Annotated in this window: 55 protein-coding genes and 2 tRNA genes (2 of these 57 only partly in view); 30 read left to right on the top strand and 27 right to left on the bottom strand. The window is 63.8% G+C overall.

The genetic code is table 11. The features are described 5' to 3' along the window. Nucleotides 1–128 carry the 5' end (the start) of a GNAT family N-acetyltransferase gene (locus AC3G7M_RS04140; RefSeq protein WP_489214451.1) on the bottom strand. Its footprint begins 379 nt before the window's first position, so the window shows 128 of its 507 coding nt (coding positions 1–128); it begins with the start codon at nt 126–128; the stop codon falls past the left edge of the window. Then, nucleotides 125–415: a type II toxin-antitoxin system TacA family antitoxin gene (locus tag AC3G7M_RS04135; RefSeq protein WP_489214450.1), complete on the bottom strand. Its 291-nt coding sequence runs from the start codon at nt 413–415 to the stop codon at nt 125–127. Before AC3G7M_RS04135 ends, AC3G7M_RS04140 begins: the two co-directional genes overlap by 4 nt. 349 nt (nt 416–764) lie before the next feature. Between AC3G7M_RS04135 and AC3G7M_RS04130 the strand changes: the two genes are divergently transcribed. Together AC3G7M_RS04130 and AC3G7M_RS04125 are read left to right on the top strand one after the other, a co-directional pair. Further along, the gene (locus tag AC3G7M_RS04130) at nt 765–1262 is read left to right on the top strand and encodes a hypothetical protein (RefSeq protein WP_489214449.1); all 498 of its coding nucleotides are present in this window, start codon (nt 765–767) and stop codon (nt 1260–1262) included. Between the two features lie 17 nt (nt 1263–1279). Further along, nucleotides 1280–1633 carry a hypothetical protein gene (locus AC3G7M_RS04125; protein ID WP_489214448.1) on the top strand — a complete coding sequence of 118 codons (354 nt, stop codon included), beginning with the start codon at nt 1280–1282 and terminating at the stop codon, nt 1631–1633. Between the two features lie 186 nt (nt 1634–1819). Here AC3G7M_RS04125 and AC3G7M_RS04120 read toward each other — a convergent pair whose 3' ends face one another. Both AC3G7M_RS04120 and AC3G7M_RS04115 read right to left on the bottom strand, forming a co-directional pair. Next, the gene (locus AC3G7M_RS04120; protein WP_489214447.1) at nt 1820–2470 is read right to left on the bottom strand and encodes a cysteine hydrolase family protein; all 651 of its coding nucleotides are present in this window, start codon (nt 2468–2470) and stop codon (nt 1820–1822) included. Nucleotides 2471–2483: 13 nt separating this feature from the next. After that, the gene (locus AC3G7M_RS04115; protein WP_489214446.1) at nt 2484–3791 is read right to left on the bottom strand and encodes a glutamine synthetase family protein; all 1308 of its coding nucleotides are present in this window, start codon (nt 3789–3791) and stop codon (nt 2484–2486) included. A gap of 132 nt (nt 3792–3923) precedes the next feature. Between AC3G7M_RS04115 and AC3G7M_RS04110 the strand changes: the two genes are divergently transcribed. From AC3G7M_RS04110 to AC3G7M_RS04095, 4 genes are all read left to right on the top strand, one after another. Further along, complete coding sequence (locus tag AC3G7M_RS04110) at nt 3924–4154, top strand: dodecin (protein ID WP_489214445.1); 231 nt, start codon at nt 3924–3926, stop codon at nt 4152–4154. A gap of 153 nt (nt 4155–4307) precedes the next feature. Further along, nucleotides 4308–6179, top strand: coding sequence for a dihydroxy-acid dehydratase (ilvD, locus tag AC3G7M_RS04105; protein ID WP_489214444.1), 1872 nt, complete (start codon nt 4308–4310; stop codon nt 6177–6179). 136 nt (nt 6180–6315) lie between these two features. Then, complete coding sequence (locus tag AC3G7M_RS04100; protein ID WP_489214443.1) at nt 6316–6792, top strand: excisionase family DNA-binding protein; 477 nt, start codon at nt 6316–6318, stop codon at nt 6790–6792. A 3-nt stretch (nt 6793–6795) separates the two neighbouring features. Next, nucleotides 6796–7392, top strand: coding sequence for a PIN domain-containing protein (locus AC3G7M_RS04095; RefSeq protein WP_489214442.1), 597 nt, complete (start codon nt 6796–6798; stop codon nt 7390–7392). A 42-nt stretch (nt 7393–7434) separates the two neighbouring features. On the opposite strand, the gene AC3G7M_RS04090 is transcribed toward AC3G7M_RS04095, so the two are convergent. Further along, nucleotides 7435–8748, bottom strand: a complete 1314-nt coding sequence (locus AC3G7M_RS04090; RefSeq protein WP_489214441.1) for an NtaA/DmoA family FMN-dependent monooxygenase — start codon at nt 8746–8748, stop codon at nt 7435–7437. A gap of 287 nt (nt 8749–9035) precedes the next feature. Between AC3G7M_RS04090 and ahpC the strand changes: the two genes are divergently transcribed. The 5 genes from ahpC (at nt 9036) to xylB (ending at nt 15157) form a co-directional block, all read left to right on the top strand. Then, entirely contained in the window at nt 9036–9602 is a 567-nt protein-coding gene (gene ahpC, locus AC3G7M_RS04085; protein ID WP_489214440.1) for an alkyl hydroperoxide reductase subunit C, read from the top strand. 94 nt (nt 9603–9696) lie between these two features. Further along, complete coding sequence (gene ahpF, locus AC3G7M_RS04080) at nt 9697–11277, top strand: alkyl hydroperoxide reductase subunit F (RefSeq protein ID WP_489214439.1); 1581 nt, start codon at nt 9697–9699, stop codon at nt 11275–11277. Nucleotides 11278–11399: 122 nt separating this feature from the next. After that, nucleotides 11400–12341: a LysR substrate-binding domain-containing protein gene (locus AC3G7M_RS04075; protein WP_489214438.1), complete on the top strand. Its 942-nt coding sequence runs from the start codon at nt 11400–11402 to the stop codon at nt 12339–12341. 69 nt (nt 12342–12410) lie between these two features. Continuing rightward, nucleotides 12411–13679 (top strand): DNA polymerase IV, encoded by a 1269-nt coding sequence (locus tag AC3G7M_RS04070; RefSeq protein WP_489214437.1) that lies wholly within the window; start codon nt 12411–12413, stop codon nt 13677–13679. Then, entirely contained in the window at nt 13676–15157 is a 1482-nt protein-coding gene (gene xylB, locus AC3G7M_RS04065) for a xylulokinase (RefSeq protein ID WP_489214436.1), read from the top strand. The genes AC3G7M_RS04070 and xylB overlap by 4 nt, the downstream gene beginning before the upstream one ends. 180 nt (nt 15158–15337) lie before the next feature. Here xylB and AC3G7M_RS04060 read toward each other — a convergent pair whose 3' ends face one another. The 5 genes from AC3G7M_RS04060 to AC3G7M_RS04040 are packed head-to-tail and all read right to left on the bottom strand — an operon-like array spanning nt 15338 to nt 20065. Continuing rightward, a complete protein-coding gene (locus AC3G7M_RS04060; RefSeq protein WP_489214435.1) occupies nt 15338–16405 on the bottom strand; it encodes a WD40 repeat domain-containing protein in 1068 nt (355 codons plus the stop codon). 8 nt (nt 16406–16413) lie between these two features. After that, complete coding sequence (locus AC3G7M_RS04055) at nt 16414–17412, bottom strand: CobW family GTP-binding protein (RefSeq protein ID WP_489214434.1); 999 nt, start codon at nt 17410–17412, stop codon at nt 16414–16416. Nucleotides 17413–17472: 60 nt separating this feature from the next. Next, a complete protein-coding gene (locus tag AC3G7M_RS04050; RefSeq protein ID WP_489214433.1) occupies nt 17473–18765 on the bottom strand; it encodes an O-antigen ligase family protein in 1293 nt (430 codons plus the stop codon). Then, the gene (locus AC3G7M_RS04045) at nt 18765–19889 is read right to left on the bottom strand and encodes a glycosyltransferase family 4 protein (RefSeq protein ID WP_489214432.1); all 1125 of its coding nucleotides are present in this window, start codon (nt 19887–19889) and stop codon (nt 18765–18767) included. Before AC3G7M_RS04045 ends, AC3G7M_RS04050 begins: the two co-directional genes overlap by 1 nt. A 2-nt stretch (nt 19890–19891) precedes the next feature. Then, the gene (locus tag AC3G7M_RS04040; protein WP_489214431.1) at nt 19892–20065 is read right to left on the bottom strand and encodes a sulfurtransferase TusA family protein; all 174 of its coding nucleotides are present in this window, start codon (nt 20063–20065) and stop codon (nt 19892–19894) included. 288 nt (nt 20066–20353) lie between these two features. Between AC3G7M_RS04040 and AC3G7M_RS04035 the strand changes: the two genes are divergently transcribed. From AC3G7M_RS04035 to AC3G7M_RS04020, 4 genes are all read left to right on the top strand, one after another. Further along, the gene (locus AC3G7M_RS04035; protein WP_489214430.1) at nt 20354–20797 is read left to right on the top strand and encodes a Ros/MucR family transcriptional regulator; all 444 of its coding nucleotides are present in this window, start codon (nt 20354–20356) and stop codon (nt 20795–20797) included. A 145-nt stretch (nt 20798–20942) separates the two neighbouring features. Further along, nucleotides 20943–21467, top strand: a complete 525-nt coding sequence (locus tag AC3G7M_RS04030) for a Fur family transcriptional regulator (protein WP_489214429.1) — start codon at nt 20943–20945, stop codon at nt 21465–21467. Continuing rightward, on the top strand, nt 21468–22289 hold the full coding sequence (locus tag AC3G7M_RS04025; RefSeq protein ID WP_489214428.1) for a GNAT family N-acetyltransferase: 822 nt from the start codon (nt 21468–21470) through the stop codon (nt 22287–22289). Between the two features lie 55 nt (nt 22290–22344). After that, on the top strand, nt 22345–23262 hold the full coding sequence (locus AC3G7M_RS04020; protein ID WP_489214427.1) for an NAD(P)-dependent oxidoreductase: 918 nt from the start codon (nt 22345–22347) through the stop codon (nt 23260–23262). Here AC3G7M_RS04020 and AC3G7M_RS04015 read toward each other — a convergent pair. The 9 genes from AC3G7M_RS04015 to lipB form a co-directional block, all read right to left on the bottom strand. Next, nucleotides 23259–24245, bottom strand: coding sequence for an RluA family pseudouridine synthase (locus AC3G7M_RS04015; RefSeq protein WP_489214426.1), 987 nt, complete (start codon nt 24243–24245; stop codon nt 23259–23261). The genes AC3G7M_RS04020 and AC3G7M_RS04015 overlap by 4 nt on opposite strands. Continuing rightward, nucleotides 24242–25552: a replication-associated recombination protein A gene (locus AC3G7M_RS04010; RefSeq protein WP_489215948.1), complete on the bottom strand. Its 1311-nt coding sequence runs from the start codon at nt 25550–25552 to the stop codon at nt 24242–24244. Before AC3G7M_RS04010 ends, AC3G7M_RS04015 begins: the two co-directional genes overlap by 4 nt. 152 nt (nt 25553–25704) lie before the next feature. After that, the gene (gene rplQ, locus AC3G7M_RS04005) at nt 25705–26139 is read right to left on the bottom strand and encodes a 50S ribosomal protein L17 (RefSeq protein WP_489214425.1); all 435 of its coding nucleotides are present in this window, start codon (nt 26137–26139) and stop codon (nt 25705–25707) included. Between the two features lie 62 nt (nt 26140–26201). Next, nucleotides 26202–27221: a DNA-directed RNA polymerase subunit alpha gene (locus AC3G7M_RS04000; RefSeq protein WP_489214424.1), complete on the bottom strand. Its 1020-nt coding sequence runs from the start codon at nt 27219–27221 to the stop codon at nt 26202–26204. A 96-nt stretch (nt 27222–27317) separates the two neighbouring features. Continuing rightward, nucleotides 27318–27713 (bottom strand): 30S ribosomal protein S11, encoded by a 396-nt coding sequence (rpsK, locus tag AC3G7M_RS03995; protein WP_489214423.1) that lies wholly within the window; start codon nt 27711–27713, stop codon nt 27318–27320. 102 nt (nt 27714–27815) lie between these two features. Then, nucleotides 27816–28193 (bottom strand): 30S ribosomal protein S13, encoded by a 378-nt coding sequence (rpsM, locus tag AC3G7M_RS03990; RefSeq protein WP_489214422.1) that lies wholly within the window; start codon nt 28191–28193, stop codon nt 27816–27818. A 149-nt stretch (nt 28194–28342) separates the two neighbouring features. Further along, entirely contained in the window at nt 28343–29029 is a 687-nt protein-coding gene (locus AC3G7M_RS03985; protein ID WP_489214421.1) for an adenylate kinase, read from the bottom strand. Next, nucleotides 29026–30375 (bottom strand): preprotein translocase subunit SecY, encoded by a 1350-nt coding sequence (gene secY, locus AC3G7M_RS03980; protein ID WP_489214420.1) that lies wholly within the window; start codon nt 30373–30375, stop codon nt 29026–29028. The genes AC3G7M_RS03985 and secY overlap by 4 nt, the downstream gene beginning before the upstream one ends. Nucleotides 30376–30490: 115 nt before the next feature. Then, nucleotides 30491–31216 carry a lipoyl(octanoyl) transferase LipB gene (lipB, locus tag AC3G7M_RS03975; RefSeq protein WP_489214419.1) on the bottom strand — a complete coding sequence of 242 codons (726 nt, stop codon included), beginning with the start codon at nt 31214–31216 and terminating at the stop codon, nt 30491–30493. Between the two features lie 24 nt (nt 31217–31240). Here lipB and AC3G7M_RS03970 point away from each other — a divergent pair. The 7 genes from AC3G7M_RS03970 (at nt 31241) to AC3G7M_RS03940 (ending at nt 37473) form a co-directional block, all read left to right on the top strand. After that, a tRNA-Leu gene (locus tag AC3G7M_RS03970) sits at nt 31241–31326 on the top strand. Between the two features lie 133 nt (nt 31327–31459). Continuing rightward, the gene (locus AC3G7M_RS03965) at nt 31460–33730 is read left to right on the top strand and encodes an NADP-dependent malic enzyme (RefSeq protein ID WP_489214418.1); all 2271 of its coding nucleotides are present in this window, start codon (nt 31460–31462) and stop codon (nt 33728–33730) included. 145 nt (nt 33731–33875) lie between these two features. Next, nucleotides 33876–34751 carry a UTP--glucose-1-phosphate uridylyltransferase GalU gene (gene galU, locus AC3G7M_RS03960; protein WP_489214417.1) on the top strand — a complete coding sequence of 292 codons (876 nt, stop codon included), beginning with the start codon at nt 33876–33878 and terminating at the stop codon, nt 34749–34751. A gap of 18 nt (nt 34752–34769) precedes the next feature. Further along, the gene (gene pgmG / locus AC3G7M_RS03955; RefSeq protein ID WP_489214416.1) at nt 34770–36179 is read left to right on the top strand and encodes a phosphoglucomutase/phosphomannomutase PgmG; all 1410 of its coding nucleotides are present in this window, start codon (nt 34770–34772) and stop codon (nt 36177–36179) included. 37 nt (nt 36180–36216) lie between these two features. Next, nucleotides 36217–36609 carry a gamma-glutamylcyclotransferase family protein gene (locus AC3G7M_RS03950; protein ID WP_489214415.1) on the top strand — a complete coding sequence of 131 codons (393 nt, stop codon included), beginning with the start codon at nt 36217–36219 and terminating at the stop codon, nt 36607–36609. 337 nt (nt 36610–36946) lie between these two features. After that, nucleotides 36947–37033: transfer RNA gene (locus AC3G7M_RS03945), tRNA-Gly, on the top strand. A gap of 32 nt (nt 37034–37065) precedes the next feature. Continuing rightward, a complete protein-coding gene (locus tag AC3G7M_RS03940) occupies nt 37066–37473 on the top strand; it encodes a hypothetical protein (RefSeq protein ID WP_489214414.1) in 408 nt (135 codons plus the stop codon). A gap of 366 nt (nt 37474–37839) precedes the next feature. Here AC3G7M_RS03940 and AC3G7M_RS03935 read toward each other — a convergent pair whose 3' ends face one another. After that, nucleotides 37840–39318, bottom strand: coding sequence for an NADP-dependent isocitrate dehydrogenase (locus AC3G7M_RS03935; RefSeq protein WP_489214413.1), 1479 nt, complete (start codon nt 39316–39318; stop codon nt 37840–37842). 172 nt (nt 39319–39490) lie between these two features. On the opposite strand from AC3G7M_RS03935, the gene AC3G7M_RS03930 reads away from it, so the two are divergent. Genes AC3G7M_RS03930 through AC3G7M_RS03920 form a run of 3 tightly spaced genes read left to right on the top strand, consistent with a single transcriptional unit; the run spans nt 39491 to nt 42627 of the window. Next, nucleotides 39491–41200 carry a class I SAM-dependent methyltransferase gene (locus AC3G7M_RS03930; RefSeq protein WP_489214412.1) on the top strand — a complete coding sequence of 570 codons (1710 nt, stop codon included), beginning with the start codon at nt 39491–39493 and terminating at the stop codon, nt 41198–41200. A 27-nt stretch (nt 41201–41227) separates the two neighbouring features. Continuing rightward, nucleotides 41228–42085: an MOSC domain-containing protein gene (locus AC3G7M_RS03925; RefSeq protein ID WP_489214411.1), complete on the top strand. Its 858-nt coding sequence runs from the start codon at nt 41228–41230 to the stop codon at nt 42083–42085. Then, nucleotides 42082–42627 carry an ankyrin repeat domain-containing protein gene (locus AC3G7M_RS03920; protein WP_489214410.1) on the top strand — a complete coding sequence of 182 codons (546 nt, stop codon included), beginning with the start codon at nt 42082–42084 and terminating at the stop codon, nt 42625–42627. The genes AC3G7M_RS03925 and AC3G7M_RS03920 overlap by 4 nt, the downstream gene beginning before the upstream one ends. A gap of 23 nt (nt 42628–42650) precedes the next feature. Here AC3G7M_RS03920 and folE read toward each other — a convergent pair whose 3' ends face one another. From folE to AC3G7M_RS03900, 4 genes are all read right to left on the bottom strand, one after another. Continuing rightward, the gene (gene folE, locus AC3G7M_RS03915) at nt 42651–43280 is read right to left on the bottom strand and encodes a GTP cyclohydrolase I FolE (protein ID WP_489214409.1); all 630 of its coding nucleotides are present in this window, start codon (nt 43278–43280) and stop codon (nt 42651–42653) included. 77 nt (nt 43281–43357) lie between these two features. Next, nucleotides 43358–44860, bottom strand: a complete 1503-nt coding sequence (locus tag AC3G7M_RS03910; protein ID WP_489214408.1) for an ArnT family glycosyltransferase — start codon at nt 44858–44860, stop codon at nt 43358–43360. A 233-nt stretch (nt 44861–45093) separates the two neighbouring features. Further along, a complete protein-coding gene (locus tag AC3G7M_RS03905; protein WP_489214407.1) occupies nt 45094–45765 on the bottom strand; it encodes a DUF6338 family protein in 672 nt (223 codons plus the stop codon). A 21-nt stretch (nt 45766–45786) separates the two neighbouring features. Continuing rightward, complete coding sequence (locus AC3G7M_RS03900; protein ID WP_489214406.1) at nt 45787–47583, bottom strand: IlvD/Edd family dehydratase; 1797 nt, start codon at nt 47581–47583, stop codon at nt 45787–45789. 170 nt (nt 47584–47753) lie between these two features. On the opposite strand from AC3G7M_RS03900, the gene AC3G7M_RS03895 reads away from it, so the two are divergent. Next, entirely contained in the window at nt 47754–48542 is a 789-nt protein-coding gene (locus AC3G7M_RS03895; protein WP_489214405.1) for an enoyl-CoA hydratase, read from the top strand. A 41-nt stretch (nt 48543–48583) separates the two neighbouring features. Beyond that, nucleotides 48584–49213, top strand: a complete 630-nt coding sequence (locus tag AC3G7M_RS03890; RefSeq protein ID WP_489214404.1) for a GNAT family N-acetyltransferase — start codon at nt 48584–48586, stop codon at nt 49211–49213. Here AC3G7M_RS03890 and AC3G7M_RS03885 read toward each other — a convergent pair. The 3 genes from AC3G7M_RS03885 to AC3G7M_RS03875 form a co-directional block, all read right to left on the bottom strand. After that, a complete protein-coding gene (locus AC3G7M_RS03885) occupies nt 49210–50115 on the bottom strand; it encodes a LysR family transcriptional regulator (RefSeq protein ID WP_489214403.1) in 906 nt (301 codons plus the stop codon). The genes AC3G7M_RS03890 and AC3G7M_RS03885 overlap by 4 nt on opposite strands. 11 nt (nt 50116–50126) lie before the next feature. Beyond that, nucleotides 50127–51686 carry a D-aminopeptidase gene (locus AC3G7M_RS03880; RefSeq protein ID WP_489214402.1) on the bottom strand — a complete coding sequence of 520 codons (1560 nt, stop codon included), beginning with the start codon at nt 51684–51686 and terminating at the stop codon, nt 50127–50129. Nucleotides 51687–51792: 106 nt separating this feature from the next. After that, nucleotides 51793–52545, bottom strand: a complete 753-nt coding sequence (locus AC3G7M_RS03875; RefSeq protein ID WP_489214401.1) for a FadR/GntR family transcriptional regulator — start codon at nt 52543–52545, stop codon at nt 51793–51795. A 147-nt stretch (nt 52546–52692) separates the two neighbouring features. Here AC3G7M_RS03875 and AC3G7M_RS03870 point away from each other — a divergent pair, with 147 nt between their 5' ends. From AC3G7M_RS03870 to AC3G7M_RS03860, 3 genes are all read left to right on the top strand, one after another. Continuing rightward, the gene (locus AC3G7M_RS03870) at nt 52693–53433 is read left to right on the top strand and encodes an SDR family oxidoreductase (RefSeq protein WP_489215946.1); all 741 of its coding nucleotides are present in this window, start codon (nt 52693–52695) and stop codon (nt 53431–53433) included. Then, nucleotides 53433–54710 carry an enolase C-terminal domain-like protein gene (locus AC3G7M_RS03865; protein WP_489214400.1) on the top strand — a complete coding sequence of 426 codons (1278 nt, stop codon included), beginning with the start codon at nt 53433–53435 and terminating at the stop codon, nt 54708–54710. Before AC3G7M_RS03870 ends, AC3G7M_RS03865 begins: the two co-directional genes overlap by 1 nt. Before the next feature lie 288 nt (nt 54711–54998). Beyond that, nucleotides 54999–55284 carry the start of an ABC transporter substrate-binding protein gene (locus tag AC3G7M_RS03860; RefSeq protein ID WP_489214399.1) on the top strand. It continues 677 nt past the right edge of the window, so only the first 286 of its 963 coding nucleotides appear in the window; it begins with the start codon at nt 54999–55001; its stop codon lies beyond the right edge, outside the window.

The following is a 55284-nucleotide window of genomic DNA, read 5'->3' as shown; positions in this document are numbered from 1 at the left end:
GCATAGTTGCGCTTCACATCCTGCGTGACCGTTTCGCGAAAATATCGATCGACGCGGTCGTGGCCGCAGGTAAAATTACCGCGGTAATGGCCCTTCGCCAATGGCTCAATGGCGAAGCGGGCGTTCACCGCTTCTCGATCAGCTCGGCATGGCGCTGCGCCGCGCGGGCTAGGCGCGCATTCGGGTTGGGCGGATGGATCAGCGCCTCGGCGAAGCGGATTTGATCCTCCCGTGCCAAGCGCATGATGTCGGCGCTCTCAACGACGCGGCGGGCGTCTTCACCTGCGGTCGCAATGAGATAGCCAGTCAGGGTCATGCCGCGCAGGCGCGCGGCACGCTGCATCTGCTCGTAGACCTGGACCGGTATCCGCGCTTCCAACCGGGCGGTCTCGGTTTCAGTCTGCAGCTTTGCCATCTGGGGAACTCCTAGCGCCTATATACGGCATATTGCCGTATTTTTCAAGGCTTCGCGTAGTCCCAACGCCAATCCTCACGATAAGGTGGCACGTTTACTATCAGCTACGTCCAATGGGCCCTTGTTGCCCTCTGCCCTGGTCGCCGGATTGCGGATTGCGGATTGCGGATTGCGGAAGCTTGCGACCCAAGTTGGCCGCCACGCGATTGGGTAGATGATACCGGAAACAGCAGTCATCAGTCTGATTAGGCGACAGCCCTACACTAATCCCGATCGTTCGATATAAACTTGAGGCTCGCCAAGCAAACAACTGCACCACCACGCGACGATCAAAATCGAGGCTCAAAAGATGGCAGAAAAGGTTACCGTTGATGATAGCCAGCTACAAAAGCTACTCGCTTCAATCGACGCACTTAAGGACCATACTCCATACTGGAAACACTTCCTCATTATGGCGTTGCCAATATTCCTAGCCTCGCTCTTGGGTTTGGCAACGGCGCTTTTACTCGATGGTCTTAAAACGCGACGAGAGATACGAAAGGCAGTCCGCGAACGTCTAGAAAAGGAACTCGCTCTGCTGAGCGGTGCAAACACCGCGGTTGCGTTCAATATCACGACCCTTATCCATACGGTCATGCAGCAAATATTACCGCACCACAAACAAAGTCACGATGCGTGCGCAGCAATAGAACACTTGCATGACGACCCAAGAAAACTAGAAGAATTCGACTTCCTATTGCACTCTGAGTTTCTACCCATGATGAAACGCTGTCCTGAGCCTTATCTTGAAGATGTAAATCTTTCCCAAAACCTACCATTTTTATCGCTAAAGACCCAGGCCTTATAATGCTTTCTGGCTGGATTATGACCTACACACAGAATCTGAAAGCCATTTTAAATGATCGAAACAAATTGATTGATATTGCAACCATAAAAAACTCCAATGAAATCTTAGACCTTCCATCTCTTGGGAGACAAATTGCCACTCAGGCTACGATTGCAGATGTTGAAGTTGTGAACGCTTACCAGCTTCTCTTGCAGCTCAAAGAAGCAAGTCGGAAGATAGAATGTATTCTTACATCGGAATATAAAACCGTAGTCGGCCCAAAACTGAAAATTGAACTGCCGGAGGTTTTTGGTAACCTGATGGCTGAACTTGAACGGATTGCTAGGGGTGCTGTTCCTGATTGGCCAGCCTCTACACCTCCGGGGGCCTAAAAAGGTAGACAAATTAGTGCGGAAGCTCGGACGCCGAATCGGCGTCGCAGCAGAGCCTGCTTTCGCTTTTTACCGTTCCAGACCCACCATTCCGTCATCGGCCAAGCCTTGCTCTGAGTCAAATGTGTGGTATCCGCTTCCCCAAACGTAAGCGGACCGAAGCAAAAACCGCTCCGCCCCGGCCTGCTACCCCAACGCCTCAATCTCCGCGACGAGGTCTGCCGTCGTCACCTGCCGGCAATAGCCGCGGTTATTGGCAAGCGAGGTTGCGTGCCGCTCGGCCGATTGGGTGACGCAGGCATCCGTAGGCAGGGTCACGAGATAGCCGAGGTCGCAGGCATCGCGCACGGCGGAATCGACACATTGATCGGTCAAGGCGCCGACAATAATGAGATAGCGCACGCCGAGGTTACGCAGAACGTAATCGATATTGGTGGAGATGAAGACCGAGGATGAGGTTTTCGGAATGACGATCTCATCGGGCAGGGGCTTCAGCGCGTCGAGCACCTGCGCGTCATGCGACCCCTTCGGGCAGAACAGACCGCTGATCTTGTAATCCAGCCCCATGTCGCGCCCGTCCTGGGTCAGGCTTTCGATGACGGTGAACATCACCTCAATCCCCGCATTGCGGCAGGCTGCCTGCAGGCGCTGCATATTGGGAATGCCGCGCGTCTCCATTTCATCGAAGAAATAGCCGTATTTTTCGGCGATCGTGTCCGGGTCCATCCCCGCATATTCGCCGCCGCCCGGCATGGTGTAATTCTGCGTATCGATCAGCAGCAGGGCCGTCTCACCTTTAACCACCGGCACGTTGCGGCTCAGCTTGAAGTCTTTCATGGGCGCAGCACTTTCAATAGATCGCGGCATAGCGGTCACAAATGTCAGACGGTTCCAGATCGGCCAGCGCGGCAATCTCGGAGCGTTTGAATTCGAGATAAGCGGAAAGGAACTCAGGCCCGAACCAGCCCCGCGCTTCTTCCGTCGCTTCGAGACGGTCCAGCGCTTCGCCCAGCGAGCGGGGCAGGGTCCGGATGCCGGCCGCTGCCCGCGCTTCCTCGGACAGATCCCAGAAGTCTGCTCGTTCCACGGGCAGCGTCCGGTTGCGGCGGATACCGTCCAGCCCCGCATGCACGATGGCGCCCAGCGCCAGATACGGGCAGGCGGCAGCGTCCGCCACGCGGAATTCGAGATTGAACTGCCGGTCGGCCTTCTCCGGCGCACCCGGAAAGACGGGGGCCACGCGCAAGGCCGCACCCCGGTCCTGCCGGCCCAGAAAGGCCCAGACCGGCGCCCAGCGATTGGGCTGCAACCGGTAGTAGGAAGCGACGGAGGGCGCGGTGATGGCGGTCAGCGCCGGCAGGTGGTGCAGAATGCCGGCTAGGAAAGGGGCGATGCGGGCGGACACGCCGTACGGTGCGGCGGCATCGCGCGAGACAGGATTGCCGGCGCCGTCCCACAGGCTGAAATGAATATGCGTGCCATTGCCGATGCCGTCCGGCTGCAGGATGGGCGCCAGGCTCGCGCGGAAGCCCATCCGTTCCGAGACCGCGCGGATCATTTCCCGCACGATGACAGCCTCATCCGCCGCGCGCAGGCCGATTGTAGGCTTCACCGTTACTTCAAACTGGCGCGGCCCATACTCGGGCAGGAAACTATCCGGCGTCACCCCGGCGGCGCGCAGCGCGCCGGTCAGGCTCTCTCCGAACGCGCCCTGGCGGCGATAGGAGGCGAGGGAATAGGCGTCACCCAGCCGCTCCGCGATGCCGAGATGGACGAATTCCTGCTCGAAAGCGGATTTGATTGTCAGCCCAGCCTCCGCCTGCAGCGCCGTCAGTGCGCGGCGCAGAAAATCCCGCGGGCAGCAGGACCAGGGGCTGCCGTCCAGTTCCTGGATATCGGCGAGGTAGAAATGCTCGGCCGAGGCACCATCGAAGGGCACCTGCACGGCTGTGGAGGGGTCCGGCATCATCACCACATCGCCGCGTGTGCCGAAAGGCGAGGAGAAAATCGTGCCGAAGGCGGAAATCATGATGTTGGAACCGGTGAGGCCGACACCCTGACGCAGCCGCCGCTCCAGCTCGACCGCCGGGAAGCCCTTGCCCCGCACCAGCCCGGCCAAGTCGCAGACGCCTACGAAAACCAGTTCTTCCTGATGCATCGGCCCATCCCGTTCCGTTCTGCGAGGGATGATGGAACGGGATCGGCCAGCTGGTAAAGCGGATGAGACGCATGCTTGAGCTTGGGCGCAGCGCTCCAACATATCGCTTCAGGAAACAGAAGGAGTGCTCTCATGACCGACCATGTTTATCGGCTGATCGAAGTCGTCGGCTCGTCCCCGACCAGCGTCGAGGACGCCATCCAATCGGCGATCTCCAAGGCCTCCAGCACGCTGCGCCATATCCGCTGGTTTGAGGTCGTGGAAACCCGCGGCCAGGTGCAGGACGGCAAGGTCGCCTATTACCAGGTGACGCTGAAAGTGGGCTTCGCCCTGGAAGACGAGCACGTCAGCCTGCGTCCGTAACCCGCATCGGCGCGGCGGGCATTGCAGCCTCTCAGGCCCTGGGAGGAGATCAGAACTTCCAAGGGCACAGGCCCGAAGGGTCGCAAAATGATGCTGAAGGGCGTAGTTTAGGTCACAAATGCCAATGTGACCCGTTATTCCGAGGATAGCGCTATGCCCGCCTACCGTTCCCGCACTTCCACCCATGGCCGCAACATGGCCGGCGCCCGCGCGCTGTGGCGGGCGACAGGCATGGGCGACAGCGATTTCGGCAAGCCGATCATCGCCATCGCCAATTCCTTCACCCAATTCGTGCCCGGCCATGTCCATCTCAAGGACCTCGGCCAGCTCGTCGCCGGAGAGATCCAGAAGGCCGGTGGTGTCGCCAAGGAATTCAACACCATCGCGGTCGATGACGGCATCGCCATGGGCCATTCCGGCATGCTCTACAGCTTGCCCTCGCGCGAGCTGATCGCGGACGCGGTCGAATATATGGTCCAGGCCCATTGCGCCGATGCGCTGGTCTGCATCTCCAACTGCGACAAGATCACCCCCGGCATGCTGATGGCCGCGATGCGGCTGAATATCCCGGCCGTCTTCGTCTCCGGCGGACCGATGGAAGCCGGCAAGATCAAGGCCGACGGCACCGGCGGCGCGGCGGTGGAGAAGCGCGCCGATCTCATCACCGCCATGGTCGCGGCCGCTGACCCGAACGTGTCCGACGCTGACGCCGAAGTGCAGGAACGCTCGGCCTGCCCGACCTGCGGGTCCTGCTCGGGCATGTTCACCGCCAATTCCATGAACTGCCTGACGGAGGCGCTCGGCCTGTCGCTGCCCGGCAATGGCAGCCTGCTGGCGACGCATGCCGATCGCCGCAAGCTGTTTGTGGAAGCGGGCTGGACCATCGTCGATCTCGCCCGCCGCTGGTACGAGCAGGATGACGCCTCGGCCCTGCCGCGCAATATCGCGAGCTTCCAGGCTTTCGAGAATGCCATGTCGCTCGACATCGCCATGGGCGGATCGACCAATACCGTGCTGCATCTGCTGGCTGCCGCCCAGGAAGCCGGCATTCCCTTCACCATGGCCGATATCGACCGGCTGTCCCGCCGCGTGCCGAACCTCTGCAAGGTCTCGCCTTCGGTGATGAGCGTCCATATGGAGGACGTGCATCGCGCCGGCGGCATCATGGCCCTGCTGTCGGAGCTGAACCGCGGCGGGCTGATCCATACCGATCTGCCGACCGTCCACAGCGCCACGCTCGGCGCGGCCCTCGCGCAATGGGATGTGGTGGGGGCTGAGCCTGACAGCACCGCCGGCACGCTCTATCGCGCGGCCCCCGGCGGCGTCCGCACGGTGGAGGCCTTCAGCCAGGACCGCCGTTTTGCGGAGCTGGATACTGACCGTGCCACGGGCGTGATCCGCGATGTGGAACATGCTTTCAGCAAGGACGGCGGCCTCGCCGTGCTGTTCGGCAATATCGCGCTGGACGGTGCCATCGTGAAAACCGCCGGCGTTGACCCGTCCAACCTCGTCTTCTCGGGCCCGGCTCATATCTTTGAAAGCCAGGACGATGCCGTCGCCGGTATTCTGGGCAATCAGGTCAAGGCGGGCGAGGTGGTGCTGATCCGCTACGAAGGCCCCAAGGGGGGCCCCGGCATGCAGGAGATGCTGTATCCGACCAGCTATTTGAAGTCGAAGGGTCTGGGCAAGCTCTGCGCGCTCGTCACCGACGGCCGCTTTTCGGGCGGCACGGCGGGGCTGTCCATCGGCCACGTCTCCCCCGAGGCGGCCGAGGGCGGGGCCATCGGCCTGGTGCGGGACGGCGATATCATCGAAATCGACATCCCCAACCGCATCATGCGTGCGGCGCTCTCGGATGAGGAACTGGCCGCCCGCCGGGCGGAGATGGAAGCCCGCGGCGGCGCCGCCTGGAAGCCTGCGCACCGTGACCGCGTGGTCTCTCCGGCGCTCCGCGCCTATGCCGCGATGACGACCAGCGCGTCCCGCGGCGCGGTGCGCGACGTCAGCCAGGTCGAACGCCGCTAACCGGCGGCGTTCCTGACAGACTGAGACAAGGCGGGGCCGCAAGGCTCCGCCTTTTGTTTTGATTCTGGTATGGCGTTTCGAATATTGCGTTTATGATGGGATGTGCCTATAGCGAGTTATTAGCAGGAGAGAGACCGTGACAACGCCAGCGTCAGCCCGGCCCATCGGCGCACAGCGGCTAGGCTCTCGGCTGCCATCCGCTCAGGAGCGGGCCAGCGCCAATCAGCTGCGGCGCATCATCGCCAGCCAGACCGACAATGAGCGAGAGACCAAGCTCAAGGTCACGGACGAGAACGGAAAGCCGGCCGATGTCATTCTGACACCCGACCTCTCCGCCCTGTTGATGGATTTGTTGCGCCATATCGGTGGCGGCGATGCCGTAACCCTCGTGCCGGTCACGCAGATGCTGACCACGCAACAAGCGGCCGATATCCTGAATGTCTCCCGCCCCTATCTCATCGGCCTTCTGGAACGCGATGAAATCCATTTCACGCTCACCGGCCGGCATCGTCGCATCAAGGCAGAGGATCTCTTCGCCTATAAGATCAAACGCGATCAGGAACGGGCAGCGGCCCTGTCTGAATTGGCGGCTCTCGACTCAGACTTGATCTGAGCCATGTTTGCCAATCGTTTCACCGCTCTCGTCGATGCCTGCGTGCTCGCGGGGGCCTTGAAGCGGAACCTCATTCTTTCCCTTGCGGAAGCCGAATTCTTTCGCGTCCGCTGGTCAACCCGGATCATGGATGAGACCGAGGCAGCCATCATGGACATCAGGCAGCGGCAGGGTCACCACGGCAGCGCAAAAGCCGACGCGCACCGGTCACGCGCGTCTATGGAAAATGCTTTCCGGGAATCCTGTATCGCGGATTTTGAGAATCTCATCGCGATCCCGGACCTCCCTGACCCGAACGACCTGCACGTGATCGCCGCCGCCGTCAAAACCCGCGCCGCCGTCATCGTGACCGACAACATCGCAGACTTTCCTGATTCTATCCTCGCCCGTTACAATCTCTTTGCCCGCAGCGCCGATGATTTCATCGCCGATGCTGTAGACCTCGATCTACCGAGGGCGCTCGCCGCGCTCGAAGCGATGCGGCGACGGTTTCAAAAGCCCGAACTGACCCGCGAAACGCTTCTTCTTCGCATGGAGGCCGTTGGCCTGACCGAGACCGCGGATTTGCTACGTCCGCACCTCCTGACCAATTCTCGATAGATCTACCGGCAAACCGCCCCCGGCATGAAAAGGCGCGTTCACTCAAAACGCCAGCAGATTGTCCCGCAGCGTCTCATGCGCATAGGCCGTGCGGACAAGACCGCGCTTCTGCAGTGCCGGCACCAGCCCATCGGCCACTTCGACGATCTGCCGGCGGCTGACGCGCAGGACGGGCGTCGTGATCAGGAAGCCATCGCCGCCGACCTCTGCCATCACCGCGCCCATCCGCTCCGCCACCTGATCCGGCGTGCCGACCAGTTCGACCGAGGAGACCAGCCCGCCGACACCGCCCACTACCAGTTCCCGCAGGGTCTTGCCGCTGCCCCATTGCTGGAACTTGTCGAGTGATCCCTGCTCGCCATTCGTCTTGAGTTCATAAGGCAGCGGCTTGTCGAGATCGAACTGGGCGAAGTCGATTTCGGTAATGGCGGAAATCGAACTCAGCATGTCGTTGATGAAATGCGGCGCCGAGATCATGCGCTGCTGCTTGGCCTGCGCCTCCTCCTCCGTCTCGCCCAAAACCGGCGTCACGCAGAACATGACCTTGATGCTGTCGGGATCGCGGCCGATCGCCGCCGCACGGGCGCGGATATCAGCGCGGAAGGCTTTCATGCTCTCCACGCCGCTGGCGACCGAGACGATCGAATCGGCATGCCGGGCGGCGAAGTCGCGGCCCTTGGGTGATGCGCCGGCCTGCACATAGACCGGACGGTGCTGCGGCGAGGGGACGGTGTTGAGCGGACCCCGCACGCTGTAGAATTCTCCTTTGTGATGGATCGGATGGACCTTCGTATGGTCGGCATAAACGCCGCGCTCACGGTCCAGCACCACGGAGTCCTTGTCCCAGGATGCGAAAAGCTTGTTGACTACATCCATATATTCTTCCGCCATCGCATAGCGCAGGTCGCGCGGCGGCAGTTTCTCAAGACCGAAATTCTGTGCCGTCAGATCCTCGGCGCTGGTCACGATATTCCAGCCGAAGCGGCCCGAGGTGAGACTGTCGATGGTCGAGGACAGCCGCGCCAGCATGAAGGGCGGATAGGCGAGGGTCGACATGGTGGCGACGACGCCGAGACGGCTCGTCGCCATGCCCATGGCGACGGCCAGCGGCGCCGGGTCGTGCTTGGGCACCATCATCGCATTCTTCAGGCTCAGTTCGGTACTGCCGCCGAAGGTTTGCGGCACCATCAGCTTGTCTTCGATCATAATATAGTCAAAGCAAGCCCGCTCCAGCGTGCGCGCCATTTCGACATAGAATTTGCCGTCCCAGGGCAGGCCGCCCTGGCCGAACGGCTCGCGCCACTCGTCCGGCGTGAAATTCATGAACCAGCCAAGATGGAAGCGCCGATCGGTCATGCTCTGCCAGTCCTTCAGGAACCCGCACGGAAAGCGGGGCTTTGCGATGGGCGCTGCCATTCAAGACCCATGCCGCACATGCCTGCCCGAAGCGGGCGCCTGCCTGTGCAGACCGTTCATAGGCGTAATTTCGCCCGGTATTTCAGACGATTGGCCGCCGCTAAGCCAGCGCGCCCTATTGATAGATAAAATCTATCAACTCTCTCGTATTTATCTATTTTACGGATATGGTGCAGCGCAGTATGGTGTTTTTCGGCGGTACTCGCACTGAGCCAGAAGGAATTCGCATGTCGATCAACGTCAACACCAAAATCAAACCCTTCAAGACCCAGGCCTATAAGCAGGGCAAGTTCATCGAGGTCTCCGAGCAGGACGTCCTCGGCAGCTGGGCCGTGTTCTTCTTCTATCCGGCCGACTTCACCTTCGTCTGCCCGACCGAACTCGGCGACGTGGCTGACCATTACGAAGAGCTGCGCCGCATGGACGTGGAAGTCTATTCCGTCTCCACCGACACGCATTTCGTGCACAAGGCCTGGCATGATGCGTCTGACACCATCGGCAAGATCCAGTACACCATGCTGGGTGACCCGTCCGGCACGGTCACCAACAATTTCGGCGTGATGCGTGAAGGCGAGGGCCTGGCCGACCGCGCCACCTTCATCGTCGATCCCGAAGGTATTGTTCAGGCCGTCGAAATCACTGCCGAAGGCATCGGCCGCAATGCGAAGGACCTCCTCCGCAAGATCAAGGCCGCCCAGTATGTCGCCGCCCATCCGGGCGAAGTCTGCCCCGCCAAGTGGGAAGAGGGTGAGAAGACCCTCGCACCCTCGCTCGACCTCGTCGGCAAGATCTGAGGCTCGCCTCTCCTGACGACCGCCGCCTGTCCCTTCGGGGATAGGCGGCACCTCACCTAGCCTTGCCCCTCCTTTAGCCGTCGGAGTTCATCCCGTGCTGGATGCCAATCTGAAGACTCAGCTCAAGGCCTATCTGGAGCGGGCCGTCCGTCCCATCCAGATCGCGGCCTCGGTCAATGACAGCCCGAAATCCCGTGAGATGATGGAGCTGCTGCACGAGCTGCAGGAAGCCTCCGCCAAAATTTCCGTGTCCGAATCCCATGATGATGGCGAGCGCGCCCCCTCTTTTGCGCTGACGACACCGGGTCAGGACATCAGCCTGCGCTTCGCGGGCCTGCCCATGGGTCATGAATTCACCTCTCTCGTCCTGGCCCTCCTGCAGGTCGGCGGTCATCCGTCCAAGCTGGAGCAGGCGGTGATCGACCAGGTGCGTGACCTCGACGGCGATTTCACCTTCGAGACCTATTTCTCGCTCTCCTGCCAGAACTGCCCGGATGTCGTGCAGGCACTGAACCTGATGGCGGTCCTCAACCCCCGCATCAAGCATACGGCGATCGACGGCGCGCTGTTCCAGCAGGAAGTGGATGCGCGGCAGGTCATGTCGGTGCCGACCATCTTCCTCAACGGCCAGGTTTTCGGCCAGGGCCGCATGGGCGTGGAAGAGATCGTCGCCAAGCTTGATACCGGCGCCGCCGGGCGTGAGGCGAAGAAGCTCTCCGCCGAAGCGCCGTTCGAGGTGCTGATCGTGGGCGGCGGTCCCGCCGGGGCGGCCGCTGCCGTCTATGCCGCGCGCAAGGGCATCCGCACCGGTGTCGCGGCCGAACGCTTCGGCGGCCAGGTGCTGGATACGATGGGCATCGAGAACTTCATCTCCGTCTCGCATACCGAAGGCCCCAAGCTCGCCCAGGCGCTTGAGACGCATGTGCGCGAGAATGACGTCCGCATCATGAACCTGCAGAAGGCGGCCGAGCTGAACCGCGAGGGCGACCATTTCGCGGTCCATATGGAAAGCGGCGCGGTGCTGAAGGCCAAGACCGTCATTCTCTCCACCGGCGCGCGCTGGCGCCAGATGGGCGTGCCCGGCGAAGACGTCTATCGCAACAAGGGCGTCGCCTATTGCCCGCATTGCGACGGTCCGCTGTTCAAGGGCAAGCGCGTCGCCGTCATCGGTGGCGGCAATTCCGGCGTTGAGGCGGCGATCGACCTTGCCGGCATCGTCAGCCACGTCACGCTGATCGAATTCGACACCAAGCTGCGCGCCGACGCCGTGCTGCAGCGCAAGCTGCACAGCCTGCCGAACGTGACCGTGCTCGTCTCCGCCCGCAGCACCGAAGTGAAGGGCGACGGCCAGAAGGTCTCCGGCCTGGTCTATGAGAACCGCGTCACCGGCCAGCATCACACGCTGGATCTGGAGGGCATCTTCGTCCAGATCGGCCTGCTGCCGAATACCGATTGGCTGAAGGGCACGCTTGACCTGTCGCCGCGCGGTGAGATCATCATCGACGGCCACGGCCAGACGTCGCTGCCCGGCGTCTTTGCGGCTGGTGACTGCACAACAATACCGTACAAGCAGATCATCATCGCCGCCGGCGAGGGGGCCAAGGCCTCGCTCTCGGCCTTCGATTATCTGATCCGCTCGTCTGCGCCGCAAACAGAAGAAGCGAAGGCTGCGTAAGGATTGATCAAGCCCGTCCATCATCGTGATCCGCGGACTTGGTCCGCGGATCTACCTATCGCCGCTCTCCGGCGGGTAGATGCGCGGCTTCATGCCGCGCATGACGATCGGTGCTTGAAAACATGAACCTGCGCGAACTGCAATATCTTGTCGCCCTCGCGGATCACCGCAATTTCCGGCGGGCGGCGGAGGCGTGCCTGGTCAGCCAGCCGACGCTCTCCACCCAGATCCGCAAGCTGGAAGACGAACTCGGCGTCACGCTGCTTGAGCGGTCTCCCCGCAATGTCATGCTGACACCGGCAGGGCAGGACATCACGACGCGGGCTAGGCGCATTCTGAACGAGGCCGCCGCCATCAAGGAAGCGGCCAAGCGGATGAGCGCGCCGGAATCGGGCATTCTGCGCCTGGGGATTTTCCCGACGCTCGGACCCTATCTGCTGCCGCATGTCATGCCCGGCATCAAAACCCGTTTTCCGCATCTCGAACTTTTCCTGACCGAGGAAAAAAGTGATCCGCTGCTGGAGCGCCTGCAGGACGGCAAGCTGGACGCCGTCATCCTGGCGCTGCCCGTGCATGACACGCAGTTGCAGACGGAACTTCTGTTCGAGGAACCTTTTCTGCTTGCCGTGCCGAGCAATCATGCGCTGGCCGGACGGCACACCATCCGCATCGCCGAACTTGCTCCCTATAATCTGCTGCTGCTGGAAGACGGCCATTGCCTGCGCGATCAGGCCCTGGCGGTCTGCGATACCTCGGGCTCACGCGAGACGACGGGCTTCCGCGCCACCAGCCTGGAAACCCTTCGTCAGATGGTCATGGCCGGCATCGGCATGACGCTGATCCCGGCGCTGGCCACGCATGGCATGGGGCCCTATTCCCGGCCCGTCCATCTTCTCGCCTTCGAGGATGGCAATCCCAGCCGCCGCATCGCCCTCGTCTGGCGCAAAACCTCGGCGGTCGAGCCCCTGCTGCATGAGCTGGCCGCGGCCTTCCGCAGCCTGCTGCCGCCTGGCCTGCTCGACGCCCGCGCGCTGGCGACCACGCCCGCCCTGACGGACGCCTGAAGCAGGACCGCCTTTCTGGCATCATGCCACGAAGCCGGGTAGATTGGCCCACCCGGAGCCGCCCGCGCCATGCCGACGCTTTGCCGATCCTGCGATGCCATCAGTGAAGACCCGTCAGGCCGGCAGCCCCCGCGCCTCTGCATGACCTGCGGATCGCGCCAGCTCATCAGCCACCCGGAACTTCTCACCCTCAGCATCGCCCATATCGATTGCGACGCCTTTTATGCGAGCGTGGAGAAGCGCGATCACCCGGAACTCGCCAGCCGGCCGCTGATCATCGGCGGTGCCCATCGCGGCGTCGTCAGCACGGCCTGCTATATCGCGCGCCTATCGGGCGTGCGCTCGGCCATGCCCATGTTCAAGGCGCTGAAACTCTGCCCGACTGCGGTGGTGATGAAGCCGGACATGGCAAAATACGTCACCGAATCCCGCCGCATCCGCGCGCTCATGGCGGATTTGACGCCTCTGGTCGAACCCCTTTCGATCGATGAGGCGGCGCTTGATCTTTCCGGCACCGAAGCGCTGCACCGCGCGCCGCCGGCGGTCATGCTGGCGCGCCTCGCCCGCCGGGTCGAGACGGAGATCGGCGTCACCATTTCCGTCGGCCTGTCCCATAATCGCCTCCTCGCCAAATTGGCGGCCGAGCGCGATAAGCCGCGCGGCTTTTCCGTCATCGGGTCGGAAGCGGCGAGCCTCCTGGCGCCGGAGCCGGTCAGCCTGCTCCCCGGCATCGGCCCGGCGGCGACGTCGCGCCTCGCCAGCCTCGGCTTCACCCGCCTCAGCCAGTTGCAGGCGCTGGATGTCGAGACCGCCTATCGCCTGCTGGGGCCGGAGGGCCCGGCACTCAGCCGCCGCGCGCGCGGCGAGGATGACCGCCGAGTGGAACCCGTGCGGGAGACGAAATCGATCAGCGCCGAAACCACCTTCGACACCGATCTCGCGACCCTCGTGGACCTCGAAAAAATCCTCTGGCAGATCGCCGAAAAGCTCGGGCGGCGGCTGCGGAAAGAAGATTTCGCCGCCGGCGGCATCACGCTGAAGCTCAAGACCAGTGACCATAAGCTACGCACCCGCAGCCTGCGGCTTGCCGTCCCCACCGGCCTGCCGGATCTGCTCTATGAGGCGGGGCGCGGCCTGCTGGCGCGCGAGATCGATGGCACCAGCTTCCGCTTGCTGGGCCTGGGCGCACAGCCGCTCCGCCCTGTGCGGGATGCCGACCCGGCAGACCTCGCCGACCCTGATTCTGCCCGCCGGGTCGCTCGCCAGCAGGCGCTGAACCAGCTAAGGGACCGCTTCGGCACCAGCATCATCGGACGCGGACGAGGCTTCACCCCATGACCTGCTATTTGGGCATTGATCTCGGCACCTCCGCCGTCAAAGCCATTATTGTCGATGAGCGCGAAGCGGTTCTCGCCTCTGTCTCCATTCCGGTGCCGGTGCCCACGCATCCGCAGCCGCTGGCCTCCGAGCAGGAGCCTGGCGATTGGTGGCAGGCGGTGGAGGCGGTGCTGGACCAGCTCGCTGCCGGCCACCCGGACCTGATGGCGCGCGTGCGCGGCATCGGCCTCAGCGGCCAGATGCACGGGCTTTGTCTGCTCGACGCCGAAGACAGGCCCGTTCGTCCCGCCATGCTGTGGAATGACGGCCGCGCCGAGGCCGAGGCGGAAGCGCTGCAGGCAGAAGGCACGGAGCTTTCCCGTCTGCTTGGCGTGCCCGCCATGGCCGGTCTCACCGCGCCCAAAATCCTGTGGCTGCAACGGCATGAGCCGGGCGTAATGGATCGCGCCCGGCGCCTGCTGCTGCCCAAGGACGTCATCCGCCTGCATCTGACCGGCAATTACGTGACCGATGTGACGGATGCCGCCGGCACCTGGCTGCTGGATCAGGAACGCCGGTGCTGGAGCGAGGCCGCTATCCGCCGCATCGGACTAGACCCCCGCCTGCTGCCGCCGATCGTCGAAAGCCCGGAAGCCACAGGCACCGTGCGGCCTGACATCGCCCATCGCTTCCGCCTCTCGCCCTCGACAGTCGTTGCCGGCGGGGCCGGGGATACGCTGGCCGGGGGCCTCGGCATCGGCGTGGTGGAAGACGGCAGCAGCTTCGTCTCGCTGGGCACCTCCGGTCAGGTCTTCGTCGCGACCCGCGACTATCGCCCGGCCCCGGAACGCGCGGTCCATAGCTTCTGCCACTGCCTGCCCGGCCGCTGGAGCGCCATGGCTGCCGTGCTCAATGGCGCCAGCGCGCTCGCGACCATGAGCCGGCTGGGGGGTGCCGCGGATATCGCGTCCCTGCTGGAGGAGGTCGAGGCCGGATTCACCGGTCCAAGTCCGCTTCTGTTTCTGCCCTACCTGACGGGCGAGCGCAGCCCGCATAACGACCCCTGGGCACGCGGCGTGCTGTTCGGCCTGACGCCCGACAGCAACCGCGCCCAGATGATCCAGTCCGTGCTGGAAGGTGTCGCCTTCAGCCTGGCGGACGGCGTGGCGGCCTTGAATACGGCCGGGATCGCGGTGGGGGAGGCAGGTTTCATCGGCGGTGGCGCCCGCAGCCGGCTTTGGGCGCGGATCATCGCGTCGGCCACCGGCCTCACGCTCAATCGCTTTGCCGATGGCGCCCATGGCGCGGCGTTCGGCGCCGCCCGCCTCGGCCGCATGGCGGCGGGCGGCGGTCTGGTCGCGGCCCAGCCCGAAATCATCGAGCGGATCGCACCCGATACGGCCTTGGCGGAGGCCTATCTGCCACGGCTGGAGGCCTATCGCAGCCTTTATCGCAGCCTGAAACCGGAATTCCGGCGCGACAAACCGACTGCCGGTTAGCGCTTGTCAGTTTTCATTTTCGGTCGGAATTGGCCGTCCAACACCGTCATACCCGCGAAAGCGGGTATCGTCTCACGGCGCAGCGCCATTCCCGGAGAGATGCCGACTGCGACGGTCAAGACGATGCCCACTTGCGTGGGCATGACGGGGTAAGCTGTTTCAACCAAGGGCCGACACGCTCTAGCGCTTGGACAGATCCACCACGGCCGCAAAGCCCTGCTCGGTGCCGAAGGCGAGATGGCTGCCGCTATCGTTCCAGGCCAGCGCCGACACCGCACCATGGCCCGGCGGGGCCACAGGGATAATCCGCTGGGACTCGATATCGGCCAGCACCACGCGGCCATCCGCGAAGCCTGCCGCGACTACATCCGAGCGCGGATTGAACAGCACGCGTGACACGATCACGCTGGCCCCGCCTGCCAGTTCCAGCGGCGGCTTGCCCATCGGGCCACCGCCGAAGAAGGGCCAGGCCACCACCGTATCCGCGCCGGACGAGGCGAGCCATCGGCCTGAGCGCGAGAAGGAGATCGATTCCGGCTTGGTCGGATAGCCGCTCATCCGCATGTGCTGGCCGTCCGACAGACGCCAGCCGTGCAGCGCATTCTCCTGCATGCTGGTGACAACGGATTCACCGTCGGGATGCAAAGCGACGCCGATATGGCTGCCCTTCCATTCCAGCCGCCGCGGCGCATCGGTCTTGGCGGCGACGAACCAGATGCTGGCGCCGCTGTAATGCGAGGCCGCGATTCGCTTGCCGCGATTGTCGAAGCTCATGCCGGTGACGGTGGAGGGATGCTCCAGCACCTTCAGCTTCTGGCCGCGCGCATCGAACAGATGGACCTGTTTGCCCGCCGCGCAGGCCAAAATCGGCACATCCTTGTCCCGGCCGCGGCCGGGCGCGAAGGTCGCCACATGCTCCACCCATTTGGAGCCGAGATCGCTCAGCGTCACCGCCTCGCCGTCCGGCTTGACGCGGCGAAAGTCGCCGTCGTCGCCGCCGGTAATGACGGCGCCGGGCATGACATCGGCGGCCAGGCCCAGCACGGCGCCTTCATGCACCGTGACCTGGGCCCAGTCCGCCGCCGGATCGGCGAAATCGGCGAAATGCACGGTACCGTCACCCAGGCCGAAGGCGACGAAAGCGCCACCACGGTCGAAGGCGATCTGCACGACATAGGCATCCAAGGCACGGTGAGCGCCGCGCGTCTCGACGAGATTGTCCCGGATGGGGGATTGAGCGAAGGACATGAAGCGGTTCAATCCACCTGGCAGGATTCGAAGCCGCGGCGAAGCTGCGGCCGGTTGAGGTCACGGCCGATGAAGACGATGCGGCTCTGACGCTTTTCGCCCTCTTTCCAGGGGCCGATGAAATCGCCATCGGCGATCATATGCACGGCCTGGAAGGCGAAGCGGCGATCCTCTCCGGTATAGTCCAGAATGCCCTTGGTCCGCAGCAGGTCCGCGCCCTTGGCGTTGAGCAGCGCGCCGATCCAGCCGTTGAACTTCTGCGGGTCGATCGGGCGGGAGACCGTGAAGCTCATGCTGCTGATCTCTTCGTTATGCTCGTGCTCGTCTGACTCGAGGAAGTCCGGGTCGAGAGCGAGAATGCGGTTGAGGTCGAAGGCCTTGCGCTCCAGCACCGCTTCGATCGCGACATTGGACTTTTCCGACCGGATGATGGGCGCGATGGCATTGATGGCGCGAATGCGCGCCTCCACCGCCGTCAGCTCGGAGGTCGTCACCAGGTCGATCTTGTTGAGCAGGATGACATCGGCGAAGGCAATCTGCGCCGCGGCCTCGGCACTATCGGCCAGACGCGCAGGCAGGTTCAGGGCATCGACCACGGTCACGATCGCATCCAGCCGCGCCTTCGCGCGCACACCCTCGTCGACGAAGAAGGTCTGGGCCACCGGTGCCGGATTGGCGAGGCCGGTGGTCTCGATGATGATGCCGTCGAACTTGGTGCGGCGCTTCATCAGCCCCGCCAGAATGCGGATCAGATCGCCACGCACGGTGCAGCAGATGCAGCCGTTATTCATCTCGAAAACTTCTTCGTCGGCATCGACGACAAGGTCGTTATCGACGCCAAGCTCACCGAATTCGTTGACGATAACGGCGTATTTCTTGCCGTGATTCTCGGTCAGGATGCGGTTCAGCAGCGTGGTCTTGCCGGCCCCCAGATAGCCGGTGAGCACGGTCACAGGAACAAGGGTCTGGCCGGTGGTGCCGATTGTTTCGGCGACGGTATCGGGCATGGGACTACTCCGGGTCACGAAGGCAACAGCGAAATTCTCTCAAGGACTATATAGGTCCGCTCATTCGGCGGGGCGAGGGGCAGGCTCTGCTCTGGCCGCAGGCGTGTCCTGGCGCCATCGCGTCTCAGCCAGGCCCCAGCCGAGAATGACAAAGAAATAGCCGCTGACCGGCAGGCTGAGAAAGGCGCTGGTCGAGGCGATCGGCCACAGGTGAATGAAGGCGGCCGCGAAAATCCCCACCCGCACCGCGGTCGGGTTGCGCCACAGGCCGCGCGATAGTTCCCGCAGCCAGGCCAGCACCATCAGCGAGAACAGGATCAGGCCGGGATAGCCGCCATCGGTGCTCGCCTGCAGGTAGAAGTTATGCGGATGCTGCTTGCAGGTGGGCAGGCCGCCGCCATCATCGCCCGGCGCTTTGGTCCAGCCCACCCAGTAGCGCGTCTCCGGGCAGCCGTCGCGGAAACCGTTGAAGCCGCGCCCGAAGATCGGATTTTGCTCGGTGATTTCATCGGCGCGGCGCAGCAGCAGCCCGTAGGGGCTGGAGCGGAAATGGTCCATCTGCGTGGTGAATTTCTCGACCAGCCGGTAATAGGTCTGCGGTGAAATGACCGGTGAGGCCGCGATCACCAGGCCGCCTACCACCACCAGCCCGATCGCGACGGGACGCAACTTCGGCAGGAACAGCGCCGAGACGGCCAGGCCCAGCAGCGTCAGCAGTACCGGCATCCGCTGGCTGATCAGCACCATGCAGGCGATGCCAAGGGCGGCGATCGCCACACCCGCGGCCTTATACAGAAAGGACTTGCGGGAAATCAGCGTCATCACCGGCGGCAGCACCGCGGGAAACAGGATGCGCACCAGTTCCGGTGCGGCGCGCGGCTTGTAGAAAGGGCCGGTCAACTCGCCATCGGCCCAGCGGCCGTAGCCATAGAAATTCTTGCCGAACGCATACTGATACAGCACGCCGGCGCAGATATAGGCCGTCACCGCATGCACCACCCAGCGCAGCCACAGGCGGGGCCGCGGATCGCGCAGCACCCAGTATTCGAGCGCCACGGCGAAAACGCCGTAGCGTACCATGACCAGGGCCTGGACGAAATTCGGCCACGTGCCGTGGAAGGGCGGCGGCAAGGGCAGGGAGCAGATCATCTCCCAGATCCACCAGGCGCCCGCGACAGGCACCCAGCCCTGGCGCAGCCAGGACCAGTGGCCCGTCCGCGCGCATTGGACCAGGAACAGAAGGGCCGTCAGGGAAAAGAAAATATCGGCCAGCGCCCGCGCATTGAGCAAAGCGGGCGTCACCAGCAGCACCGCGACCAGGGCGATACGTTGCAAAAGAAGACTGAGCGGCATCACGAGGTCAGCAGTTCCATTCTCAAGGCGTCAAGCCGGCGGCGGGCTTCCGGCAAATCATAGGCCCGCGCCCGGTCCAGACCCGCCTGAGACAGAGAAGCGCGCCGGGCCTGGTCATGCGCCAATTGGATCAGCACCGCCGCGATACCCGATACATCATCGGGATCGATCACCACAGAGGCGCCAGACGCCAATTCGCCCAGTCCCCCACGCCCCGAGGTCACAAGGGCCGCACCGGCGGCCATCGCTTCCAGCGCCGCGAGACCGAAAGGCTCCTGCCAGCGGCTGGGCACCATGGCGATGGCGGCCGTGCTCAGCGCCGCCATCACGGCTGCGTGATCCCGGTAGCCCAGCCGCGCGATCCCGGCATGCTCCGCCCTGTCTCTCAGGCTTTCCGTAAAGGGTGTTTCCGGGCTGTCGGGGCGAAACCGGTCGGCCCCGATCATCACCGCCTGCCAGCCGGGCAGATGTGGCAGCGCTTCCGCACAGGCCGCGACGAAACTATCGGCGCCTTTGTCGGCCACCACGCGCCCGGCAAAGACAATCGTCCGGTCGCGCGCGGCTGGCGGCAGCGACGCCGGCAGCGCGCTGAGATCGAGCGAATTGGGCAGCACGCGGGGCGCTGTGCCGGCCGCAGCGCGGGTCCCCTCCAGCCAGCAATCGGCCAGAAAGCGGGAGACGCAGATCACCGCGCCGAGTGTGCCAGACAGGGCCGCGCGCGCCGCTGCCGTCCGGGCGCCGCGCATGGCGCGCGGATCATTGTGCAAAAACAGAGCGATGCGCCGCGGCGGGAATCGTCGGGCCAGGCGCCGGGCAAGATCGGGGCGGTTATGGATTTCGATCAGATCGGGCTGCAGCCGGTCCAGCACGCGGGCCACCGCCGCGGCATAGCCCGCGTCAGACCCCCATAGCGACCAGCGCTCCTCGGCCGGCAGATAGGGCAGGGGAAAGACCGTCCCCCGCTGCTTCGCGCCGACGATCGTCACGGCGAAACCAGACGGGACGGCCGGGTCAGGCGTGGCCAGCCGGACTTGCAGCAAAGCGATGGCGCCGGCCGATTGCGGGCCGAAGCCTTCGCGCGGCGGCAGAACCACGGCCACGCGTTTCGGAAAAGGCTCAGCCATGGTCAGGCTTTCGGACCACGCCGGATGATGATCTCAAGAATATCCGGGTCCTCGTCCACAATCCGCTCGATGATCACATGACCCTGGCTCTCTGCCATCCGCGGCACGCTGTCGCGCGGCTCCGCGCCGCGTAGACGAACGCGCAAATAAGCCCCTTCCGGCAGACGCTCGAGCATCAAACGTGTTCTGACAAAGGTCATCGGGCAGGTATCGGTGGTGACATCAAGAAATGCCGCACCAGATGTATTTGCTGTCATGGGATGGCTTTACTTGATGATCTGTTAAGCTTGTTGCCCCGATTAGGCTTAAAGCGGTAGATATGAAGCGAATCGGCGGCGCATCTTATAAAAGCCACGCATCATGACATCTCTGGATTGTCTGAATTCTACCTATACGGCCGTGTATCTTGGAAATATTTAGCACGGCAGCCTAAGTGCCTTATCATCCGGCCAGGAGAATGTTGAATGTCTGACGATGCCGCCAATCTGAGTGTCCTTGGCTGGACCGCCCAAATCGTCTCGGCCCATGTGTCTCACAATACCGTAGCGCCCGAAGCGCTCCCCGCGCTGATCCAGGAAGTCTTCCGCACGCTGTCCAATGTCGGCGCGCAGCCCGAAGTGGTTGAGAAGCCTCAGCCGGCTGTTCCCGTCAAGAAGAGCGTTTTTGGCGATTACATCATTTGCCTGGAAGACGGCAAAAAGCTGAAGATGCTGAAGCGCCATCTGAAGACCGCCTACAATCTCGAGCCGGAACAGTATCGCGAGCGCTGGGGCCTGCCGCCCGACTATCCGATGGTCGCCCCCAATTATGCGCGCCAGCGCTCCTCGCTCGCCAAAAAGATCGGCCTCGGCACCAAGCCGCGGGTACCGGTGAAAGCGGGTTCCGGTCGTGGCGGCAGGGCTGGCTGACGTCAGCCGCGCTATTGTGGAGCTTTGCCTCCTCCGGCGGCTCCCCCTATAACGGTCGCTCATGGCCATTGGCTTGGCAGAGCGCCCTGCTGAACGCCGCGATCGTAACGCCCGAAGCGGCGGGGATAGAACCGGAAACCAACCGATGATGTCGCGCATCGAGCGCCTGTGCATCGATAAAGGCCTGAAAATGACGGGGCAGCGCCGCGTCATCGCCAGCGTTCTTTCCGAGGCCGAGGACCACCCGGACGTTGAAGAGCTGTATCGGCGGGCTGTCGCCCTCGACAATCGCATGTCGATCGCGACCGTCTATCGCACCGTGCGGCTGTTTGAGGAAAACGGCATCCTGGAACGTCATGATTTCGGTGGTGGCCGCGCCCGCTATGAGCCTGCGACCCCGGGCCCCCATCATCATATCGTCGATGTCGAGACCGGCCGCGTCACCGAATTCATCGATGCCGAGCTGGAGGATGCGATCCGCGCCATCGCGACCCGGCTGGGTTTCGATCTCGTCTCGCACCGACTTGAACTCTTTGGCCGGCGCATGCCCGCGCAGACGGTCGCGGCGGATGCCCCCGCGCCGCAGAAGCGGCGCCTGACCCGACCCGGCGCGCCCGCCGAATCCACGCAACGCGTCGCAAACGGCCCCGAGGCCGACCGTGGGCATTAAGTGAGCGTCATCGAGCCCCTGCCCGGCCTCGAACGCGAGGAAGGCATCGGTGAATTGCGGGCCGGCAATCTCGGTCTCCGCATTGCGCGCACGGCCGATGAGCTGGATGCCGCCCAGGCGCTGCGCTATCGCGTCTTCTACGAAGAACTCGGCGCCCATCCCGACGAAGCGGCCGCCCGCAGCGGCCGCGACAGTGACCGCTATGACGCCGTCGCCGACCACCTTCTCGTCGTCGATCATGATCTGGGCGACGGGCCGGATGCCGTCGTCGGCACCTATCGCCTCATCCGGCGGGAAGCGGCGGAGACCATCGGCCGCTTCTATTCAGCCGATGAATACGACATCTCGCTGATCGAGCGCTTTCCCGGCCGCGTGCTTGAACTCGGCCGCTCCTGCGTCGATGCCAGCTATCGCGGGCGCGCCGCCATGCAGCTGCTGTGGCGCGGGATCGCTGCCTATATCTTCGCCCATAACATCGATCTCATGTTCGGCTGCGCCAGCCTGCCGGGCACGGATGTCGATGCACTCGCGGCTGAACTGACCTATCTGCACGCCCATCATCTGGCGCCGCCGGATATCCGCATGAAGGCGCTGCCCGCGCGCTATGTCGACATGCAGCGCATGAACCCAGCTGATATCGATGCACGCCAGGTGCTCGTCAGCCTGCCACCACTGATCAAGGGCTATCTGCGCCTTGGCGGCTTCGTGGGTGACGGTGCTGTGGTGGATACGCAGTTCAACACCACCGACGTCGCGATCCTCGTGCAAAGCGACCTCGTTACGGGCAAATATTACCGGCATTTCGAGCGGGACCGGCGCTGAGCCGATGGGGGCTTTGAGCGTATTGGTCACCTCTCCGCTGCTAGCGCAGGAGGGCGTGGCTCTCCTGGAAAGCGCGGGCCTGGATCTGCACTATACGGAAGCCTTCCCTCCCGCGGCGCTTGTTGCGGCCAGGGCGGCCGACATCGGTGCGGCCGCCATCATCGCCCGCCAGGGTCCCATCACCGCCGCCGTGATGGACGCCTCGCCGCATCTCTGCATTATCGCCCGCCACGGCGCCGGCACCGATGAGGTCGATCTGGAGGCCGCGCGCCGCCGCGGCCTGCTCATCACCCGCACGCCCGGCGCCAATGCCCGCGCCGTCGCCGAGCATACGATCGCCCTCATGCTCGCCCTCATCAAGCAGCTGCATGTGCTGCCGCATCAGGTTGCAGCCGGCGAATGGCGCGCCGGCACTCTATGGGTGGGCGACGCCTATGGCGCACGCCTCGGCCTCATCGGCATGGGGGCTATCGGCCAGTATACCGCCCGCATGGCTTCGGCCTTCGGGATGACGGTCAGCGCCTTCTCCCGCCAAACGGCGCCGGAGGTCTATGCCCATGCGGCGCGGGCGGAGAGCCTGGAGCGGCTGCTGGAGACGAGCGACGTCATCTCCCTCCATACCGCGCTGACGCCCGAGACGCGGGGCATGATCGGCCCGGCGGCGCTCGCGCGGATGCGCAAAGGCACCTTCATCGTCAATACCGCGCGCGGCGGTCTGATCGATCAGGCCGCTTTGCTGGAGGCGCTCGATTCCGGCCATATCGCGGGTGCCGGGCTTGATGTGACGGAGCCTGAGCCGCCGCCGCCCGAGCACCCCTTCCGCACCCATCCGCGCATCCTGCTGACGCCGCACGTCGCCGGCGTCTCGGCGGGGTCGATGACGCAAATGGCGGTCGATGCCGCCGAATGCGTCGTCGCCCGGCTGACCGGCGGCGTGGTGCCCGCCGACCGCATCGTGGTGCCGGAAGCCTAACCCTTGACGCGGCGCGGTGCCTCGGGCGCCGGGTTGACGAAGCCGAGCTGACGGAAGGTCTCTTCCATATGAGCAGGCAGAGGCGCGCTCACGGTCAGCGTGCCGCCGGCCGGATGCGGCAGATGCACCCCGCGGGCATGCAAATGCAGCCGCCCGGTGACCGTTTCCATCTCCGACTCACCGCCATAGGCGACATCGCCCAGGATCGGATTGCCCAGCGCCGAACAATGCACCCGCAGCTGATGCGTGCGGCCGGTATGCGGATACAGGCCCAGCCAGCTGAAGCTGCGCCCGGCCTTGTCCAGCGTCTCGTATTCCGTCACCGCCTTCTGAGCGTCGGGGTCGGATGGATGGGCGATGGCGCTGCGGGCGCCGCCCAGCCCCTGCACGCGGGTCAGCGGATGGTCGATGCGGCCTTCCAGCGGCACCGGCAGGCCCTTCACGATCGCCCAATAGGTCTTCTCGACCTTGCGCGTGCGAAAGGCGGCGGCAAGCTTGGCGGCATTGCCGGGGGAGCGCGCCAGCAGCAGAACGCCCGAGGTGTCGCGGTCCAGCCGGTGGACCAGGCGCGGCCGGTCGGGCGCATCGAAGCGCAGACCGTCCAGCATGCCGTCCAGATGGCGGGTGATGCCGGGGCCGCCCTGGGTCGCAAGACCGGGCGGCTTGTTGATGACGATCAGCCACGCATCGCGATAGAGCACCATCCGCTCCAGCTCTTTGATGGTGCGGGAATCCATGCTGGGCGCGGCCTTCGGCGCTTCATGCGCCATCGCCGCCTGCACGGGCGGCGGGATGCGTATGCTCTGGCCCGCTTGAAGACGGGTGGAAGCCTCGGCGCGCTTGCCCAGAACACGGATCTGGCCGGTGCGGCACAGCTTTTCGATGGCGCCCTGGGTCAGGCCCGGAAAATGACGGCGGAACCAGCGGTCCAGCCGGATATCGGCCTCATCGTCCGAGACGACGCGTTCTTCAACGCCACTCATTCGCCACGCTCCCGCTCACGCTGCAGGCGCAGCTTGGCCCAATAATCAAGACGCTTGCCGATCTCGCGCTCAAAGCCGCGCTCGACAGGCTGGTAGAATTCGTCACGCTCCATCCCATCTGGAAAATAGTTCTCGCCGGAAAAAGCCTCTTCCTGACCGTGGTCATAGGCATAGCCGTCACCATAGCCGAGGTCGCGCATCAGCTTGGTCGGCGCGTTCAGGATATGCGCCGGCGGCATCAGGCTGCCGGTCGCTTTCGCGGCCCGCTTCGCCGCACCAAAGGCCGTATAGACGGCGTTCGACTTGGGCGCCGTGCCCAGATAGACGACGGCCTGAGCGAGGGCCAATTCACCTTCGGGGCTGCCCAGGCGCTCATAGGTCGTCCAGGCGGTTTCCGTCATCACCAGCGCCTGCGGATCGGCCATGCCGATATCTTCGGCCGCAAAGCGCAGCAGCCGGCGCGCGATATAGCGGGGGTCCTCGCCGCCTTCCAGCATGCGCGCAAACCAGTACAGCGCCGCATTGGGGTCCGAGCCGCGCAGCGACTTATGCAGCGCGGAGATGAGATTGTAGTGCTCCTCGCGGTCCTTGTCATACAGCGCCGCCCGCTTGGACAGCAGATCCGCCAGGCCCGCGGGGTCCAGCGCTTCCTGCTCGTCGGGGAGCGAGAAAAGCTGCTCGGCCATATTGAGCAGATAGCGCCCGTCGCCGTCGGACATGGCGGCCAGCGTCGCCCGCCCCTCTTGCGTCAGCGGCAGCAGGCGGCCGACCTCGCTCTCGGCCCGCTCCATCAACTGGCTGAGCGCCGCGTCGTCGAGGCGCTTGAGGACCAGGACCTGACAGCGCGAGAGCAGCGCGCCGTTCAGCGCGAAGGACGGGTTTTCGGTCGTCGCGCCCACCAGCGTGACGATGCCTTCCTCCACCACCGGCAGAAACGCATCCTGCTGGGACCGGTTGAAGCGATGGATTTCATCGACGAACAGCAGCGTGCCTTCGCCCGTGCGGCTGCGGCGCGCGGCCTCCTCAAACACCCGCTTGAGGTCGGCGACACCCGAAAAGACCGCGGATATCTGGGTAAAGACCAGCCCGGCCTGTTCGGCAATCAGGCGTGCAATGGTGGTTTTGCCGACGCCCGGCGGCCCCCATAGAATGAGCGAGGTCAGCGACCCGCGTTCCAGCATGCGGGTCAGCGTTCCCTGGGGTCCGAGCAAATGGTCCTGCCCCGTGACGTCACCCAGCGTCCCAGGCCGCAGCCGGTCGGCGAGCGGCCGCAATTTCCCCCGCGCCGTGCCACCGCGCGCCGGCATGGCCGCACCAGGCTCGGGCGGTTCAGCGCCGAAGAGATCGCCAGAGGCAGAGGGGGAACGGGCCAAGCTGTGTCCTTCAGATCGTATCAACGAAAAAGGGCGGACCTTGCGGGTCCGCCCTTTTCATACCTCAGGCGCGGGGCCTTTGGGGATCACGCCTCGCCGGCGAGACCCTCGTCCTCGGTCACGACGTCCGGCTTCGGGCCGCTGTCCTGGCCCTTGGCCGCGGGGTCGCGGTCGACGAATTCGATGATCGCCATCGGGGCGGCATCGCCATAGCGGATGCCGGCCCTCAGCACGCGGGTATAGCCGCCCGCGCGGGTCTTGTAGCGATCGGCCAGCGCCGCGAACAGCTTCGTGACGATGGTCTCATCGCGCAGCTGGGCATAGGCCTGGCGGCGGGCATGCAGGCCGCCACGCTTGCCGAGGGTCACGAGCTTCTCGGCGACAGGCCGCAGCTCCTTCGCCTTGGGCAGCGTCGTGGTGATCTGCTCATGCTTGATGAGAGCCACCGCCATGTTGCGGAACATGGCAGCGCGGTGGGTAGAGGTAACGCCGAGCTTACGCCCGGAAACGCCGTGACGCATGGTTTCAGTCCTTTGACCTGTGCGTGCTGATTGTCAAAACGCGGTTAGGGGGAAGCCGTGCGTCAGAACGGCTCTTCGAGCCGGCGGGCGAGGTCTTCGATATTCTCAGGCGGCCAGCCCTGGACATTCATGCCCAGCGCGAGACCCATAGCGGTCAGCACTTCTTTGATTTCGTTCAGCGACTTGCGGCCGAAATTCGGCGTGCGCAGCATCTCCTGCTCACTCTTCTGAACGAGATCGCCGATATAGACGATGTTGTCGTTCTTCAGGCAGTTGGCGCTGCGGACGGAAAGCTCGAGTTCGTCGACCTTGCGAAGCAGATTGCGGTTGAACGGCAGGTCGTCCTGCTGCTCTTCCAGGCGAAGCTGTTGCGGCTCGTCGAAGTTGATGAACAGCTGGAGCTGGTCCTGCAGGATGCGCGCGGCGAGCGCCACGGAATCTTCCGGGGTCACGGCGCCGTTGGTCTCCACCGTCAGCAGCAGCTTGTCATAGTCGGTGACCTGACCCACGCGGGTCGGCTCCACCTTGTAGGACACGCGCTTCACCGGCGAATAAATCGAATCGACCGGGATAAGGCCGATCGGCGCATCTTCCGGGCGGTTGGCGGAGGCCGGAACATAGCCCTTGCCGATATTGACCGTGAATTCCATGCCCAGCTTCATGCCCTCGTCCAGCGTGCAGATGACGAGGTCGGGGTTCATGATTTCGATGTCATGGCCGGCCTGGATCTGCTCGGCACGCACTTCGCCGGGGCCGGTGGCCGACAGCATCATGCGCTTGGGACCTTCGCCGTGCATGCGCAGCGCAAGCTGCTTCACGTTCAGCACGATGTCGGTCACGTCCTCGCGGACGCCGGGGATGGTGCTGAATTCGTGCAACACACCGTCGATCTGCACGGCCGTCACAGCCGCACCCTGCAGGGACGACAGGAGGATGCGGCGGATCGCGTTGCCGAGCGTCATGCCAAAGCCGCGCTCCAGCGGCTCCGCCACAACGGTGGCCACGCAGGAGGGATCGTTACCCGGCTCGACGTCAAGCTTCTCGGGTTTGATCAGCGATTCCCAGTTTCTCTGCAATACCACGTTCGCCTCTTAAAAGATCACGCCGGGCGCCAGAGCCCTTCCCACATCAGACGGAAAGGGCCGGCATATCCGGCAACAGGACGGCCAGACGATCCGTCAGACGCGGCGGCGCTTGCGCGGACGGCAGCCATTATGCGGAACAGCCGTGGTGTCCCGAATGGAGCTGACCGAGAAACCGACGGTCTGCAGGGCGCGGAGCGCGCTTTCGCGGCCGGAGCCGGGGCCGCTCACCTCGATCTCGAGGTTCTCCATGCCGTGTTCGCGGGCCTTGCGGCCAGCGTCTTCCGCCGCCATCTGCGCCGCGTAGGGGGTGGACTTGCGGCTACCCTTGAAACCCTGGGCACCGGCCGAAGACCAGGCAATGGTATTGCCCTGGGCGTCGGTGATGGTCACCACGGTGTTATTGAAGGTCGCGGCAACATGCGCCACGCCCGAGCTGATGTTCTTGCGCTCTTTTTTACGAGGGCGAGTCGAGGCGGCGGGCTTCGCCATAGATCAATCCTGTCACTGATGACGTGGCCGCCACGGCATAACCGGGCGGCCAAAGCGTCGCAAAAAGTTCCAACGCAAAGTGGGACGCTGCGGGTAAAACCCTTAGCGAGCCACCTTCTTCTTACCGGCGATCGCCACGGCCTTGCCCTTGCGGGTGCGGGCATTTGTGTGGGTGCGCTGACCACGAACCGGAAGACCACGACGATGACGCAGACCGCGATAGCAGCCGAGATCCATCAGACGCTTGATGTTCATCGACACTTCACGCCGCAGATCGCCTTCGACGCGGAATTCGCGGTCGATCAGCTCACGGATGCGGAGAATTTCATCGTCAGATAGCTGGTTAACCCGGCGGTCATGGCCGATCCCGAGACGGTCGCAGATCTGCACCGCATTGGTCGGGCCGATGCCATAGATATAACGCAGACTAATGACCACCCGCTTGTTGGTCGGGATGTTCACCCCGGCAATACGCGCCACGCTTCACACTCCTCAAGCGCCGAACGCTCCGGTGCGTTCAGCTGGTCGTCCCGGATATGGCCGAGAAAAAGTACCGACCAGGACCCATGCCCTCGATCGGTGGAGGTGCGGAATAGCGCCGCCCCTAACTCAGAGTCAACCGCCGTAGATCAACTTTGCGTGAGCGCATGGGAGACTCTGCGCTGAGGCAGGGTCTCCAAGGCGGCTTCGATCATGCCGGCGACCTCGTCAATATCGGCTAGACCGTCAACCACGCGCAGCCGGTCCTGCGCCGCATAATAGGGCAGCAGGGGTGCGGTCTGGCGGTTGTACGCCTCCAGGCGGGCTGTGACGACCTCACGCTTGTCATCGGGGCGGCGGATGAACTCGTGGGCACCGCAGAGATCGCAGGTGTCGGCCACCTTCAGCAGATGCGTGTGGTCGTTGTAGCTCGCGCCGCATTTGGCGCAGCTGAACCGCCCGGCGATGCGCTCGATCAGCACGGCGTCGTTCACCCGCAGCTCGATCACCGCGTCGATCCCGGAGCCGCTGGCCTCCAGCATGGCGTCCAGCGCCTCGGCCTGCGGCACGGTGCGGGGAAAGCCATCCAGAATGAAGCCAGGGCCGCAGTCCGGCTTCTGGATGCGCGCGGCGATCATGGCGACGAGGATATCGTCGGAGACGAGGCCACCCTTGCCCATGATCTCCTTGGCGCGAAGCCCGATTTCGGAGCCGGCCGCGACTTCGGAGCGCAACATGTCACCCGTCGAAATCTGGGCAATGCCGTGGCGCAGCTGCAGCCCCTTGGCCTGGGTGCCCTTGCCGGCTCCCGGTGGCCCCAGAAGAATGATGTTCATCGGCCCCTCCCGCGCCCACGGCCCCGTTTGATCAGGCCTTCATATTGATGCGCGATCAGATGGGACTGGATTTGCGTCACCGTGTCCATAGTGACGGAGACAATAATCAGCAGGCTTGTCCCGCCAAAATAGAAGGGCAGGCTGAAATGGCCGATGAGCCATTCGGGCACCAGGCAGACCACCACCAGGTAGATCGCGCCGATCGTCGTCAGACGGGTCAGGATGCGGTCGAAATAGGAGGCCGTATTGCTGCCCGGCCGGATGCCGGGGATGAAGCCGCCCTGCTTTTTCAGATTGGTCGCCGTCTCCTCGGGGTTAAAGACCACCGCCGTATAGAAATAGGAGAAGAAGATGATCATCGCGGCATAGAGGATCATATAGACCGGCTGGCCGTGGGCCAGCGACCCCGCCAGCCACTGCAGCCAGCCCGGACCGGTGCCGGCGGCATGCGAGAAGCCAATGACGGTCGCAGGGATCAGCAGGATGGAACTCGCGAAGATCGGCGGAATGACGCCGGCCGTGTTGATCTTCAGCGGCATATGGCTGGATTCGCCGCCATAGACTCGCTGGCCGACCTGGCGTTTCGGATATTGGATGATGATGCGGCGCTGCGCGCGCTCCATGAAGACCACGAAGCCGATGATGACGATGGCGCCGATGATGAAGGCCAGCACAAAGATCGGCGACAGCGCGCCGGTCTTGCCGAGTTCCAGAAGATGCACAAGCGCGCTCGGCAGGTTGGCGACGATGCCGGCGAAGATGATGAGGCTGGAGCCGTTGCCGATGCCGCGCGCGGTGATCTGCTCGCCGATCCACATCAGGAACATGGTGCCGCCCACCAGCGTGACCACGCAGGTAAAGCGGAAGAACAGGCCGGGGTCGACGACGGCCGCCCCCAGACTGCCGCGCATGCTCTCCAGCCCGACGGCAATGCCGTAGCTCTGGAAGATCGCGATCAGGGCGGTGAGATAGCGGGTATATTGGTTCAGCCGGCGGCGACCGCTGTCACCTTCCTTTTTCATCGCCTCCAGCGAGGGGATGGCGGAAGACATCAGCTGAATGATGATGCTCGCACTGATGTAAGGCATGATGTTCAGCGCGAAGACGGTCATGCGGCCCAGCGCACCGCCCGAGAACATGTCGAACATCCCCAGGATGCCGCCGCCCGAGCGCGTCATCAGCTGGCTCATCACCGCCGGATCGACACCGGGGACCGGGATATAGGTGCCAAGCCGGAAGACGAGCAGCGCCCCCAGGGTAAACCAAATCCGCTTCTTGAGTTCGGTCGCCTTCGCGAAGGTGCCGAAGTTCAAATTTGCCGCTAGTTGTTCGGCCGCCGAGGCCATCCCAGGTTCCCATCAATGCGACGGGCACGGGCCGGCCATCGCCGTAACCTCAGCGCCCGTCTTCTTCCGAAGACTCTCAAAACCCGGCCCCGCTGCCACAGCCGGGGCCACCCCGTCAGCCCCTGATCAGCGGACTGCCGAAGACCTCCATCCAACTCGCCGCCAGGGCCGCATCCAGTTCGGCCATGCTGACGATTATCCCGAGCGCATGAAGGCTTGTCACCCCATACTCGCGGATGCCGCAAGGAACAATGCCTGCGAAGTGGTCAAGCTGCGGTTCCAGATTGAGGGAGACGCCATGCCAGGTCACCCAGCGCGTCACGCGCACGCCGATGGCCCCGATCTTGGCCTCGGTCCCCGCTGGCGTATCGGCAATCCAGATGCCGACCCGGCCCGGCCGCCGCTCACCCCGGATATTGAACCGGTCGAGCGTCAAGATCAGCCATTCTTCCAGCCCCTGGACATAGGCGCGCAGGTCCCGCGCGGGCACGCGGCCATGGGCGCGGTCCAGATCAAGCATGACATAGGCCACCCTCTGGCCGGGTCCGTGATAGGTCCACTGGCCGCCGCGCCCGGCCGCGAAGGTCGGAAACCGGTCCGGCGCCTGCAGATCCTCGGGCCGGGCGGAACTGCCCGCCGTGTAGAGCGGGGGGTGTTCCACGAACCAGACGCGCTCGGGTGCGGTCCCCGCGCGGATGGCGCGGACGGAGGCTTCCATGCCGGCCAGAGCCGCCGGATAGGGGGTCAGGCCCTCGGCAATGTCCCACTGAACACGCGTATCTGATGCCACATCTATGCGTGCATCGGATGGCAAATCGTCGATTGCTGCCGTCTCAATCATTGGCTATACCCCGGCACCCACGATGCGGTCGTGGCGGAATGGTAGACGCGCAAGCTTGAGGTGCTTGTGGGGGCAACCCCGTGGAAGTTCGAGTCTTCTCGACCGCACCATCTTTTCTCTCAGTAAAATTAAGTCTTTGATTCCCGGACATTTGTCCGGGAAGTGCCGTTGCATCGGCCCTCTCATCTTGGTCTTATAGCGACCCAAGGCTGGCGCCGCGAACGCGCCTGAAGGAGGACAGCAATGGACGACAATCTCCGTAAGGCAGCGCTCGACTATCACCGCTACCCGCGGCCGGGAAAGCTCGCCATCGAGCCGACCAAGCGCATGGCGACCCAGCGCGATCTCGCACTCGCCTATTCCCCCGGCGTGGCTGCCGCCTGCCAGGCCATCGTCGCCGATCCCGATGACGCGAAGCTTTATACCGCCCGCGGCAATCTCGTCGGCGTCATCTCCAACGGCACCGCGGTCCTCGGCCTCGGCAATATCGGCGCGCTCGCGTCCAAGCCGGTGATGGAAGGCAAGGCCGTCCTTTTCAAGAAATTCGCGGGGATCGACGTCTTCGACATCGAGGTCGATGCCGCCGACCCCGATCGTTTCTGCGATGTCGTGGCAGCGCTCGAGCCGACCTTCGGCGCCATCAATCTGGAAGACATCAAGGCGCCGGAATGTTTCGAGATCGAAGCAACCCTCCGCGCGCGGATGAATATTCCGGTCTTCCATGACGATCAGCACGGCACCGCCATCACCGTCGCCGCCGCCGTCACCAACGGCCTGGTGCTGCAGGGCAAGACGCTCGACCAGATCAAGGTCGTGACCTCGGGCGCCGGCGCCGCCGCACTCGCCTGTATCGACCTGCTCGTCACCATGGGCCTGCGCGTCGAAAACGTCTTTCTGACCGATATCGAGGGCGTCGTTCATCGCGGCCGCAATAACATGGGTCCCAATCTGGCGCGCTACGCCAAGGACACACCAGCCCGCACGCTGGAAGAGGTGCTGGACGGCGCTGACCTTTTCCTCGGCCTCTCCGCCCCGCGCGTTCTCAAGCGCGAATGGCTGGGCAAGCTCGCGGACCGCCCGGTGATCATGGCGCTCGCCAATCCCGAGCCCGAAATCCTGCCCGAATTCGTCCGCCAGGACCGGCCGGATGCGATTATCGCCACCGGCCGCTCGGACTATCCCAATCAGGTCAATAACGTCCTCTGTTTCCCCTTCATCTTCCGCGGAGCGCTCGATTGCGGAGCGACGACGATCAATGAGGAGATGAAGCAGGCGGCGGTGGAAGCGCTCGCCGGCCTCGCCCGCATCGAAGCGAGCGAGACGGTGGTCGCGGCCTATGGCGGGGCGGCGCCCATTTTCGGCGCCGACTACATCATCCCCAAACCCTTCGATCCGCGCCTGATCCTGGAAATCGCGCCGGCCGTTGCCCGCGCCGCCCATGCCAGCGGCGTCGCCCGCTTTCCGATCGCAGATTTCGACCAGTACAAGCGCGAGCTGGAGCGCTTCACCTACCGCTCCGGCCAGCTCATGCGGCCGGTCATCCTGGCCGCCCAGCAGCAGCTGCGCAGCATCGTCTATGGCGCCGGCGAGGATGAGCGCGTGCTGCGCGCCGTGCAGACCGTGGTCGATGACGCGATCGCCCGCCCCATCCTGCTCGGCTCGCGGGAGGCAATCGAGCGCAAGGTGCGCGAAATGGGTCTCCGCCTCGATCTCAACAAAGCCGTCACCATCTACGATCCGGCGGTCGATACCGCGATCTTCGATCCGCTGCTCGAAAAGTACAAGGCTCTGGCCGGCCGCCGCGGCGTCCGCCCGGATGCCGCCGAAATCCTCGTCCGCAGCCATTCCACGGTCTGCGCCTCGCTGATGGTCTCGGAAGGTCTTGCCGACGGCGCCATCTGCGGCGGCTACGGCGATTGGTGGCGGCATCTGCAATATGCCCTGCCTATCATCCCCCGCCGGCCCGGCGCGTCACGCATCTACGCCATGACCGCCGTGATCCTGCAGGAAGGCGCGCTGTTCTTCTGCGACACCCATATGAATGTCGATCCGACCACCGAGCAGGTCGCCGAGATGACCGAACTGGCGGCAGATGCGGTCGCAGCCTTCGGCCTGACGCCGAAAGTGGCACTGCTCTCGCATTCTTCCTTCGGATCGAGCAATTCCGAAAGCGCGCGCAAGATGCGCCGGGCGCTCGCGCTGATCCGCGAGCGGCGGCCCGATCTGGAAGTCGACGGCGAAATGCAGGCGGATGCGGCGCTCGCCGAAGCGACGCGGGCGCGCGCCATTCAGAACAGCAGCCTGACGGGCACGGCCAATCTGCTGGTGATGCCGACGCTGGACGCCGCCAATATCGCCTTCAACCTGATCAAGGCTTCGGGCGACGGCTTGCAGGTAGGGCCGCTGCTGCTGGGCCTGGCCAAGCCGATCCATATTCTGGTTCCAACGGCGACCGCCCGTGCGATCATCAATATCAGTGCCGTCGCCGCCGCGGACGCAAATTCACGCCGATGAACCTAGGCTTCAGCCGATCACACCCTAAATGACGAGTATCGGGTGAAATCGATGAAAGGTAAGCCCATTCCGGCGCAGGATGGTTGCTTTCCATTTCGTTTAGCCTCCTACTTTGGTTCCAAACTTTCTCGCTTAGGGGTTCGTGATGTCCGCCAAACCGTTGAGAAAAGCGGTACTTCCCGTCGCCGGTCTTGGCACGCGGTTTCTGCCAGCCACGAAATCCATGCCCAAGGAGATGCTGACCGTCGTCGATCGGCCGCTCATTCAATATGCGGTGGATGAGGCGCGCGCCGCCGGCATCGAGCAGTTCTGCATGGTCTCCGGCCGCGGCAAAACCGCGCTCATCGACCATTTCGACGTCTCCTATGAGCTTGAGGCGACGCTGAAAGAGCGCGGCAAGCTGGAAGCACTGGAACAGCTGCATGCGGACCGCCTGCAGCCGGGCGCGATCAGCACCGTCCGCCAGCAGGAGCCGCTGGGTCTGGGCCACGCCATCTGGTGTGCCCGCGCCTTCATCGGCGACGACCCTTTCGCAATTCTCCTGCCGGACGATCTCGTTCTCTCCAAAACCCCCTGCATGGCGCAGCTCGCCGAGGCCTATAAGGAAACCGAAGGCAGCGTCGTCGCCGTGGTCGAAGTGCCGCACGACCAGACCAACAAATACGGTATCCTCAAAACCGGCGAGGATGACGGCCGTCTGGTCGAAGTCACCGGCTTGGTCGAAAAGCCGAAGCCGGAAGTCGCACCCTCCAACCTCTCCATCATCGGCCGCTACGTACTGCTGCCGGAAGTGATCGGCTACCTCTCCGCCATGGAGCGCGGCGCCGGCAATGAGGTGCAGCTGACGGACGCCATGGCCAAGATGATCGGCCATTCCCCCTTCCACGGCCTGCGCTTTGAGGGTGAGCGGTTCGATTGCGGCGACAAGGTCGGCTTTCTGGAAGCTCAGATCGCCTTCAGCCTGGCGCGCCCGGATCTCGCCCCGGAAGTCCGCGCTTTCCTCAAGAAATATACTGCCTAACAGGCTTAAGGACGTCCGATGCCCTTCTCGCACGCCTTCAACCCGACCTCGCTCCGCGAATACGATATTCGCGGCGTCGTTGGCAAAACCCTGACCGAGGCGGATGGCTTCGCCATCGGCCGTACCTTCGGCAGCATGGTCGCCCGCAAGGGTGGTTCCATCGTGGCCGTCGGTTATGACGGGCGCACGCATTCACCGCAGCTGGAAAAGGCCCTGGTCGAGGGTCTCAAGGCCTCGGGCATCAATGTCCTGCGTGTCGGCCGCGGACCGACGCCGCTGCTTTATTTCGCGGCCTTTACCCGCGGCACCGATGGCGCGGTCATGGTCACGGGCAGCCATAATCCGCCCGAATATAACGGCTTCAAGATGATGATCGGCAAGAAGCCGTTCTTCGGTCAGGACATCCTGGAACTGGGGAAGCTAGCCGCCGCCGGCGACGTGGTGGACGAAGCCCAGGGCCATGACGAGCTGGTCGATCTGCGCGACGACTACGTCGCCCGACTGGTGAAGGATTGGGATGGCGGCGAGCAGAAGCTCAAGGTCGTCTGGGATAATGGCAATGGCGCCGCCGGCGAAATCCTGCAGGAACTGGTGAAGCACCTTCCGGGTGAACATAAGATTTTGTTCGGCGATATCGACGGGCATTTCCCGAACCATCACCCTGACCCGACCGTGCCCAAAAACCTGGAAGCGCTGATCGCGGCCGTGAAGGGTTCTGCCGCCGATCTGGGCATCGCCTTCGACGGCGACGCTGATCGCATCGGCGCGGTCGACGGCAATGGCAATGTCTTCTTCGGCGATCAGCTCCTCGTCGTGCTCGCGCGAGATGTGCTGCGTGAACGTCCGGGTTCGATCATCATCTCTGACGTCAAGGCGAGCCAGGTTCTGTTCGACGAAATCGCCGAAGCCGGCGGTCAGCCGCTGATGTGGAAGACCGGCCATAGCCTGATCAAGGCGAAGATGGCCGAAACCGGTTCGCCGCTCGCGGCCGAGATGTCGGGCCATGTCTTCTATGCCGATAAGTGGTACGGCTTCGACGACGCGCTCTATGCCGCCGTCCGCCTGCTCGGCATCGCGGCCCGCTCGCCGCTCAGCCTCGCCGAAATCCACGACGCCCTGCCCGAGGTCATCAACACCCCGGAACTTCGCTTTGAATGCGATGACGTACGCAAATTCGTGGTCATCACCGAAGTCGCGGCGCGCCTTAAGGAATCCGGCGCCTCAGTGTCCGAAATCGACGGCGTGCGCGTGAAGACAGAAGACGGCTGGTGGCTGCTGCGGGCGTCCAACACGCAATCCGTCCTCGTCGCCCGCGCTGAGGCCAAGACGGAAGAAGGGCTCGCGCGGCTGAAAGCCGAACTGGTGACGCAGCTGGAGGCTTCCGGTCTCGAGGCACCGGATTTTGACGCGGCCGCTTCCGGCCACTGACGGTTCTCACGCTCTCTGAAACCGGGGTGTCAGCCCTTTGCTGATCTTCCTCTATGGCTCGCTGCGCGATCCGGTCCTGCTGGGCCAGATCGCGGGTGACCCGCGCATCGGGCGCAGCCTGCGCCCGGCGCGTCTGGGCGGCTATTCGCGCGTCCATATCGGCAGCTGGAATGCCCGCTACGCCTCCGTCGTGCGCCAGCCTGGGGCCGCGGTCGAGGGATTCGTGGCCCGGCTGACCGCGCCGTCCCGCCCGCGTCTCATCGCCTATGAAGGCGTGTCCTATGAGATGCGGCGCGTCCGGGCACTGATCGACGGGCAATACCGGATGGTGGGCATCTGGATGGCGCGCGCCGTCACACGCCGGGTCTGGACGGAACCGACCGACCTCCGCCGCGTGCGCATGGAACGCTCCTCCACCCGCCACGCGTGATGGTCCCCCATCTATGCCATTGTCATGACAGCCTTCATTCATGGCCTCCACCCGATGTGGCCCCAATTATCGCCATGAGCAATGGCAACGACGCAGAGACCTTTCGCGCGATGCATCTACCATTTGCTAATTGAAACAACTTGGTTAGAGGATCGTCGCCGGATAAGCAGTTGCGCATCACACGAGGTCTCGCGTCGCTGCCTTGGTTTGGTCCATTACGACACGATCTGATCGGTTATCAGCAACGGCCAATGCCTCTGAACTGCCAATTAGAATTGCGTATGAGATGCGCAATTTGCCTTGCAATTGATAAACAATTGTGGTTTTATGCTTTGACGGGCTTGTGGCGAAACGGCAGACGCGGATGACTTCCAATCATCTTCTCCTCCAGGGAGTGCGGGTTCGAGTCCCGCCGGGCCCACCACAGGCACAACCTTCAGGTCCAGGGGGCTATATATGGAAACCAAAGGCGACAAATTACGTGTTCTCGAGGCAGAAATTGCCCGCCTAAGCGCGCAGCGCGAGGCTCTTTCAAACAGAATCGAAGGGTTAAGCTTTGCTTTAAAACTAATCGCGCCGGATACACTGAAGTCTAATAGCTCGGTGAATCTAGTCGAATACGAAGGTCGGGGTCGTCGTGGTGTAGTAAAAAGCACCGTCTTGGATGTGGTAAAGAATGCCGGCGAGCGTGGCACATCTGTTACCGAAGTTGTTCAGGAGGGTATTCGCCACGGCACCAAACTGGACAAGGCAACTGTATCAAGTCTTTTGAGCCGACTTAAGGCCGCCAACATCCTCACCCACAATGGTGAGCGATACATATTCAACAGTTTTCCAAATAGTAGAGAATTAGAGAGCGCCTAAAGGAAACGCCCCGGGGTTCCACCCCCGGGGCGTTTATGGCTTGTTTTTCACCTAAGTGAGTAACCACATAAAACTGGCTAGCAGCCAACTTTATCCTAAGCTTAATCCGGCAGACGCGGCTCGCAAGCAAGCCCTCCTCCAGGAATTTTGCTGCCTGATCGACTGTTATTTTGGAGGTTAATTCAAAACAATCAAGATAATTCGTGCGCAAATTAGATGTGCAATTTTAAAATGGTTTTTTTGATAAACAATTTAATATCTGTTTGTGCTCCACAACTCGCCGTTCCCAGCCCTATATGGGGCAGATCCGACCCGTTCTGTTATCGCCCCCGAGGCCCTGGGCACTCCCTGCACGCGTAGCCGCCCTCAGCTCTCGCCCTGGGCCTTGGTATAGCCGTCGCTGCCATCGAAGCGTTGCAGCTTCTCGACATGCATCCAGTGATGGCGCTGCCCGATGGCGGCCAGAAGCTGCGCCAGTGCCGGGTCGGCATTGTCGCGCGGGGCATCCAGCATGAAGCGGCAGCGGAAGAGATCGACCAGGAAGGGCTGGCCGCTCAAAGCCGGCCAGACCTGGACCCCACGGTTTTCGATCATCTTGAGGGCAAGGCCGGTGCCTTCGGCCGCCGCTTGCAGTGAAACGGCGAGTGCATTCGGCTCCGTGCCGGTTTCGACGAAGACATCGACGCCCATCACCGAGCGCGTCTTCGGCTCATGATGCCACACGCCTTTCGGCCATTCCGGCAGGGTCAGCGGCTTATAGGCGCGTGAGGCATAGCCGCTGCTGCGGCCCAGATTGGCAATGACCTGATCGGTATAGGCGGTGGTGCCGACGCCGGTGCCTTTCGGCGCGATGTCGCCGGTCAGGTTGCGGCCCTCTTCCAAGGTCACCAGCAGCGCCTGCTCGACCTTTTCGGCCGCCGGGAAGTCCCCGATATGGCGCAGCATCATGATGGCGGAGAGCAGCAGAGCGGTCGGATTGGCGAGGTCGCGGCCCGCGATCTGGGGTGCGGACCCATGTACCGCCTCGAACATCGCTGCGTGATCACCGATATTGGAGGAGGGGGCAACGCCCAGGCCCCCCACCAGCCCGGCGGCAAGGTCGGAGATGATATCGCCGTTCATATTGGTGGCGACGACCACATCGAACTGCTCGGGTGCGATGACCATCTGATGCGCGCAATTGTCGATGATCATATGGGACGGCGCGATATCAGGGTATTCGGGCATGATGCGCTCGAAGACCCGCTTCATCATGCCCTCGGTGAACTTCATGATATTCGCCTTGGTGGCGCAGGTCAGCTTGTGGCGCCCCTCAGCCAGCGTCAGGGCGGCAGCCAGGCGCAGAATGCGCTCGGAACCGGGTTCGGTGATGAGCTTGAGGCACTGCGCGGCGCCCGCCGTCTGCATATGCTCGATGCCGGTATAAAGGTCTTCGACATTCTCGCGGACGATGACCATGTCGATGCCGCGGCCCGAAAAGGGCGTCTTGATACCGGGCAATTCGCGCACTGGGCGAATATTGCCGTAAAGCTCGAAAAACTTCCGCAAAGTGACATTGGCGGATTTTTCGCCATAGCCGACCGGGGTTTCAAGCGGCCCCTTGAGCACGATGCCGTTGCGGGCGATGGAATCCAGCGTCTCCTGCGGGGCGCCGGTCGCGATGCCGCGCTTGAAGACCTCAGCTCCGGCCTCTGCCTCCTCCCATGTGATCTGAGCACCGGCGGCGGCCAGGATACGCTGAACGGCGCGCATCACCTCAGGACCGATACCGTCACCGGCGATCGCAGTCACCGTTGTTTTATTGGAAATCACCGGCGCATGAGTGGAAGAGAGCTGGGCGCTCATAGAGCCTCCTGGCATTGTGGAGAGGGCGGTATTTGCGCGCCGATGCCGGATGCTGCAAATGAGGCTCACGCTGATGCTCCTATGCAGGTTTATCATGCACTGCAACATTGGCCGTGCGTGACGTTCGACGGAGACGGGCGAGGGGGCAAGCCCCGCCCAGGGGAGGATCGACTTGGGCCTATCGCGCGACCTATCGCCTGCTCCCAACTACCCGGATGCCTTCAATCCTGATCTGCTCGATCGCATCCCTCTGGATGCGGACATCGTGCTCGACGTCGGATGCCACATGGGAGCGCTGGGTGCTGCCTACCGCCTGCGCAATCCCCGCGCCCGCGTGCTCGGGGTCGATCATATGCCGGCCGCCGTGCGCGTCGCGGCCCGGCGCCTCACTGAAGTCGCCTGTATCGACATCGAAAGCGATCCGCTGCCCTTCGAGGCGCCGGGCGGCTACGACTGCATCATCTATGGCGACGTGCTGGAGCATCTGCGCGATCCTTGGCGGATCATGCGCGAGCATGCGGCGCTGCTCAGCCCGCGCGGGGTGATGCTCATCTGCGTGCCCAATGCCGCGCATTGGGCGGTGCCGCTGCGCCTGATCAACGGCAGCTTCGACTACGAGGATCAGGGCGTGCTGGACCGCACCCATCTGCGCTGGTTCACTCTCGCCTCGATGGAAAAGGCGCTCCACGCCACCGGCCTGCAGACCTGTGACGTGACACCGCGCATCTTCGACCAGAAGGGCGCGGAAGCCGCTGCAGACCTTCTCAAGGATGTGCTCCCCGTCATGGGGCTGAGCCGCGAAAGCTACCTCGTGCGCAGTGCGCCGACGCAATTCGTCTGGCGCGCACGCAAGACCCCGCAGCAGCCCATCGCCGTCCGCTCGACCATGCTCAAGCCCTTCGGCGGCGTCAGCGATATCCGCGTGCTCTATCCGATGCGCGCACTCAAAAGCGATCCCTCGGTCGCCGTCCAGGTCGGCGATGCCGAGAGCTTTCCGCCGCCCACCGAGCAGCAGCCGGGGATCTGCATCCTGCACCGCCCGCTTCTGGTGGGGGAGGACGGGATCAGGCCGATCCGCCATCTCATCCAGCAGGGCTTTCTGGTGGTGACGGAATTCGACGACCTGCCCGATTTCATGCCCCAATTGCGGGATGAGCGGCTGATGAATTTCCGTGCGGCGCATGCCGTGCAGACCAGCACCGAGGTGCTGGCGGAAACCCTGCGCCTGCAAAACCCCGAAGTCGGGGTCTTCGCCAATGGCATTGGCGAATTGCCGCCAATCGCGAATTTCGCGACGCCCGAGGCGGTGACGATGTTCTTCGGGGCGATCAACCGTCAGGCGGACTGGGCCCCTTACATGCCGGCGCTGAATGCAGCGGCCACCCTTCTGGGGTCCGAGCTGCGCTTTCAGGTGGTGCATGATCAGGCCTTCTTCGACGCGCTGGACACGCCCCACAAGACCTTCACCCCGACCTGCGATCACCGCACCTATATGGACCTGCTCTCGAAGTCCGAGATCAGCTTCATGCCGCTGCAGGACAGGCCCTTCAACCGCGCCAAATCCGACCTCAAATTCATCGAGGCGGCGGCGGCGCGGGTCGTGGCCCTGGCCAGTCCTACCGTCTACGAACACTCCATCGACGACGGCGTCACCGGCCTGATCTTCCGCAGCGAATCCGATCTCTATGAAAAGATCATCCGCCTGGTGACCGCACCCGGTCTTGGCGTCACCATGGGCAATGCCGCCCGCCATGCCATCGCCCAGACGCGAATGGATGCCTATGGCGTGGCTGGGCGAATTGCCTGGTATCGCAGCCTGCTCGCCCGGCGGGATGAACTGACCCGCTCGCTCTACGAACGCGTCCCCGAACTCGCCCCCTGAACGAGCACCCAACCGCCGGTGACCCTTATGACCCCCGACGCTGTCGTTGCAGATATCTGCCTCTATCCCGTGAAGGCGCTGCAAGGCCGGTCGGTGGCCAAGGGGGTGATTGAACCGTGGGGGTTGGCGCAGGACCGGCGCTGGATGGTGGTGCAGCCCAATGGGCACTTCCTCACCCAGCGCGATCTGCCCGCCATGGCCCGTATCCGGGCTGAGGCGACGCCGGCAGGGCTCGCGCTCCACGACGGCGCTACGGTGCTGGCCGTCGCCTTTCCCACCGCCCAGGCGCCGCGCCGGCAGGTGACCGTCTGGAAGGACAGCGTGCCGGCACTCGATGCCGGCCAAAGCGCGGGCCAATGGCTGAGTGCGGTGCTCGGCGTCGAGTGTGGTCTGGTCTATCTGGATGATGCGACAGCACGGCCGGTCGACCCGGATTTTGGCCGGCCGGAGGATCGTACCGCGTTCAACGACGGGTTTCCGGTGCTGCTTGCCAATACCGCGTCACTCGCCGCGCTGAACGCTGAAATGGCTCATGCCATTCCCATGACGCGCTTCCGGCCGAATATCATCATCAGCGGCGCCACCCCCTGGGAAGAGGATCGCTGGCGCCGTATCCGCATCGGCGAGGCGATCTTTCGCATCGTCAAACCCTGCGCCCGTTGCATCGTGACGACGATCGATCAGCAGACGGGGGAACGGCAGGACAAGACCGAGCCGCTGAAGACGCTGGGACGCATTCACCGGGCGCCCGGTGGGGTCATCTTCGGCCAGAATCTGGTACCCGACCAGTGCGGACCGATTGCTATCGGCGACCGCGTCGAGATTCTGGAGATCGGCGAGAGCAATCTCAATCCCCCCTCCGGCGCAGGAGCGAGCCCGCGATGAGCGACCCCTCAGGACAAGCACCCAAAGGTCCATCGTCGCTGACACCGGAGCAGGTCGAGCAACTGTATTACGGTGCGGCGCGGGATGGGCAGCTCGATCTGCTGGCAGAATTTCTGCGCCAGGGTGCGGACCCCAACCGGCCGGACAGCCGCGGCTTTCCGCCCATCATCCTGGCCTCGTACAATGGTCAGGCCGAGGCGGTCGATCTGCTGCTGCAGGCGGGTGCGGCGGCCGATGCGCGCGACGCCAAGGGAGCGACCGCACTGTCCGGCGTCGCCTTCAAGGACGAGCCGGAGATCGCGCGCCGGCTGATCGCCGCCGGCGCCGACGTCAATGCCCCGAACGATATGGGCCGCACGCCGCTGATGTTCGCCGTCATGTTCGGGCGGATTGCCATGGTCGATCTGCTGCTGGAAGCCGGCGCTGACCCGACGCTCGCCGACCACGACGGCAAAAGCGCGCTCGACCTCACCGCGGGCCAGGACGATCCGGCACTGTTTGACAAGCTCCAGCGCGCCGCCGCCGCCCGTCACGAGGGCTAGCGCGCCAGGCTTGACGCGGATGTTCAGCCTTCCGAACCAGCGCCGATGCCGGGACGCTGCAGGATGGCCAGGAATTCCTTGCGCGTGGTCGCATTGTTGCGGAAGGCGCCCAGCATGCGGCTTGTCACCAGGCTGGTGCCGGGACGATGCACGCCGCGGCAGGTCATGCATTGGTGGGTCGCCTCGATGACCACCGCCACACCATGCGGCTGCAGCACCTCGTCCAGCGTATTGGCGATCTGCGCCGTCATCTTTTCCTGGATCTGCAGCCGCTTGGCATAGGCATCCACCACGCGAGCCAGCTTGCTGATGCCGACGACCCGGTTCTTGGGCAGATAGGCGACATGGGCGCGGCCGATGATCGGCGCCATGTGATGCTCGCAGCAGCTTTCAAAGCGGATGTCCCGCAGCAGGACGATCTCGTCATAGCCTTCCGTCTCCGCGAAGGTACGGTTGAGAACGGCATAGGGATCGACGTCGTAGCCCGAGAAATACTCCTCATAGGCGCGGGTCACGCGGGCCGGCGTATCGAGCAGCCCCTCGCGCGTGGGGTCGTCCCCCGCCCAGCGCAACAGAACCCGCACCGCCTCTTCGGCTTCGGCACGGGAAGGCTTCGTCGTTTTGGTCTGCGGCTCTGCCATATGGGTATCCATGTCACGCTCCGTATGGCGCGGACGATCATGCCACGCGCTCTGTACATCAACGGCTGACCGGGCATGCCAGATGCCGGTTATCGCTGGCGGTCGGCCGGAAATCCAAGAAATCTGTCTCCCGAGAGGACCGCGAGCGTCATGAAGGGATATCCGCCAAAACGCAATGTCACCGGCGGTAGAACCTTGATCGTGCTGAAGAAAGGGGCGAGGCGCGCGGCAAGGGCGGCCGCGTTCGGATCGGGCACCAGAATTAGCATCGGCTGCCCCACGAAACGGCCGGCCGGTGCCACGATACCGTATTCCCGGCTGTCGTCTGCCAGGACCGTCACCGGCCAGCCTCCGCCCAGCGCATAATCGACCTTGCCGGCGTCGTTCCAGCGCGTCACCGCGATGACGAGGTTGGGCTCCGTCAGCAGCCCGCGGGCAGCGAGCGCAGGTTCAAGCCCCGTCCAGTCGATCCCGCCTGAGACATCGGTGCCGCGGGCGAGAAGCGCGGGCCCGAATATCGCCGACACCCAGTTGAAGCGCATCTCGGTGCCGACCAGCGCCAGGGCGAAGACCATCAGCGCGACCGTGCCTAGGATGACGCGGCGCAGACGCGGCGCGCCGGCCCGCAGCCGGGCCGCGACCGCCGCACCCAGCAGCGGGAACAGCATCAGCGTGCCCGGCGCCGACCAGTGATACAGGATATGGCGCGACGACCAGATGGACACGAGGGCGAAAAGCAGCACCGGCGTCGCCGCATACAGGGCCAGCAGCCAGGCTTTTGGCTCGGCAGGACCGCGCCTGAGCGCGCGCAGCCAGAGCAGGATCAGCGGCACCCAGATCCAGGGCAGCACGAACAGCGCCTCGCCCGCCCAGACGCCCAAGGGGGCGAGGGGATGAAAGCGCAGTCCCCCGGCCCGGTCCCCCTGAAAGGCGAAGGACGCCCAATGGTGCTGCTGGTTCCAGATCACGACCGGCAGAAAGACCAGCACAGCGAGAAGGCCGGCGATCCAGGGCTGCGGGCGCATCAGCCAGGCGCGGCCATCGCGTGTCGTGAGCAGATAGAGCGGCAGGCCGACCAGGACGAGGGCGCCATTGTATTTGGACAGCATCGCGAGCCCCGCGCAAAGCCCTGCCCCCAGCCAGTTCGCCCAGCGCCCATGAGCCGGCACAAGGCCCGTCGCGCGCAGTGAAAACCACAGAAAGCCGAGCAGCGCGCCATCCAGCGGCCCGTCCGGCAAAACCCATCCGCCGGCCGTCAGCGTATAGACGGGCGACAGATTGAGCAGCAGCGCGGCCCAGAAACCCGCCTGCTTGTCATGAAACAGGGCTGTCGTGATGCGCGCCATCAGCCAGGTGGAAAGCGCAAACAACAGGACGAAAGGCAGCCGCACGATGACCGGCGCCTGGCCGCCGCTGATCCACATCGCGGCATGGGTCAGCCACCAGGCGATCGGCGGATGATCGAAATAGGAGAGTTCCAGATGCCGGCTGGCGGCGACCATATAGGTCTCGTCGATGCCAAGCCCCATCATCGACCCCAGCAGAAGCCGGATCAGGCTGGTGACGATGATCAGCAGAAGAAGCGGAGACATAGTTCTATCAGCCGCTTTCTGTCGGCGCGCCTATCCCCGCGGCCAAAGGAGGATGACCTCTTTAGCCAATATATGGGGCAAAATGACGCTATTAGCTTTGGTTACGAGGATCAGATGCCGGTTTCTGGGGATTACCTGTCGGCTTCTGCGTGGTCGGCCTGATGCCGGCATGCGACTTGATAATTTCCTCGCGAAGCGACGGCTTTCCTGTCGTTGGCTTCGTGCCAACACCCTCATGAAGCGGCCGTCTGACCTGCTCGCCCATCCGTCGTTCCCTCAAGAAGCGCTATCGCCGTGACGGCGGTGGAGTCGGATATATAAGCGCCGGGTCCTGTGACATCAATCGAGGTCGGATTACCCTGGTCATCAACCGACCACCAGGTGGCATCCCTCAAGAACAGTTCGCGCGGCTTCCCGACTGCGGAGAAATACTGCGGCCAGCCAATCAGCTCTTTGCCGTCGGCAAAGGTGATTCTGACCCAGTAGCCCCGAAATCGATAGAAGGTATCTTGCCAGACATCCACCGAGCTCGTTTTGTATGTCAATCTTAGGAAGCGGAAAATCCACAGCGGAATCCCGTAATTCGTGAGCCCTGCCAATATGATCGACAACGCGACCGAAGCGGCACTGACCAGGACGAGGTTCCTGCCAAGCAGCAAAGACAGGACCGTTGCAGCGCTACCGTCTTTACTGACGCCCAAGCCAGGCACCAATGGCATCCCGAACAGCACACTGACCGCAAGGTAGCTCACCAGGGCGATTGAGAGAGCGAAAACGATTTTGTCGAAAATCTCCCGCTTCTCACCTTCCACCAGATAGTCGTAGACGGCCAGGCCCAGGAATCCTGGAAGGAGATAGAGGAAGATATAGACGGCCCCGCTATCGCCTTTCAGGAAGTCTTCCATGAACGGCTCTCTCCGCTGACTTCAGTGGTTGTTGCGCGACTCCCCGCGCGTTTCGAGGATGTTGATGTAGCGCGTCGCCGGCTCCAGGCAGGCGCCGGTGCCCATCTGCCCCACCATGCTGCGATAGATCTCTTCCCAGGGTGTCTTGTTGTCCAGCACGGGCGGTGTATAGGCGGCGCGGCGCGTGGCCATCTCCTCGTCCGAAATCAGCACGTCGACACGGCGTGCATTCAGGTCGATGCTGATGCGGTCGCCATTCTTCAGCAGTGCCAGATTGCCGCCGACGGCCGCTTCCGGCGAGATATTGAGGATCGACGGACTGCCCGAGGTGCCAGACTGGCGCCCGTCGCCCATCGTCGGCAGCGCATTGACCCCGCGCTTCAGCATCACCGCGGGCGGCTGCATGTTCACCACTTCGGCGCTGCCGGGATAACCCACGGGCCCGACATTGCGGATGATCAGGACGGTATCCTCATCGACACCCAGATCCGGGTCCTCGATACGCTCGTGATAATCCTCCGGCCCCTCGAAGATCACGGCCTTGCCCAGGAAAACGTTCGGATGCGCGGGGTTGCTCAGGAAGCGGTCGCGGAATTCCTGGTCGATGACGCTGGTCTTCATCACCGCGGTCTCGAAGATATTCCCCGAGAGCACGACGTAGCCGGCATGGTCCTTCAGCGGCGTGTCATAGGCGCGGATCACGTCGCGGTCGCCGTCCTCCAGGCCCGCCAGATTTTCGGCGATCGACTTGCCGGTGACGGTCAGGACCGAGCCGTCGATCTTCCCCTTGGCCAGCAGCTCCTTCATCACCGCCGGCACGCCGCCGGCGCGATGGAAGGATTCGCCCAAATAACGGCCCGCCGGCTGCATATCGACCAGCAGCGGAATCTCCGGCCCCAGGCGCTGCCAGTCTTCCAGACTATGCTCGACGCCCATATGGCGGGCGATGGCGACCATGCTGATCGGGCAGTTCGAGGACGCGCCCAGCGCCGCCGCGGCCACCACCGCATTGTCGAAAGCGGTCTTGGTCATGATGTCGGAGGGGCGCAGGTTTTCATGCACCATGGAGACGATGCGGCGCCCCGTCTCATAGGCGATCTGCCCGCGCTCCCGGTAGGGTGCCGGAATGGCGGCACAGCCCGGCAGCGACATGCCGAGCGCTTCGGCCAGCGCATTCATCGAACTCGCCGTGCCCATGGTGTTGCAATGACCGATGGAGGGCGCCGAGGCCGCCACCATCTGCATGAATTCCTCGTAGCCGATCTCGCCCTCGGCATAGAGTTTCCGCGCATGCCAGACGACGGTGCCGGACCCGGCCAGCTTGCCTTTGAACCAGCCGTCCAGCATCGGACCGCCGGAGAGCACGATCGACGGGATATTCACCGTCGCCGCACCCATCAGGCAGGCCGGCGTCGTCTTGTCGCAGCCCGTGGTCAGCACGACGCCGTCCAGCGGATAGCCGTGCAGCACTTCGACCAGGCTGAGATAGGCGAGGTTGCGGTCAAGCGCGGCTGTCGGGCGCTTGCCGGTCTCCTGGATCGGATGACAGGGAAATTCCAGCGGCACGCCGCCGGCCTCGCGGATGCCGTCCTTCACCCGAAGCGCAAGGTCGAGATGATGGCGGTTGCAGGGGGAGAGGTCGGACCCCGTCTGCGCTATGCCGATGATCGGCTTGTCCGACTGCAATTCGGCGCGCGTCAGGCCGAAATTCATGTAACGCTCCAGATAGAGCGCGGTCATGGCCGGGTCATGGGGGTTGTCGAACCAACGGCGGCTGCGCAGGCGCTTCGGCCCGTTCTCGTTATCGTTGCTGGCCATTACTCTATCCCTTCGTCTCGTCTCGTCCGGCTTCGCTCTTTATACGGCAGGGCGTAAAGTCCGAACATAGGCCGGCACGCTGCCCCTCGCTCACCGGCGTGTCAACCAAGTGCGGCATGGTAAAAGTGGGGAAAACAGCGCCTTGGCGCAGATGGAATAGGACCGGACGGATGGACCTCGACACCGAACTGACCTGCCTCATCCTGGAGCGGGAGACGGGTTTTGCGATCATCCGCCTGCATCGGCCAGCCGCCCTCAATGCGCTCAATACGGCGATGATGGACGAGCTTTCGGCCGTCATTCCGGCGCTCGACGCCGATCCGGCCGTCCACGCCATCATCCTGACCGGCTCGGACAAGGCTTTCGCGGCCGGCGCCGATATCAAGGAAATGGCCGGTAAGACCTTCGCTCAGGCAGTGTCGGAGGATTTCATCACCCGCAACTGGGAGGCGGTCACGCGCTGCCGCAAGCCCGTCATCGCCGCCGTCGCGGGCTATGCGCTGGGCGGCGGCTGCGAGCTTGCCATGATGTGTGACATCATCCTGGCTGCCGATACCGCTCGCTTCTCCCAGCCCGAGATCACGCTGGGCATTCCGCCCGGCGCAGGCGGCACGCAGCGCCTGCCGCGCGCGGTCGGCAAGGCCAAGGCGATGGAGATGATCCTCACCGGCCGCATGATCGGCGCCGAGGAGGCCGAGCGTGCGGGCCTCGTCAGCCGCGTCGTGCCGGCCGACACGCTGCTCGACGAAGCGCGCGCGGTCGCGGCCAAAATCGCGTCCCTGCCGCCGGTCGCGGTGCAGCTCGCGAAGGAGCTGGTCAATGCCGCCTATGAGACACCGCTCGCCCAGGGCATCCGTCAGGAGCGCCGCACCTTCCACGCCGCTTTCGCGACCGCGGACCAGAAGGAAGGCATGGCCGCTTTCATCGACAAGCGAAAACCGGTCTTCCGCGGCGCATAGTCTCTCCGCATTCGTTCCCGTCTCAAGGATTCTGCTGTTTCATGACCGATGCCTCTGTCCTGCCCTCGGGCTATTCTGCCGTCCCACCCGGGCAGCTCGCCAATGTTGTGACCTGTCTCGAAATGCTGAAGCGCCCGGAAGCACAAGCGGCGCACCCCTTTCCGCCCCACCTGCAGCTGGAACCCCTGGATCGCGCCGATCCTGCGCGGTACCGGGCCTTGTTCCGAACGGTCGGCGCACCCTGGCTCTGGTCTTCACGGCTGGTCATGCCGGACGCGGCGCTGGCCGAGATCCTGGCCGATCCGCGTGTCGAGATCCTGGTGCTGCGGCAGGACGACCGCGATGTCGGCATTCTGGAACTCGATTTTCGCGAGGAGCAGGTCTGCGAACTCGCCTTCTTCGGCCTGGCGCCGGGGCTCACGGGCCAAGGGCTGGGCAAGCCCCTCATGACTATCGCAATCGAGCGCGCCTGGTCACAGCCGATCGCGCGCTTCTGGGTGCATACCTGCACCTTCGACCATCCGGCGGCGGTCGAGTTCTACAAGCGCGCGGGCTTCACGCCTTACGCGTTCCAGGTCGAAATACAGGACGATCCACGTTTGACGGGCCATCTGCCGGACGATTCCGCGCCGCATATCCCGCTCATCCGCCCGCCAGCACCCGCGCGCTAACCCCGCCTGGCCGTGCTGCCGATGATGGCGATCAGCGCTTCGGCCGCGCGGCTCAGGTAGCGTTCTGTCCGGCGCAGCACATAGAAGGGACGGTCGGGCAGTTTCAGGTCCACCGTCTGCAGCAGCCCGGCTTCCAGGCTGGGGGCCGCGACCGAGGCCGAGAGCGCGGTCGCCCCGAACCCCGCTTCCACCGCCGCCCGCACCGCTTCGTTTGACGGCAGTTCCAGCAGCACCTGCAGGGAGCCGGCAGGCAGGCCGAACCCCTCCATGGCGGACTCAAAAACCGAGCGCGTGCCTGACCCCTGCTCCCGCAAAACCCAGGGCCCGACGGCGAGCTGCTCGCGCGTCAGCGCGCGGCCATCGCCCCAGGGGTGATCGGGTGCCACGAGAATAACAAGCTGATCGCGCGCCACTTCGTCCGCCACCAGCGCCGTGTCGCTGATCGCACCTTCAATGAAGCCCAGTTCCGCCGTGCCCTCATGCACGGCCGCCGCGACCTGCGCGGTATTGCCGATCGACAGCTTGATCTCGACCCCCGGATGGGCCTGGCGGAAGCGGACCAGATGGCGCGGCAGCCAGTAGCTCGCGATGGTCTGGCTCGCCTGCACCGTCAGGGCGCCCCGCTTGAGGTCACCCAGTTCCGACAGCACCAGCTCGGCCCGTTCCGCGCGCGCCAGCACCGCCTGGGCTTCCGACAAAAACAGCGCGCCCGCATCCGTCAGCGCGATGCCCCGGCCAACCCTGTGGAACAGTTTCGTGCCATAGCGCTGCTCCAGATTGCCGATGGCGCCACTGACGGCGGATTGCGCCAGATTCAGCGCTTCGGCCGCGCGCGTCATGTGCTGGCGCTCGGCGACAGCCACGAAGATGCGAAGCTGCTCCAGGCTGAGCTGATGGCGCATGCCCGCGCGTCTCAGCTCACGCGGGCATAGGCGATGCGCCGCGCCAGCCAGCAGCCCAGCGTCAGGCCGCTGACCCGGCCGCCGCTGTCGCGGGACACCTGCAAGGTCCAGTCACCGGGCGCGCTGTAATCCAGCGCGCGGGCGCAGGGCATCAGCCAGATATCGGTCCCGAAAGGCTGCAGCAGCTCCATCGCGCCCTGGCCCAGGAAGCCCGAAAAGGCGGCATAGAGCGCGCCGCCGGCCGAGACGATGGCAATCTCGGCGCCAAGTTCAGCCGAGCGAAAAACACCCGCGATATCGGGGTCGGGTTCTCCCGCCACCGGAGTCAGCTCTGTGAACAGATTCTCCTGCGGCCGTGTCATGCGCAGCGCGCCACCGGCCCGCGTCAGCCGGACGGAGCTGGAGGCGAAAGTCTCCGCGCCGACCGGCGACAGAGTCTCGGCGCCATGGCCGAAATCAAGACGGATCTGGCCACCCCCGCCATCCGTGACGCGGGTCGCGATGCCGCTCTCGGGCTCCAGATAGCGGCCGATGAAGGGGGCGGTCTCCGCGCCGACCGTAGCGGCAGGTGTCGTATCCCCCAGCAGGGCCGCAAAAATATCGGCGGCCGGGCCACGCGGATTGGCCATATGGTTGAACAGCGTAATGACGGACAGGCGCTCGGCAGGAAGATAGGCGCGAAAACTGCGGAAGCCGCGCAGGCCGCCTTCATGGCAGGTGGCGTCGCGACCATGAAACTGGGTGCGCGCCAGACCGAAACCGTAGGCAGCGGGCGCGCCGTCGCGGAAGGTAACGGGTGCGGCCAGGCGGCTATACAGCGCCTGCGGATCGTCGCGCGTCGCGTCGATATGCTGCTCCCAGGCGATCATATCGTCCAGCGAAGCGCCGATACCGGCATCGCCAGTCCATTGAATGCGGTTCACCGCCGGCCGGAAGCCATCGGCGACCGAGCCCTCGTAGCCGACCGTGCCGCCCGCGACCCAGGACGTGTCCGCGTTCAGCCGGGCATAGGGCATGCCGACGCGGTCGAAGATGCGGCGGCGCAGGAGCGCCCCGAAATCCTCGCCCGTGCGATCCTCGATGATGTCCGACAGCAGGCGGAAATTCTGGTTGCAGTAGGAGTAGCGCGTGCCTGGGCTGAACTGCAGCGAGCGCGTGCGGCTGACGATGCGCTCGGCATCCTGGTCGGTGAACAGGCCCTCCACCGGCGCGCCATACAGCATCGCGACCGCCCAGTAGTCGCGCAGGCCAGATTGGTTATGGGCCAGGTCCAGAATGCCCGGCCGCTCCCCCTCAAGCAGCGGCAGGCGGCGATAGAGATCGGGCTCCAGCACGCTGGGGTCCGGGAACAGGTCCAGCATCAGCGCGCAGGTGAACTGCTTCGAGATGGAACAGATCAGGCTGATGGTCTGCGGCGTGAAGGGAATGCGCCGCTCAGCATCCGCCCAGCCCCAGGCGTGACGGGCGATGACCGCACCGTCCTTCAGCACCGCGACGGCGCCACCCGGCCCGGCATAACGCTGCGGCAGAGCGGCCAGGGTCTTATCGAGAGCAGCGGCGGAGGCGGACATCGGGCAGGCTCCTCGGGAGGCGGGCGGGGCGGATAGAAAGAGACCTCCGGCGCCGGCTGGCAAGAGGTGCGGCCCCAAACGGGGCGCGCCGCGCCCGATGGCACGGCTATTCGCGCGCGAATATCGCGATCACCGTCTCGATATGCGCCGCCATGCGCTGGCGTGCCAGATCTGGGTCGCGGGCGACAATCGCCTGCAGCACCGCGCCGTGCTCCTGCTCGGACCGCAAGGGCATGTCCTGCGGCGTGTACAGCCGTTGCAGATGCTGAAAGAGCGGACTGTAGCGATGGCCGAGCAGCAGGGTGATCAGGATCTCATAGGCCGGATTGCCGCTGGCCTGGGCGACGGCGATATGAAATTGCCGGTCACCGGGATTGGTGCGCGATCCTTCCCGATTGTCGCGCTGATTGCGGGCGAAAGCGAGATGCAGAGCCTCGATCTGGGCCGCCGTCGCGTGCTGGGCGGCAAGGGCCGCCGTTTCCGGCTCAACCAGCCTTCGCGCCTGCAGCAAAGCGAAGGGCGGAATCTCCGATGACAGATTGAGTGTCACCTTCAGTTCTGGATCGGGTTCCGTCAGGTTGAACTGCAGCAGCTGGGCCATGATGTCGCGCGTCGTCGCGGTATCGGGCACGCGCAGCACCTCCATGCCGGCGCCGACCCGCACATTGACGACGCCAAGCACTTCCAGCGCGATCAAAGCCTCGCGCACCGACGACCGGCTGACTTCCAGTGCTGCCGCCAATTCCCGTTCGGACGGCAGGAAACTGCCGGGCGGGTAGTCCCCGGCGCGAATGAGCTGGCACAGCTGATCGGCGATCTGGCTGTAGAGTCGCCCTTTATGGATGGCTTCGAGTGCCATTCTTTTTCCTATTTGGTTCCGCTTGGCAGCGCTTTGTCGAACTACTACAACAGATCCAGTGGTCCGGCCATTGGTCCTTCAGGACCGATAACGAGAGAGAAAACCGATAAGCCCGTACATCCAGGTCGGACCCTGGAGACACATGCGATGAGACTGCAGGGAAAACGCGCCTTCGTGACAGCGGCGGGGCAGGGCATTGGCCGTGCGACGGTGGAATTGTTCGTCCGCGAAGGCGCCGAGGTCATCGCGACCGACATCAATGCCGCTTCTCTTGAGTCGCTCACCGGCTGCCGCACCATGGTGCTGGACGTGCTGTCGCCCGAGGCGGTGACGCAGGCCGCAGCCGAGGCCGGCGCCGTCGACATCCTGTTCAATTGTGCGGGCTACGTACACGCGGGCTCCATTCTGGAATGTGATGAAAAGGCCTGGCAGTTCTCCTTCGATCTTAACGTTACGGCAATGTACAGGATGATACGCGCGTTTCTGCCGGGCATGCTCACGACCGGGAAAGGTTCGATCATCAATATGGCGTCTGTCGCATCGTCGCTGAAGGGTGCTCCCAACCGCGCCGCCTACGGGGCCTCGAAAGCCGCAGTGATCGGCCTTACCAAATCGGTCGCCGCCGACTACGTCACCCGCGGCATTCGCTGCAATGCGGTCTGCCCCGGCACGGTGCAATCTCCCTCGCTCGACAGCCGCATCAAGGCACAGGCCGATGCCGGCCGCATCTCCGAAGATGATGCAAGGGCGGGTTTCGTGCGACGCCAGCCGATGGGGCGGCTGGGCTCGGCGGAGGAGATCGCCTATCTGGCGCTTTATCTTGCTTCCGATGAAAGCAGCTACACCACTGGCACTGAACAGATCATCGATGGTGGCTGGTCAATCTAATGGTCACAATTACCGACCTGCGCACGGTCGATGTTCGGTTTCCGACGTCGAAAACCTTGTACGGGTCGGATGCGATGAATATCGATCCAGAATATTCGGTAGCCTATGTCATTCTGTCGACGGATGATGAGACGCTGACCGGACATGGTCTGGCTTTCACCATCGGCCGTGGCACGGAAATCATCTGCGCCACCATGCGATCCCTGGCGCGTCTCGTCGTCGGTCTCGATCTCGACTGGATACGCGAATATCCTGCGCGCTTCTGGCGTCATATCACCAGTGACAGTCAGATGCGCTGGATCGGCCCTGAGAATGGCGCCTTGCATTTCGCGACCGGTGCCATCGTCAATGCCGTCTGGGACCTTTGGGCCAAGGCAGACCGCAAGCCGCTCTGGCGCCTGGTGGGGGAGATGAGCCCCGAAGACCTCGTCCGCTGCATCGACTTTCGCTACATGACCGACTTTCTGGGACCGGAGGAGGCGCTCGATTTCCTCACTGACGCCGCCCGCGGCAAAGAGCAGCGTCTGGGTCATCTCATGACGTCGGGCTATCCTTGCTATACGACCGTGCCGGGCTGGCTCAGCAGCAGCGATGAGCAGGTCACGCGCAATGCGCGTTTTGCCATTCATTCCGGCTTCAATCACGTCAAGCTCAAGGTCGGCCGCAGCCTGGATGACGATATCCGCCGCATCAGCCTGGTGCGCGATGCGATCGGCCCGCACCGGCGCCTGATGATCGACGCCAATCAGGTCTGGGACGTCGATGAAGCAATCCTCTGGCTGAGGGAACTGGCTTTCGCTAAACCCTGGTTTATCGAGGAACCGACCAATCCCGACGATATCGAAGGTCACCGCAAGATCCGGGACGCGATTGCGCCCATGCTCGTGGCGACCGGCGAGATGTGTCAGAACCGCGTCATGTTCAAGCAGTTCATTGCGCGTGGCGCGCTCGACATCGTTCAGCTTGATACGTCACGCCTGGGCGGCGTCAATGAGATTTTGGCTGTGCTCGTCATGGCCGCGCGCTATGATCTGCCGGTACTGCCCCATGCCGGCGGCGTCGGCTTGTGCGAATATGTCCAGCATCTCTCCATGCTCGACTACGTGGCGATTTCCGCCACCCAGCAAAATCGCCCAGCCGAATATGTCGATTTTCTGCACGAGCATTTCGTCGAGCCCTGTACCATTATCGGCGCGGCCTATCTGCCGCCCAAACTACCCGGGTTCTCGATTGAGATGCGGCCGGAAAGCCTCACCGCCTATGAATATCACGGCTGAGATGGCATCGCGCAAAAGCACCGTCCGAACAAGGTTTTTCAGAAATGGACGTAGATATAAACCGCGTTCCATGCCAGTCTGCGCGTGACTGAAGATTGCGTCATCTGCAATGACAATAACAAGTACAGCAGATGACGCCGCGCTTTGGCTGCCAGCGCGATGACGGCGTTTCGTGCCTGTGATGTGACCATCTGAATGGGACTCGTACTACACGCATAGCGGCCGCAATCGCGACTGGGTGCGGACTGCCTAGAACGGCCAAAAAAGTAAATATTTGGGGAAAAAACGATGAAGAAACTTCAAACTTCTCTCCTGTCCGGCTTCCTGTTCGCGTCCTGCATGGGCATGGGCTCGGCCTATGCCCAGTCAATCTCCATTCCGGTGATCGTCAAGGACACGACTTCGCAATACTGGCAGATCGTGCTGGCAGGCGCCAAAGCCGCCGGCATCGCGCTGCATGTCAAAGTGCCGGAACTCGGCGCGCAGAGCGAGGCCGATATTTCCGGCCAGATCACCGCCCTTGAGAATGCCGCGGCTGAGAATCCGGCCGCCATCGTCATCGCGCCGACCCAGT

The organism is Acidisoma sibiricum, assembly GCF_057837225.1.
The sequence above is the reverse complement of the archived record's forward strand: the minus strand, read 5'-3'. Positions and strand labels throughout refer to the sequence as shown.

Excerpts from the sequence above, each read along its gene's own strand:
- rpsK (WP_489214423.1), bottom strand. The coding sequence starts at position 27,713 with ATGGCGAAGCCCGCCGCCTCGACTCGCCCTCGTAAAAAAGAGCGCAAG.
- AC3G7M_RS03910 (WP_489214408.1), bottom strand. The coding sequence starts at position 44,860 with ATGTCTCCGCTTCTTCTGCTGATCATCGTCACCAGCCTGATCCGGCTT.
- AC3G7M_RS03905 (WP_489214407.1), bottom strand. The coding sequence starts at position 45,765 with ATGGAAGACTTCCTGAAAGGCGATAGCGGGGCCGTCTATATCTTCCTC.
- AC3G7M_RS03935 (WP_489214413.1), bottom strand. The coding sequence starts at position 39,318 with ATGAGCGCCCAGCTCTCTTCCACTCATGCGCCGGTGATTTCCAATAAA.
- AC3G7M_RS04055 (WP_489214434.1), bottom strand. The coding sequence starts at position 17,412 with ATGCCCGATACCGTCGCCGAAACAATCGGCACCACCGGCCAGACCCTT.
- AC3G7M_RS03870 (WP_489215946.1), top strand. The coding sequence starts at position 52,693 with ATGAGACTGCAGGGAAAACGCGCCTTCGTGACAGCGGCGGGGCAGGGC.
- secY (WP_489214420.1), bottom strand. The coding sequence starts at position 30,375 with ATGGCCTCGGCGGCCGAACAACTAGCGGCAAATTTGAACTTCGGCACC.
- AC3G7M_RS04095 (WP_489214442.1), top strand. The coding sequence starts at position 6,796 with ATGTTTGCCAATCGTTTCACCGCTCTCGTCGATGCCTGCGTGCTCGCG.
- AC3G7M_RS03865 (WP_489214400.1), top strand. The coding sequence starts at position 53,433 with ATGGTCACAATTACCGACCTGCGCACGGTCGATGTTCGGTTTCCGACG.
- AC3G7M_RS04120 (WP_489214447.1), bottom strand. The coding sequence starts at position 2,470 with ATGAAAGACTTCAAGCTGAGCCGCAACGTGCCGGTGGTTAAAGGTGAG.
- AC3G7M_RS03890 (WP_489214404.1), top strand. The coding sequence starts at position 48,584 with ATGACCGATGCCTCTGTCCTGCCCTCGGGCTATTCTGCCGTCCCACCC.
- AC3G7M_RS04030 (WP_489214429.1), top strand. The coding sequence starts at position 20,943 with ATGATGTCGCGCATCGAGCGCCTGTGCATCGATAAAGGCCTGAAAATG.
- AC3G7M_RS04070 (WP_489214437.1), top strand. The coding sequence starts at position 12,411 with ATGCCGACGCTTTGCCGATCCTGCGATGCCATCAGTGAAGACCCGTCA.
- xylB (WP_489214436.1), top strand. The coding sequence starts at position 13,676 with ATGACCTGCTATTTGGGCATTGATCTCGGCACCTCCGCCGTCAAAGCC.
- AC3G7M_RS04125 (WP_489214448.1), top strand. The coding sequence starts at position 1,280 with ATGACCTACACACAGAATCTGAAAGCCATTTTAAATGATCGAAACAAA.
- AC3G7M_RS04040 (WP_489214431.1), bottom strand. The coding sequence starts at position 20,065 with ATGCTCGAGCGTCTGCCGGAAGGGGCTTATTTGCGCGTTCGTCTACGC.
- AC3G7M_RS04110 (WP_489214445.1), top strand. The coding sequence starts at position 3,924 with ATGACCGACCATGTTTATCGGCTGATCGAAGTCGTCGGCTCGTCCCCG.
- rplQ (WP_489214425.1), bottom strand. The coding sequence starts at position 26,139 with ATGCGTCACGGCGTTTCCGGGCGTAAGCTCGGCGTTACCTCTACCCAC.
- AC3G7M_RS04035 (WP_489214430.1), top strand. The coding sequence starts at position 20,354 with ATGTCTGACGATGCCGCCAATCTGAGTGTCCTTGGCTGGACCGCCCAA.
- folE (WP_489214409.1), bottom strand. The coding sequence starts at position 43,280 with ATGGATACCCATATGGCAGAGCCGCAGACCAAAACGACGAAGCCTTCC.
- AC3G7M_RS03940 (WP_489214414.1), top strand. The coding sequence starts at position 37,066 with ATGGAAACCAAAGGCGACAAATTACGTGTTCTCGAGGCAGAAATTGCC.
- AC3G7M_RS03965 (WP_489214418.1), top strand. The coding sequence starts at position 31,460 with ATGGACGACAATCTCCGTAAGGCAGCGCTCGACTATCACCGCTACCCG.
- AC3G7M_RS03900 (WP_489214406.1), bottom strand. The coding sequence starts at position 47,583 with ATGGCCAGCAACGATAACGAGAACGGGCCGAAGCGCCTGCGCAGCCGC.
- AC3G7M_RS04130 (WP_489214449.1), top strand. The coding sequence starts at position 765 with ATGGCAGAAAAGGTTACCGTTGATGATAGCCAGCTACAAAAGCTACTC.
- AC3G7M_RS03985 (WP_489214421.1), bottom strand. The coding sequence starts at position 29,029 with ATGAACATCATTCTTCTGGGGCCACCGGGAGCCGGCAAGGGCACCCAG.
- AC3G7M_RS04075 (WP_489214438.1), top strand. The coding sequence starts at position 11,400 with ATGAACCTGCGCGAACTGCAATATCTTGTCGCCCTCGCGGATCACCGC.
- ilvD (WP_489214444.1), top strand. The coding sequence starts at position 4,308 with ATGCCCGCCTACCGTTCCCGCACTTCCACCCATGGCCGCAACATGGCC.
- lipB (WP_489214419.1), bottom strand. The coding sequence starts at position 31,216 with ATGATTGAGACGGCAGCAATCGACGATTTGCCATCCGATGCACGCATA.
- AC3G7M_RS04060 (WP_489214435.1), bottom strand. The coding sequence starts at position 16,405 with ATGTCCTTCGCTCAATCCCCCATCCGGGACAATCTCGTCGAGACGCGC.
- galU (WP_489214417.1), top strand. The coding sequence starts at position 33,876 with ATGTCCGCCAAACCGTTGAGAAAAGCGGTACTTCCCGTCGCCGGTCTT.
- AC3G7M_RS03885 (WP_489214403.1), bottom strand. The coding sequence starts at position 50,115 with ATGCGCCATCAGCTCAGCCTGGAGCAGCTTCGCATCTTCGTGGCTGTC.
- AC3G7M_RS04045 (WP_489214432.1), bottom strand. The coding sequence starts at position 19,889 with ATGGCTGAGCCTTTTCCGAAACGCGTGGCCGTGGTTCTGCCGCCGCGC.
- AC3G7M_RS04115 (WP_489214446.1), bottom strand. The coding sequence starts at position 3,791 with ATGCATCAGGAAGAACTGGTTTTCGTAGGCGTCTGCGACTTGGCCGGG.
- AC3G7M_RS03920 (WP_489214410.1), top strand. The coding sequence starts at position 42,082 with ATGAGCGACCCCTCAGGACAAGCACCCAAAGGTCCATCGTCGCTGACA.
- AC3G7M_RS04010 (WP_489215948.1), bottom strand. The coding sequence starts at position 25,552 with ATGCCGGCGCGCGGTGGCACGGCGCGGGGGAAATTGCGGCCGCTCGCC.
- AC3G7M_RS03875 (WP_489214401.1), bottom strand. The coding sequence starts at position 52,545 with ATGGCACTCGAAGCCATCCATAAAGGGCGACTCTACAGCCAGATCGCC.
- AC3G7M_RS04050 (WP_489214433.1), bottom strand. The coding sequence starts at position 18,765 with ATGCCGCTCAGTCTTCTTTTGCAACGTATCGCCCTGGTCGCGGTGCTG.
- AC3G7M_RS03895 (WP_489214405.1), top strand. The coding sequence starts at position 47,754 with ATGGACCTCGACACCGAACTGACCTGCCTCATCCTGGAGCGGGAGACG.
- AC3G7M_RS03925 (WP_489214411.1), top strand. The coding sequence starts at position 41,228 with ATGACCCCCGACGCTGTCGTTGCAGATATCTGCCTCTATCCCGTGAAG.
- AC3G7M_RS03880 (WP_489214402.1), bottom strand. The coding sequence starts at position 51,686 with ATGTCCGCCTCCGCCGCTGCTCTCGATAAGACCCTGGCCGCTCTGCCG.
- AC3G7M_RS04135 (WP_489214450.1), bottom strand. The coding sequence starts at position 415 with ATGGCAAAGCTGCAGACTGAAACCGAGACCGCCCGGTTGGAAGCGCGG.
- pgmG (WP_489214416.1), top strand. The coding sequence starts at position 34,770 with ATGCCCTTCTCGCACGCCTTCAACCCGACCTCGCTCCGCGAATACGAT.
- AC3G7M_RS04015 (WP_489214426.1), bottom strand. The coding sequence starts at position 24,245 with ATGAGTGGCGTTGAAGAACGCGTCGTCTCGGACGATGAGGCCGATATC.
- AC3G7M_RS04090 (WP_489214441.1), bottom strand. The coding sequence starts at position 8,748 with ATGACCGATCGGCGCTTCCATCTTGGCTGGTTCATGAATTTCACGCCG.
- ahpC (WP_489214440.1), top strand. The coding sequence starts at position 9,036 with ATGTCGATCAACGTCAACACCAAAATCAAACCCTTCAAGACCCAGGCC.